Source organism: Sphingomonas qilianensis (assembly GCF_039614825.1).
Lineage (GTDB): Bacteria > Pseudomonadota > Alphaproteobacteria > Sphingomonadales > Sphingomonadaceae > Sphingomonas > Sphingomonas qilianensis.
This window is the reverse complement of the sequence record NZ_JBDIMF010000002.1, coordinates 1-54,949: the sequence shown is the minus strand read 5'-3', so window position 1 is coordinate 54,949 and position 54,949 is coordinate 1. Positions and strand designations below refer to the sequence as shown.

General features: G+C 64.7%; 57 protein-coding genes and 2 pseudogenes (1 of these 59 cut by a window edge). 42 read left to right on the top strand and 17 right to left on the bottom strand.

The features are described 5' to 3' along the window. The 8 genes in view from flgC to ABC969_RS06725 are tightly spaced (at most 59 nt apart) and all read left to right on the top strand, a layout consistent with a single transcriptional unit that may run on beyond the window. Positions 1–21, top strand: partial view of a flagellar basal body rod protein FlgC gene (gene flgC / locus ABC969_RS06760; RefSeq protein WP_345863925.1) — the end only. Its footprint begins 387 nt before the window's first position; the window shows 21 of its 408 coding nt (coding positions 388–408); its start codon lies off the left edge, out of view; its stop codon occupies positions 19–21. 8 nt (positions 22–29) lie between these two features. Continuing rightward, a complete protein-coding gene (fliE, locus tag ABC969_RS06755) occupies positions 30–344 on the top strand; it encodes a flagellar hook-basal body complex protein FliE (RefSeq protein ID WP_345863924.1) in 315 nt (104 codons plus the stop codon). 4 nt (positions 345–348) lie between these two features. Then, positions 349–615: a flagellar biosynthetic protein FliQ gene (locus tag ABC969_RS06750; RefSeq protein WP_345863923.1), complete on the top strand. Its 267-nt coding sequence runs from the start codon at positions 349–351 to the stop codon at positions 613–615. Then, positions 612–1,367 carry a flagellar biosynthetic protein FliR gene (gene fliR, locus ABC969_RS06745; RefSeq protein ID WP_345863922.1) on the top strand — a complete coding sequence of 252 codons (756 nt, stop codon included), beginning with the start codon at positions 612–614 and terminating at the stop codon, positions 1,365–1,367. Before ABC969_RS06750 ends, fliR begins: the two co-directional genes overlap by 4 nt. Before the next feature lie 4 nt (positions 1,368–1,371). Beyond that, positions 1,372–2,439, top strand: coding sequence for a flagellar biosynthesis protein FlhB (flhB, locus tag ABC969_RS06740; protein ID WP_345863921.1), 1,068 nt, complete (start codon positions 1,372–1,374; stop codon positions 2,437–2,439). 59 nt (positions 2,440–2,498) lie between these two features. Next, the gene (locus ABC969_RS06735) at positions 2,499–3,623 is read left to right on the top strand and encodes a flagellar basal body P-ring protein FlgI (RefSeq protein WP_345863920.1); all 1,125 of its coding nucleotides are present in this window, start codon (positions 2,499–2,501) and stop codon (positions 3,621–3,623) included. Then, positions 3,623–3,913: a rod-binding protein gene (locus tag ABC969_RS06730; RefSeq protein WP_345863919.1), complete on the top strand. Its 291-nt coding sequence runs from the start codon at positions 3,623–3,625 to the stop codon at positions 3,911–3,913. The genes ABC969_RS06735 and ABC969_RS06730 overlap by 1 nt, the downstream gene beginning before the upstream one ends. Beyond that, positions 3,903–4,325: a flagellar biosynthesis protein FlgN gene (locus ABC969_RS06725; RefSeq protein ID WP_345863918.1), complete on the top strand. Its 423-nt coding sequence runs from the start codon at positions 3,903–3,905 to the stop codon at positions 4,323–4,325. The genes ABC969_RS06730 and ABC969_RS06725 overlap by 11 nt, the downstream gene beginning before the upstream one ends. A gap of 3 nt (positions 4,326–4,328) precedes the next feature. Here the strand turns inward: ABC969_RS06725 and ABC969_RS06720 are convergent, their stop codons facing one another. Beyond that, a complete protein-coding gene (locus ABC969_RS06720) occupies positions 4,329–5,471 on the bottom strand; it encodes a helix-turn-helix domain-containing protein (RefSeq protein WP_345863917.1) in 1,143 nt (380 codons plus the stop codon). A gap of 417 nt (positions 5,472–5,888) precedes the next feature. On the opposite strand from ABC969_RS06720, the gene ABC969_RS06715 reads away from it, so the two are divergent. Then, positions 5,889–6,590, top strand: a complete 702-nt coding sequence (locus tag ABC969_RS06715; RefSeq protein ID WP_345863916.1) for a VIT1/CCC1 transporter family protein — start codon at positions 5,889–5,891, stop codon at positions 6,588–6,590. Beyond that, positions 6,574–9,156: a cation-translocating P-type ATPase gene (locus ABC969_RS06710; protein ID WP_345863915.1), complete on the top strand. Its 2,583-nt coding sequence runs from the start codon at positions 6,574–6,576 to the stop codon at positions 9,154–9,156. The genes ABC969_RS06715 and ABC969_RS06710 overlap by 17 nt, the downstream gene beginning before the upstream one ends. 26 nt (positions 9,157–9,182) lie before the next feature. Here the strand turns inward: ABC969_RS06710 and ABC969_RS06705 are convergent, their stop codons facing one another. Continuing rightward, complete coding sequence (locus tag ABC969_RS06705; protein WP_345864296.1) at positions 9,183–11,762, bottom strand: M1 family metallopeptidase; 2,580 nt, start codon at positions 11,760–11,762, stop codon at positions 9,183–9,185. A gap of 222 nt (positions 11,763–11,984) precedes the next feature. On the opposite strand from ABC969_RS06705, the gene ABC969_RS06700 reads away from it, so the two are divergent. Next, positions 11,985–12,572, top strand: a complete 588-nt coding sequence (locus ABC969_RS06700) for a hemerythrin domain-containing protein (RefSeq protein ID WP_345863913.1) — start codon at positions 11,985–11,987, stop codon at positions 12,570–12,572. A 161-nt stretch (positions 12,573–12,733) separates the two neighbouring features. After that, on the top strand, positions 12,734–13,255 hold the full coding sequence (locus ABC969_RS06695) for a hypothetical protein (protein WP_345863912.1): 522 nt from the start codon (positions 12,734–12,736) through the stop codon (positions 13,253–13,255). An 86-nt stretch (positions 13,256–13,341) separates the two neighbouring features. On the opposite strand, the gene ABC969_RS06690 is transcribed toward ABC969_RS06695, so the two are convergent. Continuing rightward, positions 13,342–15,462 (bottom strand): transglycosylase domain-containing protein, encoded by a 2,121-nt coding sequence (locus ABC969_RS06690; protein ID WP_345863911.1) that lies wholly within the window; start codon positions 15,460–15,462, stop codon positions 13,342–13,344. Between the two features lie 148 nt (positions 15,463–15,610). On the opposite strand from ABC969_RS06690, the gene ABC969_RS06685 reads away from it, so the two are divergent. After that, on the top strand, positions 15,611–16,618 hold the full coding sequence (locus tag ABC969_RS06685) for a LacI family DNA-binding transcriptional regulator (RefSeq protein ID WP_345863910.1): 1,008 nt from the start codon (positions 15,611–15,613) through the stop codon (positions 16,616–16,618). A 12-nt stretch (positions 16,619–16,630) separates the two neighbouring features. Here the strand turns inward: ABC969_RS06685 and ABC969_RS06680 are convergent, their stop codons facing one another. Then, positions 16,631–17,647 (bottom strand): YeiH family protein, encoded by a 1,017-nt coding sequence (locus ABC969_RS06680; protein WP_345864295.1) that lies wholly within the window; start codon positions 17,645–17,647, stop codon positions 16,631–16,633. A 185-nt stretch (positions 17,648–17,832) separates the two neighbouring features. On the opposite strand from ABC969_RS06680, the gene ABC969_RS06675 reads away from it, so the two are divergent. Then, positions 17,833–19,074: an MFS transporter gene (locus ABC969_RS06675; protein ID WP_345863909.1), complete on the top strand. Its 1,242-nt coding sequence runs from the start codon at positions 17,833–17,835 to the stop codon at positions 19,072–19,074. Positions 19,075–19,162: 88 nt separating this feature from the next. Here ABC969_RS06675 and ABC969_RS06670 read toward each other — a convergent pair whose 3' ends face one another. Next, positions 19,163–20,155, bottom strand: a complete 993-nt coding sequence (locus tag ABC969_RS06670; protein ID WP_345863908.1) for an alpha/beta hydrolase — start codon at positions 20,153–20,155, stop codon at positions 19,163–19,165. A 315-nt stretch (positions 20,156–20,470) separates the two neighbouring features. On the opposite strand from ABC969_RS06670, the gene ABC969_RS06665 reads away from it, so the two are divergent. Next, positions 20,471–21,367 (top strand): ROK family protein, encoded by an 897-nt coding sequence (locus ABC969_RS06665; protein WP_345863907.1) that lies wholly within the window; start codon positions 20,471–20,473, stop codon positions 21,365–21,367. 228 nt (positions 21,368–21,595) lie between these two features. On the opposite strand, the gene ABC969_RS06660 is transcribed toward ABC969_RS06665, so the two are convergent. Continuing rightward, on the bottom strand, positions 21,596–22,402 hold the full coding sequence (locus ABC969_RS06660; protein ID WP_345863906.1) for a PEPxxWA-CTERM sorting domain-containing protein: 807 nt from the start codon (positions 22,400–22,402) through the stop codon (positions 21,596–21,598). Between the two features lie 824 nt (positions 22,403–23,226). Beyond that, complete coding sequence (locus tag ABC969_RS06655; RefSeq protein ID WP_345863905.1) at positions 23,227–23,871, bottom strand: hypothetical protein; 645 nt, start codon at positions 23,869–23,871, stop codon at positions 23,227–23,229. 18 nt (positions 23,872–23,889) lie between these two features. On the opposite strand from ABC969_RS06655, the gene ABC969_RS06650 reads away from it, so the two are divergent. Continuing rightward, the gene (locus tag ABC969_RS06650) at positions 23,890–25,191 is read left to right on the top strand and encodes a glycoside hydrolase family 130 protein (RefSeq protein ID WP_345863904.1); all 1,302 of its coding nucleotides are present in this window, start codon (positions 23,890–23,892) and stop codon (positions 25,189–25,191) included. 75 nt (positions 25,192–25,266) lie between these two features. On the opposite strand, the gene ABC969_RS06645 is transcribed toward ABC969_RS06650, so the two are convergent. Continuing rightward, complete coding sequence (locus tag ABC969_RS06645) at positions 25,267–25,560, bottom strand: zinc-binding dehydrogenase (protein ID WP_345863903.1); 294 nt, start codon at positions 25,558–25,560, stop codon at positions 25,267–25,269. A gap of 131 nt (positions 25,561–25,691) precedes the next feature. Next, complete coding sequence (locus ABC969_RS06640; RefSeq protein WP_345863902.1) at positions 25,692–27,167, bottom strand: CYTH and CHAD domain-containing protein; 1,476 nt, start codon at positions 27,165–27,167, stop codon at positions 25,692–25,694. Between the two features lie 390 nt (positions 27,168–27,557). Between ABC969_RS06640 and ABC969_RS06635 the strand changes: the two genes are divergently transcribed. Then, entirely contained in the window at positions 27,558–27,683 is a 126-nt protein-coding gene (locus tag ABC969_RS06635) for a hypothetical protein (protein ID WP_345863901.1), read from the top strand. Positions 27,684–27,789: 106 nt separating this feature from the next. On the opposite strand, the gene ABC969_RS06630 is transcribed toward ABC969_RS06635, so the two are convergent. Both ABC969_RS06630 and ABC969_RS06625 read right to left on the bottom strand, forming a co-directional pair. Beyond that, on the bottom strand, positions 27,790–29,298 hold the full coding sequence (locus ABC969_RS06630; protein ID WP_345863900.1) for a phytoene desaturase family protein: 1,509 nt from the start codon (positions 29,296–29,298) through the stop codon (positions 27,790–27,792). Between the two features lie 109 nt (positions 29,299–29,407). Continuing rightward, positions 29,408–29,983, bottom strand: coding sequence for a P-loop nucleotide/nucleoside kinase family protein (locus ABC969_RS06625; RefSeq protein ID WP_345863899.1), 576 nt, complete (start codon positions 29,981–29,983; stop codon positions 29,408–29,410). A 38-nt stretch (positions 29,984–30,021) separates the two neighbouring features. Between ABC969_RS06625 and ABC969_RS06620 the strand changes: the two genes are divergently transcribed. The 3 genes from ABC969_RS06620 (at position 30,022) to ABC969_RS06610 (ending at position 34,679) form a co-directional block, all read left to right on the top strand. Next, entirely contained in the window at positions 30,022–31,257 is a 1,236-nt protein-coding gene (locus ABC969_RS06620) for an efflux RND transporter periplasmic adaptor subunit (RefSeq protein WP_345863898.1), read from the top strand. A gap of 381 nt (positions 31,258–31,638) precedes the next feature. After that, a complete protein-coding gene (locus ABC969_RS06615; protein ID WP_345863897.1) occupies positions 31,639–33,984 on the top strand; it encodes a heavy metal translocating P-type ATPase in 2,346 nt (781 codons plus the stop codon). A 41-nt stretch (positions 33,985–34,025) separates the two neighbouring features. Continuing rightward, positions 34,026–34,679 carry an NADPH-dependent FMN reductase gene (locus ABC969_RS06610; protein ID WP_345863895.1) on the top strand — a complete coding sequence of 218 codons (654 nt, stop codon included), beginning with the start codon at positions 34,026–34,028 and terminating at the stop codon, positions 34,677–34,679. A 31-nt stretch (positions 34,680–34,710) separates the two neighbouring features. On the opposite strand, the pseudogene ABC969_RS06605 reads toward ABC969_RS06610, so the two are convergent. The 3 genes and pseudogenes from ABC969_RS06605 to ABC969_RS06595 all read right to left on the bottom strand — a co-directional run bounded on the left by ABC969_RS06605 (position 34,711) and on the right by ABC969_RS06595 (position 37,718). Beyond that, a pseudogene (locus ABC969_RS06605) lies at positions 34,711–35,072 on the bottom strand (SulP family inorganic anion transporter). Positions 35,073–35,253: 181 nt separating this feature from the next. Continuing rightward, complete coding sequence (locus ABC969_RS06600) at positions 35,254–36,636, bottom strand: NAD-dependent succinate-semialdehyde dehydrogenase (RefSeq protein WP_345863893.1); 1,383 nt, start codon at positions 36,634–36,636, stop codon at positions 35,254–35,256. Between the two features lie 44 nt (positions 36,637–36,680). Beyond that, entirely contained in the window at positions 36,681–37,718 is a 1,038-nt protein-coding gene (locus tag ABC969_RS06595; protein ID WP_345863892.1) for a zinc-dependent alcohol dehydrogenase family protein, read from the bottom strand. 432 nt (positions 37,719–38,150) lie between these two features. Here ABC969_RS06595 and ABC969_RS06590 point away from each other — a divergent pair, with 432 nt between their 5' ends. The 5 genes and pseudogenes from ABC969_RS06590 to ABC969_RS06570 all read left to right on the top strand — a co-directional run bounded on the left by ABC969_RS06590 (position 38,151) and on the right by ABC969_RS06570 (position 40,675). Then, positions 38,151–38,873 (top strand): alternative oxidase, encoded by a 723-nt coding sequence (locus ABC969_RS06590; RefSeq protein ID WP_345863890.1) that lies wholly within the window; start codon positions 38,151–38,153, stop codon positions 38,871–38,873. Between the two features lie 118 nt (positions 38,874–38,991). After that, a complete protein-coding gene (locus ABC969_RS06585) occupies positions 38,992–39,387 on the top strand; it encodes a hypothetical protein (protein WP_345863889.1) in 396 nt (131 codons plus the stop codon). A 119-nt stretch (positions 39,388–39,506) separates the two neighbouring features. Further along, a pseudogene (locus ABC969_RS06580) lies at positions 39,507–39,797 on the top strand (group III truncated hemoglobin); the annotation flags it as partial. A gap of 135 nt (positions 39,798–39,932) precedes the next feature. After that, positions 39,933–40,382 (top strand): globin domain-containing protein, encoded by a 450-nt coding sequence (locus tag ABC969_RS06575; protein ID WP_345864294.1) that lies wholly within the window; start codon positions 39,933–39,935, stop codon positions 40,380–40,382. Further along, the gene (locus ABC969_RS06570; RefSeq protein WP_345863887.1) at positions 40,379–40,675 is read left to right on the top strand and encodes a TehB family protein; all 297 of its coding nucleotides are present in this window, start codon (positions 40,379–40,381) and stop codon (positions 40,673–40,675) included. The genes ABC969_RS06575 and ABC969_RS06570 overlap by 4 nt, the downstream gene beginning before the upstream one ends. Positions 40,676–40,819: 144 nt before the next feature. Here the strand turns inward: ABC969_RS06570 and ABC969_RS06565 are convergent, their stop codons facing one another. Beyond that, positions 40,820–41,797 carry a L,D-transpeptidase gene (locus ABC969_RS06565; RefSeq protein ID WP_345863886.1) on the bottom strand — a complete coding sequence of 326 codons (978 nt, stop codon included), beginning with the start codon at positions 41,795–41,797 and terminating at the stop codon, positions 40,820–40,822. A gap of 695 nt (positions 41,798–42,492) precedes the next feature. On the opposite strand from ABC969_RS06565, the gene ABC969_RS06560 reads away from it, so the two are divergent. The 15 genes from ABC969_RS06560 to ABC969_RS06490 all read left to right on the top strand — a co-directional run bounded on the left by ABC969_RS06560 (position 42,493) and on the right by ABC969_RS06490 (position 52,219). After that, positions 42,493–42,747 (top strand): hypothetical protein, encoded by a 255-nt coding sequence (locus tag ABC969_RS06560; RefSeq protein WP_345863885.1) that lies wholly within the window; start codon positions 42,493–42,495, stop codon positions 42,745–42,747. A gap of 26 nt (positions 42,748–42,773) precedes the next feature. Then, positions 42,774–44,261, top strand: coding sequence for a PAS domain-containing sensor histidine kinase (locus ABC969_RS06555; protein ID WP_345863884.1), 1,488 nt, complete (start codon positions 42,774–42,776; stop codon positions 44,259–44,261). Then, positions 44,254–44,910 carry a response regulator transcription factor gene (locus tag ABC969_RS06550; RefSeq protein WP_345863883.1) on the top strand — a complete coding sequence of 219 codons (657 nt, stop codon included), beginning with the start codon at positions 44,254–44,256 and terminating at the stop codon, positions 44,908–44,910. The genes ABC969_RS06555 and ABC969_RS06550 overlap by 8 nt, the downstream gene beginning before the upstream one ends. A 50-nt stretch (positions 44,911–44,960) precedes the next feature. Further along, complete coding sequence (locus ABC969_RS06545; protein WP_345863882.1) at positions 44,961–45,443, top strand: recombinase zinc ribbon domain-containing protein; 483 nt, start codon at positions 44,961–44,963, stop codon at positions 45,441–45,443. A 42-nt stretch (positions 45,444–45,485) separates the two neighbouring features. After that, complete coding sequence (locus tag ABC969_RS06540; protein WP_345863881.1) at positions 45,486–45,695, top strand: hypothetical protein; 210 nt, start codon at positions 45,486–45,488, stop codon at positions 45,693–45,695. A gap of 132 nt (positions 45,696–45,827) precedes the next feature. After that, positions 45,828–47,066, top strand: a complete 1,239-nt coding sequence (locus ABC969_RS06535; protein WP_345863880.1) for a tyrosine-type recombinase/integrase — start codon at positions 45,828–45,830, stop codon at positions 47,064–47,066. 123 nt (positions 47,067–47,189) lie between these two features. After that, on the top strand, positions 47,190–47,375 hold the full coding sequence (locus ABC969_RS06530; protein ID WP_055934610.1) for a hypothetical protein: 186 nt from the start codon (positions 47,190–47,192) through the stop codon (positions 47,373–47,375). Positions 47,376–47,935: 560 nt separating this feature from the next. Beyond that, complete coding sequence (locus tag ABC969_RS06525; RefSeq protein WP_345863874.1) at positions 47,936–48,268, top strand: hypothetical protein; 333 nt, start codon at positions 47,936–47,938, stop codon at positions 48,266–48,268. A 14-nt stretch (positions 48,269–48,282) separates the two neighbouring features. Beyond that, entirely contained in the window at positions 48,283–48,549 is a 267-nt protein-coding gene (locus ABC969_RS06520) for a hypothetical protein (protein ID WP_345863873.1), read from the top strand. Continuing rightward, a complete protein-coding gene (locus ABC969_RS06515; RefSeq protein WP_345863870.1) occupies positions 48,549–49,571 on the top strand; it encodes a DUF7146 domain-containing protein in 1,023 nt (340 codons plus the stop codon). The genes ABC969_RS06520 and ABC969_RS06515 overlap by 1 nt, the downstream gene beginning before the upstream one ends. Further along, a complete protein-coding gene (locus tag ABC969_RS06510; protein WP_345863868.1) occupies positions 49,568–51,049 on the top strand; it encodes an AAA family ATPase in 1,482 nt (493 codons plus the stop codon). Before ABC969_RS06515 ends, ABC969_RS06510 begins: the two co-directional genes overlap by 4 nt. Then, positions 51,046–51,471, top strand: a complete 426-nt coding sequence (locus ABC969_RS06505) for a DUF5681 domain-containing protein (RefSeq protein WP_345863866.1) — start codon at positions 51,046–51,048, stop codon at positions 51,469–51,471. Before ABC969_RS06510 ends, ABC969_RS06505 begins: the two co-directional genes overlap by 4 nt. Further along, positions 51,471–51,722: a hypothetical protein gene (locus tag ABC969_RS06500; protein ID WP_345863865.1), complete on the top strand. Its 252-nt coding sequence runs from the start codon at positions 51,471–51,473 to the stop codon at positions 51,720–51,722. The genes ABC969_RS06505 and ABC969_RS06500 overlap by 1 nt, the downstream gene beginning before the upstream one ends. Further along, on the top strand, positions 51,722–52,015 hold the full coding sequence (locus ABC969_RS06495) for a hypothetical protein (RefSeq protein WP_345863863.1): 294 nt from the start codon (positions 51,722–51,724) through the stop codon (positions 52,013–52,015). The genes ABC969_RS06500 and ABC969_RS06495 overlap by 1 nt, the downstream gene beginning before the upstream one ends. A 12-nt stretch (positions 52,016–52,027) precedes the next feature. After that, positions 52,028–52,219 (top strand): hypothetical protein, encoded by a 192-nt coding sequence (locus ABC969_RS06490; protein ID WP_345863861.1) that lies wholly within the window; start codon positions 52,028–52,030, stop codon positions 52,217–52,219. A gap of 44 nt (positions 52,220–52,263) precedes the next feature. Here the strand turns inward: ABC969_RS06490 and ABC969_RS06485 are convergent, their stop codons facing one another. Further along, complete coding sequence (locus tag ABC969_RS06485; protein ID WP_345863859.1) at positions 52,264–52,467, bottom strand: hypothetical protein; 204 nt, start codon at positions 52,465–52,467, stop codon at positions 52,264–52,266. 349 nt (positions 52,468–52,816) lie between these two features. Between ABC969_RS06485 and ABC969_RS06480 the strand changes: the two genes are divergently transcribed. After that, positions 52,817–53,569, top strand: a complete 753-nt coding sequence (locus tag ABC969_RS06480) for a hypothetical protein (protein WP_345863858.1) — start codon at positions 52,817–52,819, stop codon at positions 53,567–53,569. Between the two features lie 90 nt (positions 53,570–53,659). Here the strand turns inward: ABC969_RS06480 and ABC969_RS06475 are convergent, their stop codons facing one another. Next, positions 53,660–54,022 (bottom strand): RcnB family protein, encoded by a 363-nt coding sequence (locus ABC969_RS06475; RefSeq protein ID WP_345863856.1) that lies wholly within the window; start codon positions 54,020–54,022, stop codon positions 53,660–53,662. Between the two features lie 211 nt (positions 54,023–54,233). On the opposite strand from ABC969_RS06475, the gene ABC969_RS06470 reads away from it, so the two are divergent. Beyond that, a complete protein-coding gene (locus ABC969_RS06470) occupies positions 54,234–54,551 on the top strand; it encodes an excalibur calcium-binding domain-containing protein (protein WP_345863854.1) in 318 nt (105 codons plus the stop codon). Positions 54,552–54,949: the final 398 nt, after the last annotated feature.

Here is a 54,949-nt window from a genome sequence, read left to right as displayed (position 1 = left end):
ACGATCGATCTGCTTAAATAGGGGTGATCATGTCCATCGGAACGCTCGATGCCACTGCGGCCTATGGTCGTGCGCTCAAGACGCTCGCCCCGCCCGCCGCGGCGGTCAGCGCCCCGGGCGACGCGCAGCCCAGCTTCGGCGGGATGATCCAGGCGATGGTCACCGATGCCACGACCTCGCTGCGCGCGGCCGAAAGCGAAAGCGTCAAGCAAGTGGCGGGCAAGGGCGACATGATCGATATGGTCACCGCGATCGGCGCTGCGGAGACCGCGCTCGACACCGTCGTCGCGGTGCGCGACCGGGTGGTCAACGCTTATGCCGAAATCATGCGCATGCAGATCTGACGCCGTGGATGCGCTGCAAGCGATCGATCTGGCGCGCGCCGGGCTGGTATTGATGCTGACCATTGCCGGGCCGATGCTGCTCACCTCGCTGATCGTCGGCGCCGCCATCGGGCTGATCCAGGCGCTGACTCAGGTGCAGGAAATGACGCTCACCTTCGTGCCCAAGATCCTTATCATGGGGCTCGTGCTGCTGCTGTCGCTGCCCATGATCGGCGCGGCGCTCTCCGCATTCATGATGCGCATCAGCGACATGATCATCACAGGCGGATGAGCGCGCTGCCGTTCGATGCCGCCGGCTTCCTCATTCTGTTCGCGCGGATCGGGGCGGTGCTGATGCTGCTGCCAGCCTTTTCCGAGGAAGCCATTCCGGCGCAGATTCGCCTGCTGCTCGGCATCGGCTTCACCGCCGGGCTGTTCGGCTTGCTGCACGGGCGGCTGACCCCTGCCCTGCTCGCCGATACCGCGCTGCCGGGCACGATCATCGCCGAACTGCTCGTCGGGCTGGCGATCGGCGGGATCATCTCGATCGTGTTCAAGGCGGCGGCCATCGCCGGGGGCATCATCAGCATGCAGATCGGCTTGTCCTCCGCGCTGGTCGCCGATCCGGCGATGGGCGGGCAATCGCCGCAGATCGCGCATTTCATCACCGTCGCCGCCACCGTGATATGCCTGGCGATGGACGTACATCACTTGTGGATCGCCGCGATGATCCAATCCTATACCGTGTTTCCGGTGGGGGGATTGCCACCGGCCGACGATTTCACCCGCTTGGCGGTCACCGCGATCGGCCAGGCGATGGCGCTGGGCGTGGGCATGGCGGCGCCGCTGATCGTCTATGGCATCGTGTTCAACACAGCGCTCGGCCTTGCCTCGCGCATGGCGCCGGCGATCCAGGTGTTCTTCATCACGCAACCGCTCAATCTCATGCTTGGCTTCGCCTTGCTGGCCGTCACGATCGGCGCGAGCCTGATGACCTTTGCCAACGCCATGGCCAGCTTCGTTCAGAGCGGCTGGCAAGGCTGAAGCGATGGCGGAGAGCGATCAGGAACAGAAAACCCAGGAGCCGACCCAGAAGCGCCTCGATGAAGCGCGCGACCGCGGCGAAGTGGCCAATGCTCCCGAAATGCGCCACGCGATGATGTTTGCGGGCATGATGATCGTCGCCGGGGGCCTCGGCAGCGTCATGCTGGGCAGCCTGACGACGATGTTCCTGCGGCTGTGGGGTAGCGCCGAGGATTATCGGCTGGAGCCGCTAGGCGCGCAGGATCTGGCGGCGGGCATCTTGCGGCAGGCCGCCATGTCGCTCGCGCCGGTGGGTGGATTGCTGTTCGCCTGCGCCGCGCTAACGCTGATCGTGCAGGGGCGGCCGACATTGTCGTGGTCGCGCGTGACGCCGAAATGGTCCAAAGTGTCGCCGCTCAGCGGGTTCAATCGCTTGCTCGGCAAACGCGCGTTGGTCGAATTCGCCAAGACGCTGGCCAAGTTCGCCATCGTCATCACCGTGGCGATGATCATCCTGTGGCCCAAGGCGATCGCGCTCGATCAGCTGGTCGGCGCCGGCACGACGACGATCGGGCGCACCGCAGGGCAATTGGTGTTCGATCTGATCAAGACCATCGGAGTCATGGTGCTCGCGCTGGGCGTGATCGACTTCGTCTATCAACACCGCGCCTTCCTCAAGCGCATGCGCATGACGCTGCAGGAGGTGAAGGATGAGATGAAGAGCAATGAAGGCGATCCGCAGATCAAGGCGCGCATCCGCGCGATCCGCATCCAGCGCTCGCGCCGCCGCATGATGGCCGCCGTGCCGCAGGCGAGCGTGATCATCACCAATCCGACGCACTACGCCGTGGCGCTCAAATACGAGCATGGCAACATGGCGGCGCCCGTGGTGGTGGCCAAGGGCGTGGATGCGGTGGCGCTCAAGATCCGTGAGGTGGCTGGTCTGAACAAGGTGCCGATCGTGGAAAATCCGCCGCTGGCGCGCGCGCTCTATGCCGCGGTCGAGCTCGACCGGACCATTCCGGTCGAGCATTATGCGGCAGTGGCGGAGATTATCGGCTTCGTCATGCGCATCGCCCGCCGCGCGGCGTGACGGGCGCGAAAATTACGGCCGCGCGGCGCGTGCGCGCAGCTTCATCCTATAAGTAGAGTATGACACGCTTCCCCAGCCGCTGGGCCAAGGCCCTTGCTCTTTTGGCCATGAGCCTGGCGATGCCGTGCGCGGCGCAGGCGGGGGCGACATCGCGAATCAAGGATGTCGTCGATGTCGAGAATGTCCGCACCAACCAGCTGGTCGGCTACGGGCTGGTCGTCGGCCTGCCCGGTACCGGCGATCGGACGCGCAACATCCCGTTCACCGAAGAGACGATGCAAGCGATGCTCGAACGGATGGGGGTCAACATCCGCGGCACCCAGATGCGCACGCAGAATGTCGCCGCGGTATCGGTGACCGCCACCTTGCCGCCGTTCGCGCGCGCCGGATCGACGATCGACGTGCAGGTTTCGGCCCTGGGCGATGCCACCAGCCTGCAGGGCGGGACGCTGGTGGTCACCTCGCTGCGCGCGCTCGACGGCGAAATCTATGCCGTCGCGCAAGGCTCGCTGGCGGTGTCCGGGTTCAAGGCGCAGGGCCAGGCGGCGAGCATCACGCGCGGCGTTTCCACCTCGGGACGCATCGCCGGCGGCGCCATCGTCGAGCGCGAAGTGCCCTATGCGCTGAAGAGCGCGCTGACGCTCAAACTTGCGCTCAAAAATCCGGACTTCACCACCGCCTCCCGCATCGCCGAGGCGATCAACGGCCAGGTGCCGGGCGCGGCCGAAGTGCTCGATCCCGCCACGGTGCAATTGACCCCCACCGGCGGCTTCAGCGGATCGGTGATCGATCTCGTCACGCAGGTGGAAAATCTGCCCGTGTCGGTCGATCAGCCGGCGCGCGTGGTGATCAACGAAGCCTCGGGCACGGTGGTGATGGGCAGCGACGTGCGCATCAGCCCGGTGGCAATCGCGCAGGGCGGGCTGACGATCAGCGTGCGCGAGACACCGCTGGCGTCGCAACCCGAGGCGCTGGCCGGGGGCGAGACGGTGGTACTGCCGCGCACACAGATCGGCGTGGACGATGGCGGCGGGCGCGCACTGGCCATGGTCGGCGGCGGGGCGTCGCTGCAATCTTTGGTCTCGGGGCTCAATGCGCTGGGCGTCAGCCCGCGCGATCTGATCACCATTCTGCAGGCGCTGCGCAGCGCGGGTGCGCTGCAGGCCGATATCGCGGTGCAGTGATGGGCCTGCCGATCACGCCCGCCGCTGCGCGCCTGCCGCAGCCGACCAACGATCCCGCCGCCACCGCGCGCGAGTTCGAAGCTGTTTTCATCGGCGAAGTGACCAAGATCATGCTGGAAAGCGCCAACACCGATACGGGCTTTTCCGGCGGGCATGGCGAGGAGATGTTTCGCGGCGTGCTGGCCGAGGAGCTGGGCAAGGAAATCGCTAAACGCGGCGGAGTCGGCCTCGCGCCCGCAGTGATGGATCAGATCATCCGGTTGCAGGGAGGCGCGTCCGATGCCCGCTAACGCGCTTGATATCATCGCCTCGCTGACGCTGATCATGAACGAGGAAACCGCGCGACTGGGCGCGCACGAACGCGGCCAGGATATCGCCGAACTGGCCGCCGCGAAAATTCGGCTCGCCGGATTGCTCGATGCCGAACTCGCCCGGCTCAACCGCGTGCAGCCGGATTGGGCGTTGCACCTGCCCGAAGACGGCAGAGACGCGCTCTCCCATGCCGTGATTGCGCTCGGCGAGGCATCGACCGCCAATGCCGCGATTCTGGAACGGCAGATCGATCTGTCGGTGGAGTTGATGGCAGCGTTCGAGAATGAGGCGCGGCGCGCGTCCAAAAGCCGTGCCGAAGTCTATGGTATCAATGGCCAGCTGGCGCCGATCGACAATGCCACGCCGATTTCGGTCAACTCCGAATATTGATGTCTATTCGTAGATCGCGCCAATCACGGTCGCGACAGCCGAAGCGGGCAAGCCCTCCATGGCGATCTCGAGATCGGGGTTTTGGCTATAACCCATCATGCTGCCGTGACGATCGCACGTCACCATCAGCAAGCGGATTCCGGACTCCTCGGTGACCGCAGCAATCCCGCCCGATGCTGGGAAGCGGCCGGGATCAACGACGACCACCGCGCGCGCGGGCAAGCCCGGGCCCAACGTCGCCCGACACACGCGCAGCCCATAAGCATCGCGACCGGCGCTGCGCGGCGCCTCCACCACATCGCCGGTGGCGGTGCGCGCGATCAGCCCATCCGGCAGGGGCGCGCCAAACACGGGCACGAGCCGGACCATCTCGCTCGGCGCAGCATCCAGGCTTTCCGCGGCCGTGCCGCCGACGTCATTCACGGCAAACGGTATGATACGCCCCGGTTGCGGCGTCTTTGCGGGCCTGGGCGGCACACGGCCTTCCTGCAGATCGCGCCTCAGTGCAGCGATCTTGTCCCGGCTCCTTGCCATCCGATGCGCCGGATTGGCGATCTGCGCGAGATACGGATCGAGCAATCCCCCACCAAACAGCGTTGTCAGATGGGTCCGCAGCGCGGCGCCGTCGGCGACGCCGAACAGACGGCACAGCGCGTCGATCGTTTGGCGGTTCCAGCGCCCCAGTGGTTTGAACGCATTTTCGAGCCGCGACAGGATCACCGGCGCGATGCCGAAATCGCGTTCCAGTGCAGCGATCGTCCGGCTGCCGTCGCTGTCGCGCAGCGCGCGTAATGCCGCAGCAAGCAGCACGGCAAGGCGGTCTTCCTCGGGGTCGGCGGCTTCCCAATCCTGCAGACCGGCGGCCCAGGCAGCGATATCGAAATCCGTATCGGCAATATCGATCAGCAGATCGTGTGGCGGCACACCCAATTGATCGGCAATGGCGATCAGTTCGCTTGCCTTGGCCACGACTTCGCCGCGCTCGATCTTGGACAAGCGGACATAGGGGATGTGCGGCAGTTTGCCGGCGAGCTGCAACAGCTTGGCCATGCCGGCCTGGCGCCGCTGATCGCGCACCCGGTTTGGAAATACGATGGCGCGAAATGGGTCGGCGACGATCGCGGCAATATCCCGCCGTGAGCCCATGCGCGAAGACCCGATCGAAGTGGACTCCGCCAGCGCTCCCCCGTCGGCTTTCGCAGGCGTCCGCCGCATCGTTACACTCCTGAAATCACCAATATACCGGCGTGCCCGACTCGCCGGTCAATTTCAATAGTGCTGCGGCGCCGCGGCCTGAGAGCGATCTGCGGTAAACCCGTATGGATCGTAGATGCCGCCGCGCGCATGTTCGCCTTTCGACATGGGCTGTTCCATGCCGGATGGTAAAGGGAGGCGCGATTGCGCCAAGCGACGATTGCGGCGACGCTGCTGCTCGACATTATCCGCGTTTGGGACATTCCGGTGCGGGTGTTCAACACTGCGATGTCCTGGGTTGCGAGCATGACCGCTACACCCGCCGGGGCTCACGGCCATCATGCTTGAGCGGATCGCGCGGTTACGACCATGACCCGGCTTCCGGCTCATCACGAACGTCATCTCGTCTCGCGCATCGGCTGGCTGCGTGCCGCCGTGCTCGGGGCCAATGACGGCATCGTCTCGACCTCCAGCCTGATCATCGGTGTCGCCGCCGCCGCGGCCAAGCCGGGCGACGTGCTGATCGCCGGTGCGGCGGGGCTGGTCGCCGGCGCGATGTCGATGGCGGCGGGGGAATATGTTTCGGTCAGTTCGCAATCCGATACCGAACGCGCTGATCTCGCGCGCGAGACCGGCGAATTGGCGGCGCAACCCGAAGCCGAGGTGCGCGAACTCGCCGCCCTGTATGAAGCGCGTGGCGTCTCGCCCGAGACGGCGACAGCGGTGGCGCGCGAATTGATGGCCAAGGATGCCCTGGCCGCGCACGCGCATGACGAGCTGGGCATCTCTGCCGGCACCGCCGCGCGACCGATCCAGGCGGCGTTGACCTCAGCCGCCACCTTTACCGCCGGCGCAGCGCTCCCGCTGGCGATCGTGCTGCTCGTGCCGCCGCAGTTGCTCGTCCCCGCCGAGGCGATCGGATCATTGGTGTTCCTGGCGCTGCTCGGCGCGATCGGGGCTTATGCCGGCGGCGCGGCAATCGGCAAGGCGACGCTGCGGGTGACATTCTGGGGCGCGCTGGCGATGCTCGCCACGGCAGGGATCGGGCGGCTCGTTGGCACCGCCGTCTGATCCCGGCACCTGCTCCGCGACCGGGCTTAGCACGGCCGCAGCAGCGGAACGGCTCGCGCGCGACGGCGCCAACGAACTGCCTCGCGCTGGCCAGCGCTCGATGCTGCGTATCGCGCTTGAGGTGCTGCGCGAGCCGATGCTGGCGCTGCTGCTCGCCGGCGGCGTCGCCTATCTGTTGCTCGGGGATCGCGCCGAAGCGCTGATCCTGCTGGGCTTTGCGACGTTCTCCGTCATCGTCACGGTCATCCAGGAAACACGCACCGAGCATGTGCTGGAAGCGCTGCGCGATCTGTCATCGCCGCGCGCACTCGTGCTTCGCGATGGCGCCCGCGTGCGTATTGCCGGGCGCGATGTGGTGGAGGATGATCTGGTCGTGCTCGATCAAGGCGATCGCGTCCCGGCCGACGCGCTGCTGATCGAGGCGATCGATCTGCAGACCGACGAATCGCTGCTGACCGGCGAATCGCTGCCCGTCGAAAAAACGGCGGACGCGACGCCTGTTGCCGCGGCGCCGCACCGCCCGGGTGGCGACGGCCAGCCTTATGTCTATTCCGGATCGCTCGTCACGCGGGGTAGCGGCCTTGCCCGCGTGCTGGCCACGGGCCCGCGCAGCGAAATCGGCCGCATCGGGCAGTCGCTTGCCGCGCTCGATACCGAAGCGCCCAAACTGCGCCGCGAAACGATGCGCATCGTCACCTGGTGCGCGCTCGGCGGCGGCGGCGTGGCCCTGCTCGTGGTGCTGCTGTTCGGGCTGTTGCGCGGTAGCTGGATCGAAGCAGTGCTGGCGGGGATCGCCATCGGCATGTCGATGCTGCCCGAGGAATTTCCCGTCGTGCTCACGGTATTCCTGGCGATGGGCGCGTGGCGCATCGGCAAGGTCGGCGTGCTGACGCGCCGCGCGGCGGCGATCGAGACGCTGGGCTCGGCCACCGTGCTGTGCACCGACAAGACCGGCACGCTGACCGAGAACCGCATGTCGCTGACCGAATTGTGGTTGCCCACGGGGGAGACGGTGACGCTGGGCACCAGCGCGGACGTCTCGCCCGCGGCGCGCGCGTTGATCGATACGGCCGCGCTGGCCAGCGCGGCGCAGCCGACCGATCCGATGGAAATCGCGCTGCACGCCGCGCGCGGGGTCGCGCCCTCCGGCGCCACGCTGGTGCAGGCTTATGCCTTGCGTCCCGAGTTGCTGGCCATGTCCAACGTGTGGGCACAGGGCGATGCACTCGATATCGCCGCCAAGGGCGCGCCGGAAGCGATCGCGGCGCTGTGTCGCTTGGCCGGGCCGGCGCTCGCCGCCATGACCGAGGCGGTGGACGCGATGGCGACGCGCGGCATCCGCGTGCTCGCGGTCGCCACCGCCACGACGCCCGACCGCGATTGGGCGGAAACGCAGCACGGTTATGCGTATACGCTGGCCGGGTTGGTCGGCCTGGCCGATCCGCTGCGCGCCAGCGTGGCGCAAGCGGTAGCGGAATGTCGCGCCGCGGGCATCCGCGTGGTGATGATCACCGGCGATTATGCCGCCACCGCGCGATCGATCGCCACGCAGGCCGGGATAGCCGCAGGCGACGTGTTGACCGGCAGCGATCTCGCCGCGCTAGACGATGCAGCACTCACCGCGAGACTGAAGACCGTGACGGTGTTTGCCCGGATCATGCCCGAACAAAAGCTGCGCATCGTGCAGGCGTTCAAGGCGGGCGGCGAGATCGTCGCGATGACCGGCGACGGCGTCAATGACGCGCCCTCGCTGAAAGCCGCGCATATCGGAGTCGCGATGGGCAAACGCGGCACCGATGTGGCGCGTGAAGCCTCGGCCATGGTGCTGCTCGACGACGATTTCGGATCGATCGTCCACTCGGTGCGGCTGGGGCGGCGGATCTACGACAATATCCGCAAGGCGATGGCGTTCATCTTCGCGGTGCATGTGCCGATCGCCGGGCTGGCGCTGTTGCCGTTGCTGTTAGGGCTGCCGATCCTGTTCGGGCCGATCCACATCGCGTTGCTCGAAATGGTCATCGATCCGGTCTGCGCCTTGGTGTTCGAGGCGGAGCATGAGGAGCATGACATCATGCAGCGCCCGCCGCGCGACCCCGAGGCGCGGCTATTCTCGCTGCCGATGATCGCCTGGAGCGTGTTCCAGGGTGCGCTCGCCTTCGCGATGTTGGCGGCGGTGTTCATCGTCGAAACGCAAGCCGGCATGCCGGAGGCCGAATTGCGCGCGCTGATCTTCTTTGCGCTGATCGCCGCGATCGTGGCGCTGATCTTGGTCAACCGCTCGTACAGCGCCTCGCTCGGCGCCGCGCTGACCCGCCATAATGCGGCGCTGCGCTATGTCCTCGCGGCGATCGCCGGCGTGACTGCGGTGATCCTGTTCCTGCCGCAGGCGCAGACGCTGCTCAAATTCGCCTCGATCGCCTGGCGCGACATGGCCTTTGCCGCCGGTCTGGGAATTGCTCTGCTGCTGCTGCTCGAAGCGTTCAAACCGGCGATGCGATCCTGGATCGCACCGCGCGGCGACGCGGCAGGGAAGCGTCAGATTCCCGCGGCGCTCCATGAGGCATAACCGCTCACCTTAAGCGCGCGGCATCGTCACCCACCCGTCCACCGCAGCACGGCAGGGCGCAGCCGCTCCATCGTCGCCTTGCGTACTTCGACGGCGTTGATCGTGCGCGTGGCGCCTTCGCGGGACGGCGCCGCGAGATGCGCCGCAGCAAAGGCACGAATCTTGGCCGGCATCCCGGCATCGTTCGATCCTGCGGCCAGCCCCACGATATAGCGCGGACGCGAGCTTTGTTCGTTGAACGTATCGACCATCTTGACGTTCGCGGCGGCGAAATCGAACGCCGCATCGGGGTGACGATTGGCGATTGCGCGCAGCAGGCTGGCGCGTTGCGGCGCGCTGAACTCCTCGGTTTTGACCAGATCGATCGCGCGCTGCGCCAGCGCCGGATCCTTGGCATTGCCGAGCAAGGTGACATAGCCGTTCTTGACCACCGGGTTCTGCTCAGCGCGCGTCAGTGCAAGCAAGGCGTCCCATTCCGCCGGCGTGGCATTGGCGGCATAGACGCGCAGGATGGCCAGTCGGATGCCCGGCGGGATCGCGGTGGGATCGCTGCTGAGCTTGGCGACATAAGCACGCGCCGCCTGCGCCACAGCGGGATCGCCCGCCGCGCCGAGCCGCCCGATCAGCGATTCACGCAGCGTCGAAACGAGCGGATTCTCCCCCGTCACCGGCACGATGCCGATCTTGTCGAGCACCGGCCGCAGGATCGCGCGGCTGCGCGCGTCGATGCCGGCTTCAAGCGGCGTATCGTTGAACACGCCCGCGAGTCCGCCGATCTGGCCCGAGATCATGTTCCACACCAACGGATCGGCATCAGCCGGCACCGCTGCCTGCAGCGCAAGATAGCGCGACAGATCCTGATCCCCGCTCAGCGCCAGCGCCAGATCGTCGCCCAGCGTGCCGAGCTGATCCGCCAGCGCCAATCTGGTGAAGTCGCGGACGATCGCGTCATGGCCGGGCGCATCATATTGCACGCGGTAATAGCCCGCCTTGCCGCGATTGACGATCACCGTGCCGCAGCCCTTGGCGGTGAGCGTGGTGCCGCCGGCGCCGCGCACGATGGCATCGCCTTCGCCGCCGCCCAGCACCGCCATCGTCACCGGCACGCGCCAGGTGGTCGGTGCCTTGGACGCGGCATCGAGCCCGAAGCGCCCCTGGCTCAGCACCGCGCTGGTGCTGCCACCGGCGCAGCGCGTGCCGTGCACGGTGATCAGAGGCACGCCGCCTTGCAGCGTAAAATCGTGCGCGATCTCCGCCACCGGCTTGCCCGCCGCGGCGCCGATCTCGCTCCATAGCTGATCCGTGACGGTGTTCGAATATTTATACTTGGCCATGTAATTGCGCACGCCAGTGCGGAACGCATCCGCGCCGACATAGGCCTCGACCATGCCGATCACCGCCTGGCCCTTCTGATAGGTGATGCTGTCAAACGCCTGGCCGATTTCGTCGACCGTTTCGAGCTTGCGGATCACCGGATGCGTGCTGGCTACTGCATCCTGCGCCATGCCGCCTTCGCGCTCGCTGCCGACCAACGCCGCCGCAGCATTCCACTGCGGGTTGAGCGCGTCGGTCGCCTTGCCTTCCATCCACGAGGCGAAGCCTTCGTTGAGCCACAGATCGTCCCACCACGCCATCGTCACCAGATCGCCGAACCATTGATGCGCCATTTCATGCGCGATGACGGTGTAGATGCGCTGCTTCTGGCTTTCGCTGGCGCGCGCCGGATCGAACAGTAATTCATTCTCGAAATAGAAGATCGCGCCCCAATTCTCCATCGCGCCGAAGAACTGGCTCGATCCCGGGCCGCCGATCATGTCCATCTTGGGCAGCGGATAAGGCGTGCCGAAATAATCGTTGTAGAAGCTCAGCAGCCGCTTCGATGCGTCCAGCGCATAACCGCTCTGCGCGCCGACGCCGCGCCGCGTGATCACGCCGATCTCGGTTTTGCCCGCGGCGATCGTGTGGCGCTCGACATCACCCATGCCGAGAAACAGCAGATAGCTCGACATGATCGGCGTCTGGCCGAAATTGTATAATTGACTGCCATCGGCGCGCTTGGTGATCTTGGTGGCGGGCATGTTGGAAAACGCCGTTTGCCCCGCGGGGCTGACCGCGCTCAGCGTGAACTTGGCCTTGAGCCCCGGCTCATCCCACATCGGTGCAAAACGGCGCGCATCGGGCGCCTCGAACTGCGTGACCAGCAGGCGCGCAGGCTTGCCATCGGGATTGGCGTAATCGATCGCGAACATCCCGGCCGCCGACGTGTTGATCTTGCCCTTCCACGCGAAGGTCAGCGTGTGGCGACCAACGCTCGCCGCCGCCGGCAGCGCGACGGTCAGCTCCTGCTTGGCGGAATCGAGCGTATAGCGCGCCGGCCTGCCGTCGAACGTCGCCGCGGTCACGGCGAGCTCGGCCGCGTTCAGCGTGATGCTGCGCGTCGCTTGGCGGACATCGACGGTGGCGGTTTCGGTACCGGTGAACGTCATCGCCTGCGCATCGGGGGTGATAGTGATGTCATATGCGACGGGGACGACCGTCTTGGGCAATTGCCCCGCGGCCAGCGCCGGCGACGAGACCGAGACGGCCAGAAGAACGAGCGGGGCCATTTTCACGAGGATATTCCCAAGCAACTAAGATTACAGTCTTTGCCCCTATTGCACGCGCGGCAAAACGCAAAACCCGCGATGGCTGGATGCACCGCCTCGCCCGCGCGTCGGACCACATATCCGCAGGGTGGCGGTTTGCACCCCGGCGGCTTAAGACGCCCGACACCGTGGCCATATGGGCATTCCGCGGGACCGCGGACGTGCCGCGGCGGGAGCGCTTGTATGAACGATTCATCACCCGCAGCGCTTGTTCTTGGCGCGCGTGGCGGCCTGCCCGATGACATCGCCTTTTTGCGTGCGCCTTACCCGCGCGGTGGCTGGCGCGCGCATGCCGGTTTCGGGCAGCTGGCGGATTTCTGGCTTCAGGTGCACGCCAGCCTGCGCCATGAAGGCGGCGAGGTGGCGCGTATCGTCGATGCGTTTCGCGAACAGCGGATCGACGCTGCCCAGCTTCAGCGTGCGTTCGTCCCCGGGCTTGACGGCTTCCTACAGCATCTCGATCAGCATCATCGCATTGAGGACGCTGCCTATTTTCCCAGATTTCGCCAGTTGGACGATCGGCTCGTGATCGGCTTCGATCTGCTCGAGGGGGATCACCAGATTATTCACCAGCAGCTGATCGCTACCGTCGCTCAGGCCCGCGGGCTGATCAGCGCGTTGGCTTTGCCCGGTGACGACGCGCGCCGCGCGGCCGATCTTTATGCCGCCGACGCCGGAAAGCTGCTGCACCTGTTGCTCCAGCATCTTGCTGACGAGGAAGAGTTGGTCATCCCGGCCATGTTGAAGCACGGGGAGCGCACCCTCCGCTGAACAGCAGCACGACGTGGCGGCTCCCGTCACCAAAGGGCAAGTGACGACGTATACGTCGCGCCGCCTGGCATTACCTGCCGTTAATGGTGATTGTTCGGAACGAATAGATTGGCTGGCGGATTTCACAGTCTCTGAGGCTCATAATCACGACAGGAATGACAATGAACTCGAACCTAGTATCCGCCGTGTTCGACACCCATGCCGAAGCCGAGCGCGCCGTATCCGAACTCCGCGCGGCGGGAGTAAACGATAGCGCCATCTCGATCGTGGCGCAGCACGACGGAAAGAACACCACTACCGACGGCAGCGGCGCCGATACGCAGGAGTTCGTCGGCAAGGTAGCGGCGGGCGCCGGTATCGGCACACTGCTCGGCATCGCTGCGCTTGCCATTCCCGGTGTCGGCCCGCTGGTGGCGGCAGGCGCCATCGCCTCCGCCGCCATCCCCGCTGCAGCGGTAACCGGTGCCGCCCTTGGCGGTGCCGTCGGTGGTCTCGAAAAGGTCATGACCGATCACGGCGTGAGCCGCGTCGACGCGAGCTATTACGAAGGCCGTATCAACGAAGGCGGGGTGTTCGTTTCGGTCGATACCAACGCCGTCGGTGTCAGCCCCGATGCAGCCGCCGACATGCTGTACCGTTCAGGCGGGCACAGCTCGACCCGGACGAAGGTCGCGAGGGCGTAAGCTCCTCGCCCAATACCCGCTATCGAGGGGCGCTCCGAGTTCGGGGCGCCCTTTTTTTTGGTCCGCCCGCTGCGGCGTCTTCCCCACTAGAACTCATCCTCGATCGGTTCGTCCTCGGGCGGCGCGCGGTCGTCGCGACGGCGCTCGTCGCGGCGCGGCGCATCGCGATCGCGCGCGCGGTTGATCTCGATGCCGTTGGGCCCGACGCGCAGCCCGAGGCCCAGCCCCTCGATTTCGCCCTCGGGCAATTGCACCCCGTCCAGCCCGAGATCTTCCAGCCCCAGCCCGTTGCCGTCGTCCTCCTCGATCATGGCCGGTTCGGGTTCGGGCGCCACGGCCGGACCAACGTTCAGCGCGCGCATCATGAAATCGCGCCAGATCCGCGCCGGCAGCCCGCCGCCGGACAGGCCGGGATTGGTGGTATTGTCATCATTGCCGACCCACACGCCGACCACCAGATCGCCGGCAAAGCCGACGAACAGGGCGTCGCGGCTGTCCGATGTTGTGCCGGTCTTGCCATAGGTCTTGACCGACAAGGCCGCCTCGCGCCCCGTGCCCGTTTCGGGCGACGCGGAGAGCAGATCGAGCATCTGTTCGCGGAGCGCGCCATCCATCCGATGCGAGCGCCCTGTGAGATTGTCATACCAGGTGCGATTGCCCGCTTCGGCCACGCCGCGCGCGCGCACCGGATAGGCCCCCGCCGCCACAGCCGCATAGGCTGAGGTCAGCTCGAGCAACGATCCCGTCGCACTGCCCAGGGCGATGGTCGCTTCGTTGGGGATCGGCGTGGTAATGCCCAGATCGCGTGCCGCGCGGATGACGTTTTTCACGCCGACCTGCTGCGTCAGCCGCGCCGCCGCCACGTTGCTCGATTTGGCAAAGGCGCGGCGCAGCGTGATGTTGCCGGCATAGCGCCCATCGCTGTTCTTGGGGCTCCACTCGGCGATCGTGACGGGTTCGTCCTCGATCATCGAATCGGGCGTGAGGCCGCTGCGCAGCGCGGCGAGATAGACGAACAATTTGAACGTCGAGCCCGATTGCCGCCGCGCCTGCACTGCGCGGTTGAACGTGCTGGTCTTGTAATTCTTGCCGCCGACCATCGCCACGACACGGCCATCTGGGCGCATCGCCACCAATGCGACCTGCGCATCGCGCAGGCCGGCGCCGCGCACGACGCGCTCGGCGGCGGTCTGCAGGCGGCGATCCAGCGTCGTCGTCACGGTGGTTTCCTGCGCGATCTCGCCGGCCGTGTCGCGCGCCTCGGGCAGCACCCAATCGGCGAAGTAGGTGCCATCGGGCAGCGGCTTGATGCGATTGGTGGCGAGCCGCGCCGGGCGCACCTCCTCGGCCTGCGCCGCGGTGATGAACCCGGCATCGGCCATCGCGCCGACCACCAGCTTCTGCCGCGCGCGCGCGCCGGCCAGATTGACCGTGGGCGCAAGCCGTGACGGCGCCTTGACCAGCCCCGCCAGCATCGCCGACTGCGCGATCGACAGCTCCTCCGGCGTGCGGTTGAAATAATGCTTCGCCGCCGCGGTCAGGCCGTAGACGTTGTCACCGAAATAGACGTTGGAGAGATAGCGCGACAGGATCTCGTTCTTCGACAGCCACGCCTCCAGCCACATGGCGATCATCACTTCGCGAATCTTGCGCGCGGCGGTGCGATCCGAATCGAGGAACGCATTCTTGGCCAGCTGCTGCGTGATCGTGCTGCCGCCCTGGTTGCGCCCGTCGCTCGTCATATTATGCCAGAAAGCGCGCGCAATGCCGCGCGGATCGACGCCCCAATGCGTGCGGAAGCGCCGGTCCTCGATCGCCAGAAAGGCGTTCGTCACGGTGGCGGGCAGTTGCTCGGCATCGACCGGCCGGCCGATGATCGCGCCGCGCCGCGCAATCGGCGTGCCATCCGCGGCCAGCAAGGTGATGCTCGGCGGGGTCAGCGGTTCGAGCGACTTCGACAGCGGCGCGGTAAAGGCCAGCCAGATCACCGCCAGCACGAACAGTACGATGCCGGCCCCGGCGATGCGCACCGGCCAGCGCCAGCGCGAGCCGCGATAGGGCGCCGGCGCATTACCGTCGTAACGCCGATCGTCGCGCGGATCCTCTGGCTCTGGGCGATACGGATCGTAGCCGGCGGGCTCGCGCACAGCACCGCGATCGGGATTGACCGAGGGCGCGGTGGCCGGGGTGAAGGGATAAGGGCGCATGTCTGGTTCCGGATCAGTCCGCAGGCCGCTGAACGAGCGACTGGGCGGGCAAGTGTATTAGCGCCATATAACAGTAACGGCAAGCGACTGGACGGGTGCGACGGGCTGCGGCACATCCGGCGACGAATGGAGTGCCGGGGGTGATACAGTGCGCGTGACCATCAAGGACGTATCCCGCGAAGCGGGGGTATCGATCAAGACGGTATCGCGCGTGCTCAACAACGAACGCTATGTCGGGGCGGCGACGCGAGAGCGCGTGCAAGCGGCGGTGGCCCTCCTCAATTTTCGTCCTAGCGTGGCGGCGCGCGCGCTGGCGGGCAAAAGAAGCTTCCAGATCGCGCTGATCTGCGACAATCCCAGCCCTTATTTTGTCTATGAGATGCAATCCGGGATCCGCGATCGCTGCGCCAAGGAAGGTGTACGGATGATTGCGCAACCTTACGATCGCGATTCGGCCACGTTGATCGAGGATATCGAAAATCTCGTCGATGCGACCAGCGTCGACGGGCTGATCCTGACGCCGCCGGTGACCGATTATGATGCGGTGCTGGATTTGCTTGCGCGACGCGGGGTGCGGTTTGTGCGCGTGTCCCCGGGCGGCGATGTGGCGCTGAGCGCCTCGACCTTCATCGATAACGAGGCGGCGGCGCGGCTGATGACCGAGCATCTGCTGGCGCTGGGGCATCGCCGCATCGCGCTGGTGCGCGGCCACCCCGATTATGTCACCAGCGCGCAGCGCTTCGACGGCTATGCCGCGGCGCTGGCGGCAGCGGGCATTGCGCTCGATGACGATCTGGTGCGCGAAGGGCGCTATGATTTCGCCTCGGGCTCGGCCGCTGCGGACGCCTTGCTCGATCTGCCCATCCCGCCCAGCGCGATCTTCGCATCCAGCGATGATATGGCGGCGGGCGTGCTGGCGACGGCGCATCGCCGCGGGATCAAGGTGCCGGAGCAATTGTCGGTCGCCGGGTTCGACGATAGCGCGCTGGCCAGCGTGGTATGGCCGCCGCTGACCACGATCCGCCAGCCAACCCGCGCAATGGGCTATGCCGCCGCCGATCTGCTGCTCGCAGCCGCAGACATGCCGCCCGAGCGGCGCGAATTGCCCTATGAGTTGGTGGTGCGCGGATCGACCGGGCTTATCTCCCCTCGCTGAAAGGAGGAGCCGCTACCCGATCAGCAGAAGCGCCGCGCCCAGCGCCAGCACGAAGGCAATGATCGTCGCCACCAGGATCACGAACAGTGGTTTCGGCCCCGCCTCCAGCAATTGCGACAGAGGCGACCGGATCGCGGTCGCGGTCACCGCGGCAGCCAGCAACCCGGCGGCGATCTGCTCCGCCCCCTTGGCCACCACCGCCGGGATCACGCCGAACGAATTGATCCCCGCCAGCACGAAAAAGCCGACCACGAACCACGGAATGCCCGGCCCCTTCGCCCGCGTCCCATCGCCGCGCAGGAACAGCGCGACGATCGCCAGTACTGGCGCCAGCAACGCGACGCGCGTCAGCTTGACGATCGCGGCGATGCCGCCCGCCGCATCGGAATAGGAATAGCCCGCGCCCAGCGCCTGCGCGACATCGTGGATCGCCGCGCCGAGCAGGAAACCGGCTTTGAGATCGCTCAGTTGCAATGCGTGCGCGGCGATCGGGTACAGCACCATGGCCAGCGCGCTGAGTGCCGAAATGCCGACCAGCACCATGGTCAGTTGCGCCTGGCTGGTGCGCTTCTCGCCCAATGTCGTGGCCAGCGCCATCGCTGCCGACGCGCCGCAGATCGCCACCGCGCCGCCCGCCAGCGTGCCGAATGCGGTATCAAAGCCGAAGCGTCGCGCGGCGACGATGCCCGCTCCGATCGTCAGCGCGACGATGGCCAGTACGCAGAGCAACGCCACCGGTCCGAGATCGACGATCTGCCCGAAAGTGATGCGCACCCCGACCAGCACGATGCCCCAACGCAGCAGCGAGCGTGAAGCGAAGGCCAGCCCCGGCGTCAGCCGCGTATCGGCACTCAGAAAATTGAGCGCGAGCCCGATCAGCAGCGCCATCAAGGTCAGCGGCGCACCATAATGATCCGAGATGAACGCAGCCGCCAGCGTGCCCGCGGCGACAATGGCGAGGCCGGGGAAATAGGTCTGCCAGGTTCCTTGCGGCGACGGCTCGATATCGCCGTAGAGATCGGCGGCCATCGGCAGGGGACGTTTTATACTGTTGGCCAATTCCGCTCCCCTCGTCACCCCGGGCTTGTTCCCGGGTCCACCGTGCCGCACACCAGCCCCCGCGCCGTTCATGCCGGCGGCAACCAGAGATTAATCTCTAGCCGAGTGCCGCAGGGTATGACAACGTTATCGGAAAGCACAATGGGAGTGGATGCATGACGGAGAAGGCGCTGGAGCGCAGACGGTGGATCATCGTTGCGTTGGTCTTTTTCGCGATCATGCTCAATTATGTCGATCGCCAGATCCTGGCGCTGCTCAAGCCTACGCTGGAAGCGGAATTCCGCTGGAGCGATGGCGATTATGCCAACATGATCTCGGCTTTCCAGTTCGCCGCCGCCGTGGCCTTTCTCGGCACCGGCTGGTTCATCGATCGCGTCGGGCTCAGGCTTGGCTTCGCGCTGGGCGTGGGCATCTGGAGCCTGGCTGGCATGGCGCATGCGCTGGTCAGCACGGTCGGCGGGTTCGTCGCCTCGCGCGTCGTCTTGGGTGCCGCGGAATCGATCGGCACACCTGCCGCCGTCAAGACCGCCGCCACCTATTTCGCGCAGAAGGAGCGCTCGATGGCGCTCGGCATCGGCAACACCGCGCCCAATATCGGTGCGATCGTCACGCCGCTGGTCATTCCCGCGCTTGCCGTCGCATTCGGTTGGAAGGCGGCGTTCCTCGTTGCCGGCGGTCTCGGGCTGGTGTGGGTCGCGGTGTGGCTGATGGTGCGGGTCGAGCCGGTCGCGGCGGATGCGGTGAAGCCCGCGCCGATCAAATGGCTCAGCCTGGTGCGCGATCGCAAGACGCTCGCCATCGCCATCGCCAAGGTGCTGTCCGATCAGGTGTGGTTCTTCATGCTCGCCTGGCTGCCCGATCTGTTCCATCGCATGTTCGGGCTGCCGCAGGGCACCGTGGGCCTGCCCATCGCGCTGGTTTACGGCATGGCAGCGTGTGGTGCGCTGACCGGCGGCTGGTTGCCAACGCGGATGATGGCGGCGGGCTGGAGCGTCAATCGCGCGCGTAAAGTTACCATGCTGATCTATGCGTTGCTGATCCTGCCCGTCACCGGCGTGTTGTTCGTCGATAGCGCCTGGGCCGCGGCGGGTCTGCTTGGTCTCGGGCTGTTCGCGCATCAGGGCTTTTCGACCAACGTGTTCGCGCTGACCACCGACGTGTTCCCGGCACGCGCAGTCGGATCGACCATCGGCATCGCCGCCTTTTGCGGCAACATGTGGTCGATCGTGCTGATCCAGCTGGCCGCCGTCTCGCTAGCGCATGGCTATGGCTATGGCCCGCTGCTGGCGATCTGCTCCTGCTCCTATCTGCTCGCCTTGGGCTTCGTGCAGCTGCTGATCCCGGTGATCGTGCCGGTGGCGGACGATGGCAGCGATGCGCTGGTGATCGCCCACTAGGCTAAGCTATTTTCCTCGCCCCTTGCACGTATATCGCTGATGATCGTGCCGGGCACACGCCGCATCGCGCGAGACACGTCGCGCGCGGTTATCTGGGGGCAAGGTGACGATCGAGCCAAGCGGCGAACAGACTGGACCAGTGCCCCCAAGGTTTGTCCAGCGGGCCAAGCCCGAATCCATGCCCGCCTTCCTCGAACAGATGCGTTTCTACGGGGCGCTTGGCGGCTTGCAGCGCGCGCAGCATGATCATGCTGTTTTCCACCGGTACTGCGCCGTCATCCACTGCATGGACGAGGAATACCGGCGGCGTCTGCGGCGTGACATGCAGCGCCGGCGAACGTCGTGCGACGAGATCGGCGCTGGGCACAGTGCCGAGCAGGCGTAAAGCTGATTCGGCATGCGTTACGGGCGCAGTAACGCTGATCACGGGATAGATCAGCCCGATCGCCGCCGGCCGCGCATCCAGCGCATCGATCGCGTCGCGCGCGCGATAGACCGGCTCGGCAAAACAGGTGGCCAGCGTCGCGCCAAGATGCCCGCCGGCGGAAAAGCCCACCGCGGCGACCGTCGCCGGATCATAGCCATATCTTTTGGCCTGGGCGCGGATCACGCGCATCGCGCGCTGCGCATCCTGTAGCGGCACATCGGCGCGCCCGGCCCAGCCCTCGTCGGGCAGGCGATAGGTCAGCACGAACACGGTGTAGCCGCGCGCCGTCATCGCACGCGCAATATCCACGCCTTCGTTGAGGATCGAGACGAAGGTGTAGGCGCCGCCGGGAATTGCCAGCAAGGCGCGGCCATTGGATGTGCCCGGCCGGAACACGCGCAGCACCGGGCGCTCAATGTTGCGCACCATGATATCGGGCCACCCAGGCGGCAGCGGCTTGGCGGCGAAACCGCTGGTCGGCGTGCCCTGCGGCCACAAGGGCAGCTGTTCGGCGTCGGTCCAGGCGGCGGGCATGGGCGGTGATTCCGCAAATTGCGCCTGGGCGGCAACGCCGATACCGGCCAAGCCCGCCGCGCCGGCGAGGAAAGATCGACGGCCAATGGCGACGCCACGCTGCTCGAATTCCGCTGTCATACACGCTCTCCCTTGGTGGCGGCGCACGTCGTCTCGCCCTGCACGACGCATCGCGTCCTCAAATGCCTGCCACATTAATGATAGCGCAAACAAAATCGCCGGCAGTCGTTGCGCGCCGCAATCGAGCGTTGCGAGCAACGATGCGCGGGGCACGGCGAGGGCGCTTGATGATGGCTGCGAAAACTGGGAGATGCGTCCTGCGATGATCAGCCATGCTTTCAACCCCGCGGGGCCGACCGGCCGGACAGCCCTTTGCCACGTATGCAAACGACGGAGAGGTCTGGATCGCCACCGCGCCCTGTTGGCCGCGGCGGCATGACGGACGGGCGCTATGCCGGGGTCGAGCTCGGCGGTACCAAGGCGATTGCGGTGCTCGCGGAGGGCGACCGGATCGTCGCCCGGCAGGTGATCCCCACCACCACGCCTGGGGCGACTCTGTCCGAGCTCCGGGCACAGCTGGGCGACTGGCACGCGGCGGCGCCGCTCACCGGCCTGGGCATCGCCTCGTTCGGCCCGGTGCAGCTCGATCCCGCGCACCCCGATTTCGGCCACATCCTGCCTACCCCCAAGCGCGGCTGGGCAGGCGCGGCGGTGGCGGCAATGCTGACCGAGGCGCTGCCCTGCCCGTGGACCATCGATACCGACGTCAACGGCGCGGCCTTGGCCGAATATCGCTGGGGCGCGGGCGCGGGTTGCGACAGCCTGTGTTACATCACCATCGGCACCGGGCTGGGCGGCGGACTGCTCATCCGCGGCCGACCGCTGCACGGCGCGATGCATCCCGAGCTCGGCCATCTGCGCTTGCGCCGCGTGGTGGGCGATGAATTCACCGGCGCCTGTGCGTTTCATGGCGATTGCACCGAGGGACTCGTTTCCGGTCCCGCGCTCCGCGCCCGTTTCGGCATGGATCCCGCCGCCGCGCCGGATACGCATCCGGTGTGGCATCACGTCGCCGCCGATATCGCCGAATTATGCGCCGCGATCCTGCTCACCACATCGGCGCAGCGCATTCTGTTCGGCGGCAGCGTCGCCTTGTCGCGCGCATTTCTGTTGTCCTGGGTGCGCGCCGCGGTGGTCGATCGGCTCGCCGGTTACTTGCCATTCGTTGACGGCGCCACCGTTGTGCAGTTCATCCAGCCCGCCGGACTCGGCACCGAGGCTGGCCCGCTCGGCGCCATTGCGCTCGCGCAAGCGGCGGCGCGCAAACGCTGACGCCACCAGCCGCACCAGCAGGCGCTGGACGACACGAGAAGCATTTCCGGACTGCTTCAACCGCTGGTGTGGTCAGGGGCGGCAACACCGCCGGGGCGATCGGCCAACTCGGCCCTGCGCACCTCGCTCGATGGTGTCACCAGCCCCTGTTCTGGAGACGGCGATCTCGCAGCGCAGCGCTGCCGGTCTGACGACCGGCGGCCCTGCGCTATTCCCAGGATTTAGCGATCAGGCTTCAGCGAGCGCCCGGATCTTATTGGTAAAGTTTGCTTCCGACACACGGATCCTGCGGCGCATTGCCGCACCGACGAAACCAAACCCAAGCACCATCATCGCCCAAGTGGCGGGCTCGGGAACCGCGGTGATGACCGTCAAATCTGAGATCTTGAAGCCATCATTTTTCTGATTGTGAGCGGCCGATATGAACCACACCGAAGCCGCAATGCTGGAGCCAAGCTTCGTCGTGCCCGATGAGCCATTCCCGGTTAGCGTTGTGAAAATGCTTTCATTGAACTGACTGCTGGTGAGACTGAGGTTCGCGCTCAAGGAAGGCGCGCCGAAGATGTTGGACGTGTCGGCCCAAAAAGCGGCATCGCTGTCGCAGCAGGCGACCCCGCTCATCCGGTAAACGTTGCGCGATAGACTGTCGATCGTCACGTCCCTGTCGAACTGCAGCATCACGAAGTCAGCGCCCGCACCACTGCCCGCATTGTCGATCTGGTGCATACCGTTAGCTGCACTATCGGTGCCATAGATCACACCCAAGCCGCCATTCGACCAGAAGCCGAGTTTCGCGCGAGAGATCGTGTCCGTCGTTACCGCCGACGTATTGCGGTCGTTGGCGTGCCAGGCGGTCGCTTTCACCGACATTGACCCGTCATTGGACGCAAAGGTGTAGGAATTGACGCCGGCTGCGGACGTGCTGCCCTTGTTGGTAAAGCTAAATACCGTTGCGGCCGACGCTGACTGTGCAACAAACAGCGTACCGGCCACCATGGCCCCGATCGCAACTGCGCGACCAATGGAACGGATCATGAAAAGCCCCCCTGAGATTAATACTGCTTTTACCAACTGAAGAGCGCTTACTGCGGTCGGCGGCATTGAAGCAACGCTGTTATCCCTTTGTTAACCTTTTTTTCGGCAGTTAATCAAGCCTCGGCCTTGCGATACAGCATTAATGTCCCGATTTGGGCCATAATACCTGCTGTTTGCGCCGACGATCTGTGTTCTCGAGCCGCAATAGGCACCGGCGATCCCATTCGGCAGCGTCGCAAGAGCGATAACCGCCCGATAAGCCCGGCAGACGGGATGCGGAGCTTTACCGCAAGTTGAGCAGACTTGCTGGCTTGCAGACGCAAGAAGTCAGCGGTTCGATGCAAAGATGCCTGGCAACAGTCCGCAGCGCGCTGTTTAAGCTAGCGTTCGTCGATCAGCGCGAAAGTGAGCGCGGTGTATCGCGGGACTCCCAACCATGACGATTCCACGGTCGCAAGCGGTTGTGTTGCCCGCTACCTCCGTCAGCACAACCGGACGCCATATAAACCGGAGGCGGCGGCAGCGGCTCAAATCCTGATGTAGCCAGCTAGCCGAATAGGAACGAACCGAACGCCTTTGCCATCTTCTAGGAAATAGGAAAGATGCGCCCGCCGCGAGGAAAGCAATCTCGGCAGCGGCCAATGTCAGAACCGCCCCGCCCGATCGACAAACATCTGTTCGCCTTCAACACGTTGGGTTGAAAGCGATGGTGCCCCACAGGGGACAAAGATGGGCACTCAGATCACTGAATAATTTCCGTGACGCGCGGCTAATATGAGCCCGTTAGGCCGGAATCGCCCGACACCGAACGCTCCTCGACTGCTTCAGCGCATTGGGCGCGACGCTTGCTGTCGCTTCAACACTTCAAGCGAGCCCATTGCCTTGGCAAGAGCGACCTCCACCGCTTGGACGTCAGTGGAAAGCGCGAGTTCAGGGCGCCCACTCAACGCCAGCATCGCCGCGAGAACCGCATTCGACTCGCGGGCAAGACAGATGAGATGGTAACCGCTTGGTCCGGCGGCGCCGCTCATCCAGTTTCGCGCGGTTCGATCCGACGCTCCGGTCCAGCGCATGGTCGACACCAGGATGACGGAGACGATCATCACGAAACTGGCCAGGTCGCCCGTCGCGCCGGCGATCGACGCCGCCACCAGCAAGATCGCGACCAGCGGGTTGGCGATGCGCGCAGCAGATCGCGGATCGGCCGGCGCACGCGTTTTAGATCCGATGCATTCAGTCCGTCGCTTGCCAGCCGCGCCGCCGCCTGCGCAGACGATAGCCTCGCCTGACTGGCGTAGAGCGCCGACAGCGTATCGGCGGTCGAACGCTGCCAGAATGCGGGCAGGGGCGCGGCGAGCGGCGCGGCGCGAGCGGACCGCCGTTTCGGTACCCTCGCGGCTATGCGTAGCTTTGCGGATGATCGACGTCGCGGCGTTACGGTATCTCGGGCGGACCGCGATGCCGCGCATGGCCTGGGAGACGCACCGATGACCGCTTTCCCTGGTGACGACGGCCCTCGGCTGCTTCTGCAACCCGACGCCTCGCGCGTGGTGCTCCGCCCGTTCATCCCGGCCGACAATCCGTTCCCCAGCGACGCGGTGCCGCGCACCCGCATCGTCCACGTCGTTCGCCGCGTGTTGGGGCTCGACGCCGCGACGGTAGCGGCCGACCTGGGCGAGTTGCGCCGCCATCTCCGCGAGCGTCACGCCGACGTCGATGCGCTCCTGTCGCAACGGTTTCAGGACATCGTCCCGCCGGATGCCGGGCTCGGCGCGATTACGACCGAACAGCGGCTGCTCACGGGCGGCTATCTGCTCAATGAATATGCGGTCGAGGCGGCCGCCTTATTCAACCCGAGCATGGCCGCGCACCCCGATCAAAGCGGCGTTCCAGATGGCTCGCTGCGCGTGGTGATGGCGTTGCGCGCGGTCGGCGAGGGGCATATTTCCTCGATCGTCTTTCGCGTCGGGTTGGTTGACGCGGCGGGACGCGTCACGATCGGGTCCGCCGGCAAGAAGATGGTGTCCCCTAAGGTCGCGTGGGTAGCAGGTCGCACGCCCGACGACCCCGGCGTGCGCCTGGTCTTCGAACCGGGTACCGATCTTGCCGCAATGGTGCTTTTCCCGATCGGCTACCAGCATCGTCATGGGCTCGAGGACCTTCGCCTGACCCGGTTCGTCGAGGACGATGGCAGCGTCACCTATCTGGGGCCCTATACCGGTGTCGGCCAGGAGATGGTTCGGCAGGAACTGCTGAAGACCAGCGATTTCGAGACGTTCGCGCTGACGGCACTCGAGGGGCGATACGCCGCGACCAAGGGGATGGCGCTGTTTCCGCGCCGGCTGAACGGCGCGTACGCGATGCTCGGCCGCCAGGATCACGAGAATATCTGGCTGCTGACCTCGAACGATCTCCACCGGTGGGAAAGCGGCGCCGCGGTGATCCACCCCCGCTGGCCCTGGGAGTTCGTCCAGATCGGCAATTGCGGACCGCCGATCGAGATCGACCAGGGCTGGCTGGTGATCACCCACGGCGTCGGCGCGATCCGCACCTATTGCCTGGGCGCATGCCTGCTCGACAAGCGCGACCCGACCAAGCTGATCGCCCGCACGCGCTTGCCGATCGTAACGCCGACCGACAGCACGCGCGACGGCTATGTCCCGAACGCGGTCTATAGCTGCGGCGCCGTGGTCCATGCGGGCCGGTTGATCCTGCCCTATGGCGTCGCCGACAGCTACACGACGCTCATGACGATGCCGCTCGACGATCTGCTGGCCAGGATGGACTGACATGCAGGGGTTCCGCGCGGCGCGGCCGGGCGGAACCGTCTGGTCAATCAATGACGATCTGGTCGCGGATCTGGATTACGCCCGGTGCGGCCCATGCGGCCCGTCAGCCTCGAAGGTCGCCTGCCGGCCGAGCGCCTCGATCGCGACATCGAAGCCGCGCCCGCGCGTCAGCTTCAGGATTTCCGACACCGGATCGACCTGTTCGAAGTCAGTCACGTGATCCGCACCCATCAGCCGCGGGTCCGGGGCCGCGCACAGGCCGATCGGCCCTTGCGCGACCCCGGTCGATAGGATGTCGGGGCACGGCAGCACCTGTTCGGCAGTCAGTCCATCGGGCACCGGGGACAGGTTCGCCATCGCGTCGGGCATCAGCAGATTTTCGGTCTGCGCGCCGTCGATCGTGTTGCCGAACCGCCAGCCGCCGAGTGGCTCCCAATTTGCCGATCTTGTCGATCAGGTCGCGGTGCACGGCGATCGTCAGATGGTCGAGCGGCTGGCCGTCACCAGAATTGCTTTGTACCGACCCAATCCTTGTGCGCTACCGCTGCCAACCGCAGCAGCCGTTTCCTCCTGCCTTTGCCCGATACCTTTGCCGCGTGGCGATTGCCCGCGAGACAGAGTGTCTCCAGCATGCTTTTTGCGGTCGCAAGGTCGTTGAGTGCACCAAGCCGGTCCTGCAGCGTTTCCAGTGCGGCAAGGAACCGCTTGTAGCGCCGTGACTGACGCGGTGTTTTAAACAGGGCGGCAAAAAATTCGGCCGTGTAACGAAGCTTTTTCGCGGTCTTGCGAATCTCGTGCCGCGTCTCATCGGTCGCGTTGGCGAGGTGCTTACGGCGACTCACCTTGCGCCGGAAGCGGGTCAGGGCAGCCTCAGCACATTCTTGCAACGGCCGATCGTTTGCCGCTCCGTTGCCTGTTGCGCTCAGCCCGCCCCCGGTCGTCACCCATTCCGTGAGGTCGAGAAAGAGGAGACGCGCGCGCGGCAAAGCAAGGATAACGGCCACGCGATCATAGGCACGATTTCGCGCTGCTGCGAGCTGGTCCTGTAGCGAGCCGGGCTTCGTACGCTCGATCAGCACGTCGAGATTTCGTGCGTCGCCGAGTTCCGATGCCAGCCAGCGAACCTCGTCGGCGAGCCCGGCGCCGCGATGGTCGATGTCCGCCTTGAATACGGCGAAGGCCGAACCCAGCCGCCGCAGCGCGACGCGCGCCTGATGGAGCGCGGCGGCCCGGTCATCGCCGCAAATGAGAGGCTCGTTGAGGCGGAAGTGTCGCAGGCACGACTGTACAATGTGTTGAAACGCTTGCGCTGAGCTCATCTCATTGCTGATCAGGATCGGCGCGGCCGTGACCGCTTTCATGACCGGCCCGGCCAGCCGGTAGCCGCGTTCGGCCTTGGTCAGCACCCCGATCCGCACGGGCGCGACAGCGGCGAGCCGGCGCGCTATCGCGAACAGCGCGGTGGGGGGGCCGTGCTTCAACTCTAGCTCGAGTTCGCAGATCGGCGAACGGCGTTCGCCCGCAATAACCTCACCCCGGTCCAGGACCAGTTCAATCTCCGCATCATGCTCGTTTAACGTCCAGGTGCGCCGCTCGATCTGCACTTCAAACACCGGAGCGATCAGGTCGGCACAGTCCTGCAGCACCGGTGATATCAGAGTGGCGTCATCGAGGACCGGGGTGTCGTCCTGAACGGTCCGCTCCCGCTCGGTTCGCGTAAAGAGACCGGCGGCATTGCCACGGTCCGACTTGATCGTCTGGACGCGCTTCCCGCCCGACTCGCGAATGCGAAGGGAAAGGCCGGCCTTCGCCAATCGAGATTCTGGTGTGTCGAAATAGATCGAGCATTGCTGCGATATTTTTGGCGCATTGGCGAGCACATCCGATACCGCAATCGCGTTGGCGGCGTCGCGCGTCAACTCTAGCTTGAGCTCAATTTCTTGCGCCATCACTCCGCAATTTTCATCATCAGTCACCAGATTGCAACCGCTCCGCGAATGGATCGCCGCGCATCGTGAGCGTCAGCCAGCGCGGTGGCCTAGGTTCCGAATGCCTTCGATGAACCTGGCGCGGCGATTCGGTGCCCAGGTTGATGTTGCGATAGAGCGCAGAACGCCGCACCGGGCAGAAGCCATAGTGTCGCAGCACGCACAGCGAAATCCAGCGCCAGGAGAGATCGCTACGGAAGATGAAATCGACGATGCGTGGCGAATGCTGGGTAGATCACGCGCGCCGATCGCCCTTTGAGCAGCGGCTCTACTTAGGGGAAGCGGGCGATACTGCGTGGCGAATCCGAGCAGAATACGCGGTCGACATAGCCCTGAGCAAGGCGGCGCCCACCACCAGTTTGGCGAGACGATGACGGGATGCTCGCACCACCCGATCAGCGCCGGTTGGCGAGCTATATCGGGCTCGAGCGGCGTCTGGCCATTGAACTCGCCGCGCAGCACGAGGCCGAGGGCCAATCGCGCCAGGCGATGCTCGCAACGTAATGTCCTACGACCCGAGCGCCAGCGTTGTACGCCGCGGCCAGGGCGTCGGAAAGACTGCCCAAGTCTGAATGGGCATGAGCAGCAGCACCTTTACGGCGCGCCCTCACTACATTTCGAGGGTGTGCGTGCGATTTCGGAATGGGACATGCGCGCCACGGCAAATTGTTTTGAGCGCTGCACGGGCCGTCATCAAGCCGCTGGGCAGCCCGCCACCCGGCTGAATCCATTGACCGACCCGGATGAAGCGGTCGAGGCCGGGCAAGGTGGCGGGGATGGCGCCAAGGCCGGTCTCGGGCGTGATCAGCCAGCCCTGCATGCTCCCCTTCCAATTGCGGGTGTAGCGGATCACCGTGGCGGGGGTGGAGATATCGATCACTTCGATCGCGCGCCTAATTCCCGGGATCCGGCGTTCGAGGACGGCGATGACGGCTTCGCCGATGCGCGCCTTCTCGGCATGATAGCGCGCCGGATCGGTCGATCGGAGCGCGGTCCAGTGCCCGAAGTTCGCCGTCGGCAAGAAGCATGTGACCGCCGTCTTGCCCGCGATCGCGCAGGTCGGATCGTAATGGAAGATGCGATAGGAGAGCTGCTCGAGGCGGGTTTCGGGATCAATTGCGATGGGGGCGTCGAGCACGATCGTCAGATAACCGGGCTCGGTCGACAGATCGCGCGCCACGCCGAACGAAACCTGGAGGTAGGAGGGAAAGCTTTCGTAGCGATCGAAGACGGATTCAACGCTCGCGTCGGTATAACGGCCATCGAGCAGCTGATAGATGGTTGCATGGCCGTCAGCCGCCGAAATAACCCAGTCGGACCGGATCGTCTCGCCGCCAGCGAGCTGCACCCCGACGGCCGCGTCATTCTCAACGAGAATGCGCTCAACGACGGCGCCACATCGCAGATGCCCGCCGAGATCGCCGAGGCGCTGCGCGATCGCGCCGATCACCGCCTGCGATCCACCGATCGGATAGCCCGCATTGTGCTGGCTCTGCCACGCCAGCGAGAAGGCCAGGGCAAGTACGGACATCCGCGCCGACGGGCCTTCACCAAAGAAGCGGCGCAGCAGCGGATGGGTGAAGCGTGCGCCATAGGATTCCGCGCTGAGGCGCGACAGCCGCGCGAGCAGCGGAATCTCCGGTAACATCCGCAGCATCGTCCAGCCGCGCTCGATCCAGTCAGCGCTGGGATCGGGAAGCGGCAGATCGGTGAGGTGCCGGACAGCGGCGGTGAACTGGCGGATCTCAACGGCGTCCTCGGGCGCGACGCGCAGAAACTCGCGCTCCAGGCAATCGACATCGGCGAAGACGCGCAGCACCTCACTATGCTCGGTCTCCAGCCGCACGAACTCCTCGTGATACACGAACTGGAGCAAGTCGGTGTCGCACACCTCATCCCACATGTCGTGCAGCCGCCCGTCGGGATTGGAGCCGAGCAGCCAGTGCAGACAAGTCTCGAACGCGTAATCGCCCCGCCGCCAGCGCGTGGCGAGGCCGCCCGGCGTTTCGTGCTGCTCGATCAGGTCGACGTCGAAGCCGCAGGTGCGGGCGTAGACCGCAGCGCAGAGCCCCGCCACGCCGGCGCCGACAATAGCGATCTTCTGAGTTTCCCATGTCATCGGCCGATGCTTCAACCCAAGGCAAGCGATGCGCCAAGTGTGCCCGTTCGTGCGCGAGCGGCTCAATTCGGAGAGCTACGTATGGTGCCGCGGTGACACCGCGCTGCGCTCAGGGATTCCGGAGCCGCTCAGCAACCGCTCGTGCAACGTGCGCTGGCGGCGCGGTCGCGTCGAGCGGCTGCCAATCGCCCAGGCGGCTTGAATCTGGCGCCTTCTGCGAGACTGCGACCACCGCGCCAGCGTCCGACGCGTCGGGCCCCCGCTCGGCAATGCGCGCCGTGCGCACGCCCGGCGGACATTCCAACCAGAAGCCGTCGAACCGCGCGCTTTTACGCTGCGCGGCGATTTCGATCGCGGTGCGGTCGTCTTCACTGGTAAACGTCGCGTCGGCGATGACGCTCACCCACTCACCAAGCGCACGCGCGGCGTGCTTCTCCAGCTGGGCGTAAACGCGACGCCCGAATCCCGGTTCATAATGCTGCGCCGACAAGCGGGTTTCAGGGCTCACGCCAGCGATTCGTTTGCGCAACACGTCGCTGCGCAGAATGCGGGCCCCGGGCGCGCGACCGATAATGCCGCCGATCAGCCGCGCAACTGTCGATTTGCCACTCCCCGAAAGCCCGCCGACCGCAACGAGCCGCAGCGGACTATCACCGCGCTGCTGATCCGCTACCGCGTCGATCACCTCGATCTGATCCGTGCGCTCAAGACCCGGGAATGATCATGAAGATGCGCCTCAGCGGACCGACGATCATCGGCATCCTTGTCGCACTGGTCGTCGGGCTTGCCCTGTTCTTCGCGACGCGGCCGGCGGTGCTCGAGGTCGAGCTGGCGAGGGTCACGCGCGGGCCAATGCGTGTGACCGTTAACGATCTTGCGGAGACTCGCGTCCACGATCTGTATACCGTGTCGGCACCGGTCGCCGGGCAGATGCTCCGGGTGCCGCTGAAGCCCGGCGCAACCGTGATCGCTCATCGAACGTTACTCGCGCAGATCCTGCCGGTCGAGGTCGGCCCGCTCGACGCCCGGACGCTGGCCCAGACCAAATCGACCGTGGCCGCGCTCGCCGCGCAGGCATCAGCGACGCGGGCTGAGGTGCAGCAATCGCTCGCCGCGCTGAACCTCGTCGAGCGCCAGTTGGCGCGCGCGGCGCAATTGCGCGCGCATGGTTTCGTGGCGCAGGCGGCGCTCGATCAGGCGCGGGCCGAAAAGGATCGCGCCCTCGCCGCGACCGCTGCGGCGCGCGACGAGGCTGCGGCGGCGCGACATAGTCTCGATGCGGCGCGCGCTGCGCTGATCGTGCCGGGCAGCGCGGCGCGCGGCCGCGGCGTCGTGTCGGTCGTCGCCCCCGTTTCTGGGACCGTGCTGACGGTGCCGCAGGAAAGCGCGCGCGTCGTCACCGCTGGTATGCCGCTGGTCGCGATCGGCGATCCCGCGCAGCTCGAGATGGTGACCGATCTGCTGTCCGCTGATGCCGTCGAGGTCCGCCCCGGTGCCACCGTTTCGATCGAGGATTGGGGTGGTGCCGAGCCGTTGATCGGCCGCGTCCGGCTGGTCGAACCCTATGGTTTCCTAAAGGTTTCGGCGCTTGGAGTGGAAGAGCAGCGCGTCAATGTCGTCATCGACTTTGCCGAGCCGCGCACCGCGTGGCGGCTCCTCGGCCACGGCTTTCGCGCTGCCGTCCGGATCACGGTCTGGTCGGCAAAGGACGCGGTGCGCATTCCGATCAGTGCGCTGTTCCGCACCGGAAACGCGTGGCAGACGTTCAAGGTGGAGCGCGGACGTGCGCGCGCGGTGACGGTCGCGCTCGGGCGAATGAACGACAACGTCGCGCAAGTGATTGCCGGCGTACGATCCGGCGATGATGTGATCGTCCATCCGGGCGACAAGGTGCGCGCCGGAAGCAAGGTACGGCGCCGCGCCGTCAGTCCGATAGAAGAGAGCAATGCAGTCAACTGAGAACGTGTAGCAGAGGACTCCACTTTCGGTATGATCAGCCGCTTGACGATTGACGAGTCGGCGCGTGGTCTGTGGCCAGGACTGATGAGCTCGCGCAGGATGTCCGTCCTAAACCGCCGGGTTTGCCGGAGGCTCCAACTCCTGAGATCAATATTATGCTGCCGGAGACAACATCGATATGGCAGTGTGACTCACGACCCAACGCCTCCGGTAGACCCGGCGCGGTTCAAACCGTCGGAAGCCCCTATTTGATCCGGTATCGCGCAAGAGCATCAAAGAGCGGAAGTTCCGGATGCCGCCGCCATCGCTCACGATCGCCTACGCGTCGGAACAAAGATGCGACTGACGGCCGTTTCGGTCGGGTAGCGTAAGGATAACGTAATGACCTTGCACGACACTGCTGAGGCCCGGGCACATTGTCGAGCGCCGGTCGACACAGCCACCAAAGCGATCGATCCCGTCTGCGGCATGACCGTGAGCGTGACCGCGGATACGCCGACCGACCTGTTCGGCAGCGACAGCTACTATTTCTGCTCTGAAAAATGCCGCACCAAATTCAGCGCCGATCCGTGGTTCTATGCGTCAGGCCACGCAAAAGGCCGCAAGCCGAGCGCTTCCACAGAAGTGCGCTACACCTGCCCGATGCATCCCGAGATCGTGCGCGACGTGCCGGGTGCCTGCCCGATCTGTGGCATGGCGCTGGAACCGATGACACCATCGGACGCGCCGAGCGAGGAACTGACCGAATTCACGCGTCGGATGTGGATTGCCGTCGCGGCTTCGATCCCGCTCATGGCGCTGACGATGGGCGGCATGGTGGGCCTGCCCGTCCGTGACTGGATCGGCAACCAGATCGCCAGCTATCTCGAATTCGCGCTCGCGACGCCGGTTGTCCTCTGGGTTGCGCAACCGTTCTTCCGGCGCGGGTGGGACTCGGTGGTGAACCGGTCACCCAACATGTGGACGCTGATCGCGCTCGGCGTAGCAGCGGCCTATCTCTACTCACTGGTCGCGACCTTCCTGCCCGGCGTGTTCCCGGATGCCTACCGGATGGAACACGGCGTCGGCACCTATTTCGAGGCCGCGGTGGTAATCGTGGCGCTGGTCTATGTCGGACAGGTGCTGGAACTGCGCGCGCGCGAACGGACCGGCGATGCGGTACACGCATTGCTGGACCTCGTACCAAAACAAGCTCGGCGTATCCTGCCCGACGGTTCAGAATATGACGCGCCGCTGGAAAACATCCTGCCCGGCGACTGCCTGCGCATCCGGCCAGGCGACGCGGTGCCGGTCGATGGCATGATTGCAGAAGGGCGTTCGTCGCTCGACGAAAGCATGCTGACCGGCGAGGCGATGCCCGTCGAAAAGGGACCAGGCGACGCGGTAGTCGGCGGCACGATCAACAAGAACGGCTCGCTGGTGATCGAGGCGGGCAAGGTCGGCGCGGAGACCGTGCTGGCGCAGATCGTCGCGATGGTGTCGAGCGCCCGCCGCTCGCGCGTGCCTATCCAGGGCCTCGCCGACCGGGTCGCGGCGGTATTCGTGCCCGCCGTGGTGTCGATCGCGGCGCTCGCCTTCGTCGCATGGCTGGTCTTCGGCCCCGAACCTGCGCTGGTCTATGCGCTGGCGTCGGCGGTGTCCGTGCTGATCATCGCCTGCCCCTGCGCGCTGGGGCTGGCGACGCCGATCTCGATCACCACCGCGGCCGGGCGCGGCGCGCAGGTGGGCGTGCTGATCAAGGACGCGGAGGCGTTGCAGCGCATGGCCGGCATCGATACGCTGATCGTCGACAAGACCGGCACGCTGACGATGGGCAAGCCGCAACTGACCGACGTCGTCGCGCTGGCTTCGTGGGCCAAGGCCGACCTCCTGTCGCTCGCCGCCGCACTGGAGCGCGGATCGGAGCACCCCTTGGCCGAGGCAGTTGTCGACGGAGCACAGGCCCGGGGCGCTGCAACCGCCCAGGCTGCCGACTTCGAGGCGATCACCGGCAAAGGCGTGCGGGGGCGGGTCAACGGCTCCGCCGTCGCGCTCGGCAACGCAGCGATGATGGAGGAGCTGGAACTGTCCACAGCCGACGCGAACACCCGCGCCGACGGGCTGCGCGCCGATGGCAAGACGGTCATGTTCATCGCCGTGGATGGCACGCTCGCCGGTCTTGTCGCCGTGGCCGATCCCATCAAGGACAGCGCGGCGCAGGCGATCCGCGAACTGCACACGCTCGGCCTGCGGGTCATCATGGCGACCGGCGACAACGAACGCACCGCCCGCGCCGTCGCGGCCAGCCTCGCCATCGACGAGGTTCGCGCAGGCGTCCTGCCGGCTGACAAGAAAGCGCTGATCGATCGGCTGCGCGCCGAGGGCCGCAAGGTCGCCATGGCGGGCGACGGCGTCAACGATGCGCCCGCGCTGGCGGCGGCCGATGTCGGCATCGCGATGGGCACCGGGGCGGACGTCGCGGTGGAAAGCGCGGGCATCACGCTGCTCGGCGGCGACCTGATGGGGATCGTCCGCGCGCGCCGACTTGCCCGCGCCACGCTGCGCAACATCAAGCAGAACCTGCTGTTCGCGTTCGCCTACAACGCGCTGGGCATACCGCTCGCCGCCGGGTTGTTGTATCCCTTCACCGGCCTCCTGCTCTCGCCGATGATCGCGGCGGCGGCGATGAGCCTGTCGTCGGTGTCGGTCATCACCAACGCGCTGCGGCTCCGGCGTGTCGCTCTGTGAGTCCCCCGGTAGATGCCCGCACGATCGTTGAGGATGAAATGATGACGCCATCCATTCTCGTGTTTCTCGGTTCGGAACGTGTCTCCGGCGCACCACTGCCGACGCGCCTGGGCGCATGGGTTGCCGCGGCCAGCCTCCGGCGCCTCGCCGACAAGGGCGTGGCAGCAACGCTGATCGACCCCATCGAGGTCGACCCACCCCATCCGTTCAAGCCGCTCTTCGCCTATAAAGCGGGCAAGGCGCCCGCGGCGCTGGACCGCCTCGCCGACCAGATCCGCCAAGCCGACGGCTATGTCATGATCAGTCCGGAGTATAATCATCTCATGAGCCCCGCGCTCAGCGACCTGCTCAACCACTTCGGCAGCTCGCTATTCTCGTACAAGCCGAGCGCGATCGTCACCTACTCCGCCGGCCAGTGGGGCGGCACCCGCGCCGCGGTCAGCATGCGCACGTTCCTGTCCGAACTGGGCTGCCTGCCGGTTTCGGCGATGATCCATGTGCCGCATGCGCAGGACGTGTTCGACGAGGATGGCGAATATCGCCCCGGCGTCGACGGCGACCGCTGGGCCGGCTATTTCGATCGGACACTGGATCAGCTCTGCTGGTGGGCGAATGCCGCGGCGCGGCAGCGATCCGGCGGATCCGATCGGCCCCAGGCCTTCGTGACCAGCCCCGCCGAACGCAATGCCCCTTAGGAAAGGGAGATCGATGACCAGGGATGAGGACTTACACGACCGCCGCACGGGCCAGCTGCAACGCCGACGCGAAATTCTCTGTATGGCGGACTCGACCGTCGGACGGGCCTTGACGGATACGGGCAAGCCCCACGGGATGCGGGATGAACTTCACCAGGGCGCCGAGCCGCAGAAATCCGGCGGCGGCCAGGATGACGCCAGCGAGTAAGCTCGCGAGCACGAGGCCGTCATACCCATGCTGCGCGATGACGTTGAAGACGATGACGACGAACGCGGCGGTGGGGTCGCCGATCTGCACCCGCGACCCACCGAGCAGCGAAACGATCAGGCCGGCGGCGACCGCCGTGATCAGCCCCTTGTCGGTGTGGCGCCGCTGGCGATGCCCAATGCCATCGACAGCGGAAGGGCGACGATCGCGACCGTGAGGCCCGCGACGACATCCGCGCGGAGCCGGGCGACGCCATAACCCTCCTGCAGGATCGAGAACAGCTTCGGCGTGAACTCGACGGGAAAGGCCTTAGGCAGCATTGGTCAGGCTTTCCAGTCGAGCATTGGCATCGGGGTTCGGGTCCGATCAGACCGGGGCGGCCATCGACGCCGTGCGGACCAGTTTCTTGTTCACGAACTGCTGGATGCCCATGTCGCCGAGTTCCCGGCCATAGCCCGAGTTCTTGATCCCCCCGAACGGCAGCTCGGCATCGGTCCAGTCGATATTGTTGATGAACATCATGCCGGTATCGACCCGGCTGGCGACGCGCGCGCCGCGGGCGGCATCGCCGGTCCAGACCGAGCCACCGAGACCGAAGTCGGAATCATTGGCGAGCGCGATCGCGGCGTCCTCGTCCTTCACGCGGTAGAACGATGCGACCGGGCCGAAGAACTCGTCGCGAAAGGCCGGATTGCCGGGTGCGATGTCGGTCAGGATGGTCGGCTGCATGAACGCGCCCGCCCGATCGATGCGCGTGCCGCCCGTGACCACCGTGGCGCCGGCGGCCACCGCGGTATCGACCTGTGCGACCAGCTGGACGAGGGCGGCCTCGCTCGACAACGGCCCGAGCGTGGTTGCGGGGTCCAGCGGGTCGCCGGCCTTCAACGCCTCCAGCGCGACCTTGAACCTGGCGAGGAACGCATCGGCGAGCGAGTCCACGACGATGAACCGCTTGGCCGCGCAGCAGGTCTGGCCGGTGTTATACATCCGGCCCCACACCGCCCAGGGGATGACGTGATCGAGATCGGCATCGTCGAGCACGATGAATGCATCGCTGCCGCCGAGCTCCATCGACGAGATCTTGAGGTTGCGGCCGGCCCGCGCCGCAATGCTCTGGCCCGCCGCGACACTGCCGGTCAGCGCGACGCCCTTGATCCGCGGATCGTCGATGATGCGGTTGGACTGGTCATGCGTGATCAGCAGGTTGGTGTAGAGGCCGACCGGCGCACCGGCGTCGAGCAGCAGCTGCTCGAACGCGATCGCGCAGCCCGGTACGATCGCGGCATGCTTCACGACCAGCGTGTTGCCCGCCATCAGATGCGGACCGGCGATCCGCGCGAGCTGGTAATAAGGGAAATTCCAGGGCTCGACGCAGAAGACGACGCCGATCGGGCTGCTTTCCATATGCGCCGCGCCGACGATCGGATCGAGCTTCGCCGGCGCCAGGAAGCGCTCGGCGTTCTTGGCGTAATAGCGCAGGATCTGCGCGCTGTACGCGACCTCGCCGCGCGCCTCGCCGATCCGCTTGCCCATTTCGAGCGTCATCGTCCGCGCAAGCGCGTCGGCCCGTTCGTCGAGCAGGTCGGCGGCGCGGTTGAGGATGACGGCACGGTCGGCATAGCTCGTATGGCGCCACGTTTCGAAACACGTCTGCGCCGCGGCCAGCTTCACCTCGACGTCGCCATCGGACAGGTCGGTGAACGTCTCGATGATCGTGCCGTCGAACGGGTTGAGGCTTTGATAGGTCATGGTGTCGATCCTTTCGGGATTCAGATGCTGTTCAAGGGCGACGGTCAGGCTTCGATGATGACCTTGAGCGCGCGCGTTTCCGCCGCGTTGCCGAAGGTGTCGTATGCCTCGATCATCTGGTCGAACTTGAAGCGGTGGGTGATCAGCAGGGTCGGATCGATCTTCTTCGATCCCACGATCTTGAGCAGCATCGGCGTGCTGGACGTGTCCACCAACCGCGTCGTGATCGCGATGTTGCGATCCCACAGCGTCTCCAGATGCAGCGCCACCGGCTTGCCGTGGACGCCGACATTGGCGATCACGCCGCCGGGGGCGATGATCCGCTCGCACATCTCGAAGGTCGCCGGCACGCCGACCGCCTCGATCGCGGTGTCGACACCGCGATTGCCGGTCATCGCCATGATCTGCTCGACCGCCGTGCCGTCGGTGCTGTTGATCGTGGCGGTCGCGCCGAAGCGCTTGGCGATCTCGAGGCGGCTGTCGTCGAGATCGACCATGATGATCTCGGCCGGCGAGTAGAATTGCGCGGTCAGCAGCGCCGCCAGCCCGATCGGGCCCGAACCGATAATCGCGACGGTCGCGCCCGGCTCCACCTTGCCGTTCAGGACGCCGCATTCGAACCCGGTCGGGAGGATGTCGCTCAGCATTACCAGCGCTTCCTCGTCCGCGCCCTCGGGGATCGGATACAGGCTCGTGTCGGCATGCGGCGTGCGGACATACTCCGCCTGCGTGCCGTCGATGGTGTTGCCCAGGATCCAGCCGCCGGTCGTGCAGTGCGAGAACATGCTCTTGCGGCAATATTCGCACTTTCCACAGGCACTGACGCAAGAGATCAGCACTCGGTCGCCCGGCTTGAAGGCGGTGACCGCGGCGCCAACGGCATCGATGATCCCAACACCTTCGTGGCCAAGGATGCGACCAGGCGTACAGGTGGCGACGTCACCCTTCAGGATGTGCAGATCCGTTCCGCAGATAGTGGTTCTGGTGATCCTGACGATGGCGTCCGTGGGGTCACGAAGCTCAGGCTTTGCATGATCCTCATAGGCTTTTTGACCGGGGCCTTTGTAGACGAGGGCTTTCATAGATTTCATCTTCCGCATCCGAGGACGCCTGTCGGCGCGCGATCGCCTCCAAGCGAATCCTGGCGATTGAAGCTCAGGACCTGGACGTTCTGTTTAATCTATCCTGGGGCCGGTCATGCAGCCTCGGAAACTACGCAGCTACACACTGGCGGCACGACCGCGTGGATCGCCATCGACCTGCCCAATGTTGAATGATAATCCCAATGAAGAGGGCTGTCTCGGCAGTTTGGGCGACACGCCGACGGCTTCGTTCAAGCTATGACGCGCCTAGGTCGCATCCCGTTCCACTGACGCCCTACGTGATTTCCGATCCTGCCCCGAAAATGAAATATCGGTAAGTCTCTTCTCGACAGGAAAGTGGCGGAGGATCCCGCGAGCCCCCCTGTATTGCAGCTCGTCCGCTGACGGGTATCCCTGCCAAGGACAAACTACATGGTCAATTCCGTCCTCACCCCCGACGCACGAGCGCTCGAAATCGAGCGGCTCGCGGAGCCGGTTGTGCATCACCATCCAAGCGGCTTTTCCGATCACTTTGCGCTCGGTTTTACAAAGTTGCTGCGGTTTAGTGCCGACACCTTCTTCGCGAAACGCTACGGTCACCGGGCTATCGTCCTCGAAACCGTGGCGGCAGTCCCCGGCATGGTCGGCGCGATGTTTACGCACCTTACCTGCCTGCGCCGGATGCGCGACGACGAAGGCTGGATCCGCACGCTGATGGAGGAGGCCGAGAACGAGCGCATGCACCTCATGACGTTCATCGAAATCGCCAAACCGACCTGGTTCGAACGCATGGTGATCTTGGGCGTCCAAGGTGTCTTCCTCGTCGCGTTCTCAATTCTTTATCTGCTGTCGTCCCGCACGGCGCACCGGGTCGTCGGCTATTTCGAGGAGGAGGCGGTCACAAGCTACACGCTCTACCTGCAGGAGATCGACGAAGGCCGCTCGCCCAACGTGCCGGCGCCCGCGATCGCAAAGCATTACTGGCAAATGCCTGACAATGCGACCTTGCGCGATGTCGTGCTCGTCGTCCGAGCGGACGAAGCCCACCACCGTGACGTGAATCACGGCTTCGCCAGCAGCCTCAGCGGCGATGCCGAAGTCCGAGAGATTGCGCCTTACCCGATCCATGCCACGGAACTGCGCGAGGCGGCATAGATCTTACCGACCGCCCAGTCGCCGTGCTGACCGCCCGCTCGATCCTTCGCGTGCTCCTGAGCGACGCGGAATATGAGGAAGCGCAGCTCGTCGATTACGTCAGGGGCGTCGCTTACCGATGAGCCACGCCGAGATACCAGCAAGCTCGCAAGAGGATATCGCATTGTCAGAAACAGATGATCCGCCGAGCGCGGCCGAGCTCCGACGACGGGCTCTTTCCCGCTGGGATAACGAAGGCGGAGCAATTTCGAGCGCACGATCGCTACACGCGGACCTTACGCCGCTCTCGTCCACCGAACTGATCCAACTGCGCATCCGCGTCATTGCGCTTGAGAATATGCTCATCGCGGTTCTGGCCGAAGGTAGCGTCCGCCAGCACGACGTTGCCCGGGACATGGCCGCCTACATCGCACCGCGGCCAGGCTCCACTCATCATCCGCTGACGATCGAAGCCGGCAGACATATGACGGCGCTTGTGGATCGGGCGATGCACTATCGAACACTCGAAAGCTGACAAGCATCGCTTGTGCCGGGGTACGTTTTCTCGATCGCTGGCCAAGCTGGTGCGCCGCCATCGCGAGACTGCCGCGCACGGCGCCCCCCCACGCCGAGGCTCTCCCGAAGGAAGTGACGATGCATCCGCACGAACTAACCGAGCAAGATCTCGCGAACCTCATCCCGCGTTTTTATGAACGGGTGCGGACCGACGCGCAGCTGTCTCCGATCTTCACCGCCGCGATCTCGGACTGGCCGGGACATTTGGACAAGCTCATCGACTTCTGGTCGTCCGTGATGCTGGGAAGCGGGCGCTACAAAGGCCAGCCGGTTCCAGCCCATCTACGCCATGCGAATGTCATGACGACAGCAAATTTCGATCGCTGGCTGGCGCTCTGGCAAGAGGTTACCACCGAAACGCTGTCAGCCGCCAAGTCGAACGCGCTCCAGATCACTGCCGCACGGATCGCGCAGAGCCTTCGCCTCGCCGCCCAGTATCGTCCTGCGGGTGCCACGCCAGCGACTGCCCCCCCGCCTGATCAGGCCGACAACGGAAGACACGCTATGTCCCAACCCCTTTCGCCGCAAACAATGGCACTCGTGAAAGCGACCGCGCCGGCGCTGCAGCAGCACGGCGTCGCAATCACAACGCTCATGTATCAGCGCCTCTTCGTCGATCCCTCCATGAAGGCGTTGTTCGATATGGCCGAACAGGAATCCGGCACGCAGCCGCAGCGACTGGCCGCGGCAATCCTTGCATTCGCGCAGAACGTCGACAGGCTCGATGCGTTGAAGGGAGCGCTCGAGCGTATCTCGCGACGACATATCGCAACCCATATCCGGTCCGAACACTATCCCGCCGTCGCAGATGCTTTGCTGCCCGCGATCCGTGATGTCTTGGGCGATGCTGCAAGCGACGAGGTCCTAGCAGCGTGGGGAGAAGCATATTGGTTCCTTGCCGACATCCTGATCGCCCGCGAACAAGAACTCTATCGCGAAAGCGAACTGGCATGAACGCGGCGAGCCCACCGTTCCCGGGAGGGATGCAGCGCTACAAGCGCACGCCTTTGTTCAGCGAGGAAACGGTACCCGTCGGCTTGCGTCGCGATCATGCAACGAAGGATGGAACCTGGGGGCTGATCGAGGTGGAAAGCGGTCGCTTGCTCTATAGTATCACCGATCCCCGGCGCCTGCCGACAGAGAGGGTCCTGACCCCAGACGACCCGCCGGGCGTCATTGAGCCGACGATCCTTCATCACGTCACGCCTGTTGGGCCCGTATCGTTCTACGTATCATTCTGGCGATAGCCGTCTCGTTGATCTGCGCATGATCGTCCGGGGAAGTGTAACTGCTCGCTAGAAGGCCCGGCGGGGCTGCTCCCCCGATACCTCGACCGGGGACAGCGGGTATCGCTTCGCCGCCCGCTGGAGACCGGATATGACATACAGGTATCAGGGCTGTTCTGCCTCTATAATCGTCACCGCCGTGCCGGTCCCGGCGCTGAGCAGAGTCTCGCGCGTGATCAGCAATGTCGCACCTGGGGTAAGGACCGTGCCCAGCGCACGCCGAAAATCGTCGGGCAACCGACCTTTGGCACGATCCTCGACGCTCAGCTCACCGCTCCTGGTTTCGCCGGGAAGCGGCAAGCGCAGCCAATGCTCACCTTGTGCGTCGACCGACTGAAGCGTGAACGCTGCGGTGTGCTCGACTGGTCCGTCAAGCGTGATCGGGCTCGATCCGATCTCTATGCCGTTGCGCAGGACGACCACCCGCTTGTCACGACCGCTGACGACGATCGATACGGGGCCATTCGGTGATCGCGCCGGTTGCCACGCGAACGCGTCCGTCGGGGCGGGACTATTGCGGCCTGCCTTCAGCAGGGAGGGGGTAGCGACCACGACGGGAACGAGCGCATCCTGCGTGATGACCACGGTGATGCCCGTCTTGGTCAGGCCGAACAGCAGTTTCGCGAACGCCAGCGGCATGCGGATGCAACCGTGCGACGCCGGATAGCCGGGCAGGTTGCCGGCGTGCATCGCGATCCCGTCCCAGGTCAGCCGCTGCATGAACGGCATCGCCGCGTCTTTGTAGAGATTGGAGATGTGGTCCGCGTCCTTCTGCAGCACCGTGAACACGCCGGTCGGCGTCGCATGCGACTCCATGCCGGTCGACACCGTCGACACGCCGATCGCCACGCCGTTGCGATAGGCATAGGCCTTCTGCGTCTTCAGGCTGACGATGATCATGACGGGCCCGGCCGGCGCGATCTCCGGTGCCCAGAGATATTCGCCTGGCTTCAGCCGTTCAATTTGGCCATCGGCAGCGACGAGCGGCGGAGTCTGGGCCACCGCTCCTGTCGTAACCAGCGAAGCGGTCATCAGCGCAGGAAGCACCAGCTTCAGGAAGTTGCGCACACGAAATGTGGTCATAGCTTTCGGATTCCGGGTCGGAGCCATATCATGCGAGCCAGGCGGGCGGGCAGCGGAGGTCGACGGACCCTAACCTCCGGATCTGCACAATAGCATCATCGGAAACTACGCAGTTTCACATCTGGGGCGGACACGACCGATCAGACGGCCGCGCCGATCGCACGCCCGATCACAGCGGTGATCGGTAGGGCGACGACCGCGAGCAGCGGCATCGCTGCGCCCACTATGAAGCTGGCGCAATGCGTCGCGCGCTGACTGAGACATATTCTCCTGCGGCCATTTATAGCGCGCCGGCGACGAGCCCGGCGGTGCCAGCGATTGCGATGTAGATAGACCGGCTTCCTGCAGCAGCTACGCCTACGATCAGGCTGGCAGCCACCCGATGCGATCGGCGACATGGCTTTGCCGGTGCGGTCCGCCGTGCCATTTCGCCGAGCGATCCCGATAGCTAACTGCAGTAGCGACACGCCGGGAGCTGCAGTCGGGTCGATCTTAACGTACGTTGATGTTTCCGCAGGCATTCAGCGATAGAGCAACCCCTCCATCGCGTGGGGTTGCTTGCTGATAAAGGCTTGGGATCTAAGTATTTTCTTCAATATTCAATGCCAGTCCAAACTCCCTCCGGCATGCGAATCGCCCCAATAACGATCGAATTGCGCAACGAGCGAAACGTCCTCGATCGTTGAGGACTAACCATGATCAAGGCAATTCGCGCGTCCCTTTATGCAGTGAGGGGGATGAACCACAGGACATTTATCGGCGGCGGAGGGCTGATGCTGCTGATACTTGGACAAGGCAATATCTCTCCTCGCCGTTCGCCTGACATGGGCCATAACCCGCGACGAGGCGTTGGCGTGTGTTGGGTTATCGATGCAGTTGTCCCCATCCGTCGAAAGGTTGCCGTCTTGAACGATCAATCCATTCGTCACATGCCTGCTTCGCTCACGTGAGCGAAACAACGCGCCGGAATGCTGTCATGGCCGAGGAACTCGGTCTGTTGATCGACGGTGCCTCCGGCTACGCCATCTATATGATGGACCCGGAAGGCCGGGTCACGATCTGGAACCGCGGTGCCGAGCGCATGAAGGGCTGGACCGAGGCCGAGGTCATCGGCTGCAACTATTCGATGTTTTACACGCCTGAGGATGTCAATGCCGGCAAGCCGGCTGAAGATTTGGCGCGCGCGGCAGCGCAGGGGCGCATCGAGGAAGAAAGCTGGCGCCTGCGCAAGGACGGATCCGAATTCCTGGCCAGCGTCACTATCACAGCGCTGCGCGACGAGACGGGTGCGCTACGTGGCTTCGGCAAGGTCAATCGCGACATCACCGACCAGAAGGCATCCGGGGCGGCCATATTGCGCCGGGAGCAGCATTTGCGTTCGATCCTCGCCACGGTTCCTGACGCGATGGTCGTCATGGATGAACACGGCGTAATTGCGTCCTTTAGCCGGGCCGCCGAGCAGATGTTCGGCTACGAGGCGACTGAAGTGGTTGGTCAAGACGTCGGTATGCTGATGCCGCCGGCCGAGCGCGGCAAGCATGGCGAGCACCTGCGCACCTATCTCACGACCGGCATTCCGCATGTGATCGGCACCGTTCGTCCCGCCTCCGCGCAGCGAGCGAATGGCGAGATCTTTGCAATCGAGATAGCGGTCGGCGAAGCGTCGATTGCAGGCGAACGCATCTTCACCGGGTTCGTTCGCGATCTCACGAACCGTCATGAGACTGCCCGAAAGATGAAGGAGCTTCAGTCCGAGCTCGTCCATGTCTCGCGAGTCAGCGCGATGGGAACCATGGCATCGACCCTCGCGCATGAGATCAACCAGCCGCTGACGGCGATCGCCGCCTACCTCGAAACCACCCGTGCCATGATCGGCGACAGCGAAGACGAGATGCTCGTCGAAATCGCCGAGGCGCTGGAACTCGCTGCCGCCCAATCATTTCGGGCGGGGACGATCGTCCGGCGGCTGCGCGCTTTCGTTGACGGGAGCGATACTGGATTTCAGGTCGAGCGGCTCGATGCCTTGGTCGAGGAGGCCACGAGCCTGGGGCTGCTCGGCGCGCACGAAGCGGGGGTCAAGGTGACGATGACGATTGCAGCAGGCCTGGACCGGGTGCTTGTCGATCGGGTTCAGATCCAACAGGTCCTCGTCAACCTCATCCGCAATGCGATCCAGTCGATGGCCTGTTCATCCTGCAAGGAACTGACGATCGCCACCGCGCCCGATCGCGCGGGATGGGTGCGGGTCACCGTCGCCGATACCGGGATCGGCCTTGCCCCCGGCATCCGCGATCGATTGTTCGAGGCGTTCGCGACCACCAAGGAAGACGGGATGGGCCTCGGCCTGTCCATTTGCCGCACCATCGTCGAGGCGCATGGCGGTAAGATCTGGGCAGAAGCGGGTGCCACTTCGGGGACGGCATTTCACTTCTGCGTCCCTCTCGCAGGAGACCATGATGTCTGACACCTCACGCACCGTCCATATTGTCGATGATGATGAAGCGATCAGGCAATCGATCGGCTTCACGCTGCGCAAGGCAGGCTACGACGTTGAGACCTATGCCTCTGGTATCCAGTTTCTCAAACAGGCGTCGCGCAGCAGGCTAGGCTGTGTCTTGCTCGATGTTCGCATGCCCGAGATCGACGGACTCGAAGTCCAGGCGCGGCTTGCGGCGCAGGGGATTATGCTTCCGATCGTCATGTTGACCGGACATGGCGATGTGACCCTTGCCGTCCGCGCCATAAAAGCGGGAGCGATCGAGTTCCTGGAAAAGCCTTTCGAGCGAACCGCACTACTGGCCGCTATCGACGAAGCGTTGCGGCATGCTGGACGGGACGACCGCGCCCAACTCGCTGCGGCCGAAGCGACCGTACGCCTGGCCGCATTGACGGCGCGGGAGCGAGACGTGCTGGAGGGCATGGTGGTCGGCCAGCCCAACAAGCTGATCGCATACGAACTCGATATCGCGACACGCACTGTCGAGGTCCATCGCGCCAATTTGATGGAGAAATTGTCGGCGCGCAGTTTGTCCGACGTATTGCGGATCGCCTTTGCCGCCGGACTGGGTGAGGCGGAGACTACAAAACCCGTGCCGCCCTCGTTTACTACGTAAAGACGTGGCGCACACGACCTGCGATCCTTGGGGAACGCCAAGGATAGTTCATGACGAATGATATCGGGACGACTTCCGAGCGCGAGATCGGGGTCTCTCTCGTTGACGGAGAATCCACTGTCCGCCACACCCGACAGCTGATGCTACGGTCGGAAGGCTATGCGGTACGGTCCTATCCGACCTGCGCCGCCATACTCGCCGCCCCCCGCACCGCGCTCGGGCGGCGTCACCGCGACGCGCGCCTGGTACACCGGCCCAAGGGCGGGCGCTATGCCTATTACACCTGCAACGACAAGGTGAACCGCGGCGGCAAATGCAACTGCCCGAACATCCGGCGCGAGGTACTCGACGACATGGTCCTCTATGCCATCGAAGGCCGTCTTCTCGAGCGAGATCGATTGCGTGGGCTTCTGGCAGGCGTGTTTGACGTCTCTCACCAGCGAACGCAACAGCGCGAAGCGGAGTTAGCGCGCGCTCAGGCGGAGCGCACCAGACTCATCACCGCGATCAAAAACCTACTGATTCTCGTCTAACAAGGGGTCATGGGACCTCGCGATCCGGCGTTTGCCGAGCGTATGGCCGAGAACCGCGCGGCACTGGCGGGCGCCCTGCGCTCGGCCTATCTCAAGATGTTCATCAGCGAAGTGCGCGTATCTCAGGACGAGATCGTTATCGCGAGACCGGTATCGGCACTGGAGAACGGCGTTGCCGTGGAACTTCCCGTCAAAGAGGGCGCCGTGCCCATCTTTGACCGAAAGTGGTGCCCGGAAGAGGCATCTTATTAGCTGACCGCCGGTGTTCGCCGTTGATCGCCCAACCCACAGCGTTCCCGATTGATTCACGTTCGGCGTTTCGCCTTTGTTCGTTGACGTTCGCCGCTAGCCGCGTAGAAGTGTGGGAACGAACAGGGGAGCGGAATGGGCAAGCTGACCGCCATGACGGTGAAGAGTGCAAAGCCAGGGCGGCATGCCGATGGCGACGGCCTCTACCTGCTCGTAAAACCTACTGGCGCCAGGTCATGGCTCATCCGAGTGCAGGTGAATGGCATCCGCCGGGATGTCGGTCTTGGCGCGGTTGATACGTCGGCAAGGGCAACAGGAAAAGCAGAGCCGTCGCCGATCCCGATACCTATACTTCAGCGCAAATTGCTCACGTTGAGCGAGGCGCGGGAAAAGGCCGGTCTGCTCCGCGGCGCGGCGAAGGCCGGCCTTGATCCTGTCCTTGAGCGTGATCGTGGCCGGCGGACTGTGCCTAAGTTCCGAGACGCGGCCAAGGATGCGCATGAGGCGCTGAAGGAGGGGTGGACTGCCAAGGGCGCGAAGACCTTCATCAACTCGCTGACCAACCACGCCTTCCCGACCATGGGCGACACGCGCGTCAGCGACATCACGTCGGCCGACATCACCGCAGCGTTGGTGCCGATCTGGACCAGCAAGCCAGACATGGCACGTAAGGTGCGCCAGCGGATCGGCACTGTGCTGAACTTCGCCCACGGGAAAGGCTGGAGAACGACGGAAGCGCCAGGCAAATCGGTGACGGTTGGGTTGCCTCGCCAGCCCAAGGCAGGGAACTACGATGCGATGCCCTATGCGGACGTTCCAGCATTCGTGGCCGACATGCGGGCGAAGGCGGCCACCGCAGGACGCTCAATGCTGCTGTTCCAAATCTACACGGCGGCTCGCCCGGGGGAGACTCGCGGAGCCCGGTGGGGTCAGATCGATCTGGCCAAGCGCGAATGGAAGCGGCCCGCCGAGTTGATGAAGGGATCCGGCTCTCCGGCGCATACGGTCACCTTAAACGACGCTGCGATAGCGCTGCTAAACGAATTAAAAGGCGATCGAACGCCGAAGGCGACCGACCTGATATTCGCGGGCCAGCGCGGCGGAATGATGTCCGACATGACGTTGAACAAGGTGCTGCGAACCGCAGACCTGCCTCACGATGCACACGGTTTTCGCAGTTCGTTTCGTGATTGGGCGGCTGAGCAAATGGCTCATATACCGGATCCAGTGGCGGAGGCAGCTTTGGCGCACGTGGTGCCGGATAAGGTGGTTGCCGCCTACAAGCGAACGACGTTTCTGGAGATGCGGAGGACGCTATTGGATGCCTGGAGTTCTTTCCTGTCTGAGGCAGCACAGCTAGACGCGAGCTACTAACCGCAACGCCGCAATTGGGTGGCAAATCGAAACCCCAACTATACCCCAACCCAGCTTCTGAAATTATGTTGTAGCTGGTTCGTTGCCCGCCGGAGTTCACCGGCATTCTTTGGAGGCAACGACATGGACGAGCCCTTCTTCTCGATCACCCAAGCCCGGGCCGAACTTGGCAACATTGGCCGCACCCTCACTTATGACCTCGTCGCCCGCGGAGACCTTGAACTGGTCAAGCTCGGTCGCAAGAGCCTAATCACGGGGCGCTCGATCAACAGGCTCAAGAGCAAACTGCTCGAACAGATCGCAGCTTGATCAGCAATGTTCAGCACAGCGGGAAGCGTCGCCCTTAAGACGCGAAAGGGCCGGACCGCCACAGTCCGACCCTCCACGAATTTGCTCAGCAGCAGCAGCGAAGCAGATACCCTTAATCAGCTCAGGTTTCAACGGTTACGCGCTATCGGAATCATCGGTCATCGCGCTTGTTTAATCGCTGACTTGGCTTGGGGGATGTCGCATGGCTGACCCTCGCAAACTGACAGACATGTTTAGTCTGCCCCCTCACCTCGTTGCCCTTCAGATGTTGGTCGACCGGTGCCCGGATGCGGTTTCTCGGAAGTGGCTGATCGTGACAGCCGGGTCCTGCGAAGCGATTGACCGTCACGAAGGCTTCGTGATGGTCACCGCCAATATGCTGGAGACGGCATAATGGCGCGCATTTTCACAGCCGACGCTTGGCGTGCTGCGGAGCGCCGGCGGGCCGAACGCGAGCGCGCGATCGAGCGGTCATATTATGAGGGCAAGCCACTGGCGAGGCGCCCGTCGCTGGACGCTATCATGGCCACCGGATGCTGGCCCAATCAAGGAGGGGCGGCATGACGGCACGTTTATACTCGCCCACCGATTGGGCCCGCGCTCGTGCCCGGCGTGCGATCCGTGGCAAGGCGCCGCGTTTGGCCATCAGGCGTTCGATCCTGATGCGCCAGTCGAAGTCCGGGGCTTGGAGCGTCGGTATTTTCGAGTGGCGCTTCGGCAAATGGCAAAAGCCCCAATGGCTCTGCGGATCCGTCAGCTTTCAAGACGCGCGGGAAACGGTGAGCGATGCGTGGCAGCAATACCGCCTGCCAGTGGCCTGGGGATATGCTGCCGACGACCGCCTTCGGCCATTATTATTCGGCTTTAGCGAGCCGATCGGGGGTGCAGCGTGAGCCGGGTGCTGCCAATGCGGCTTCCGCATCGCGACGATCGCGGCACGGTTCACGTTTACGGCGACGCCCTCGATGGCTTCCACGTGTCGCACGAATCGGCCTCGGGCAATTCCTGGGGCGAGCAGCACGGGCCCTTCGCCCGCGGTGCCGATGCGATCACTGCCGCCTATGCGCTCAACCGCGACGTCTATCGTGGGGAATGCAACGTCGCCGTGAGCGACAGCGCCGTGCAAGACGGCTGCCCCGGCGTCGGCCTTCCCTCAGTGCCAGGAGATTTCTGATGCTGATGGATCCCTATGCCGCCTATGGCCGGACCAACGAAAGAAACCGCGTGACCGACCTGCCGCGCATCTGTGCCGACATCCGCAACCGCTTCCCGGTCTCGGGCGTCGCCGCACAGGCGGGCGTCAAGCTGCAGCGGGCCGGCCGCGAGTGGAAGGGCTGCTGCCCATTCCACCCGGACAAATCGCCCAGCTTCACGATCCATGCCGACGATCGCCGGTTCCAGTGCTTCGGGTGCGGTGCCGAGGGCGACGTGCTCGACTTCGTGCAACGCGCATACAACGTGAAGCTGCTGCCGGCGATCGAGATGCTGGACGGTGGCGCATTGCGCGAGCTCGAGCAGCAACGCGCGCCAGCGAAGCCCAAGACAGATATGCGGCCGATCGCCCAGCGCATCGTGCGCGACTCCGTGCCGATCAAGGGGACGCCGGCGGAGGTCTATCTGCGATGGCGCGGGATCACGATCGATCTGCCCCATACGCTTCGCTTCGCACATCTGCCGCCGCCCAAGATCGAGGGTAACGGCGTGCTCGCGGCGAATGGGTCCGGCTTGCTGCCGACGCTGGTGGCGATCGTCACCGATCCGTCCGGCGAGTTGGTCGGGCTGCAGCGCACCTATCTCACCCAGGACGGCCGGAAGGCAGCGACGACCGATCCCAAAGGCAAGGTAAAATACAGCCTCGGCAATGTCATCGGTGGAGCGATTCAGATTGGACCGCCGGCCGCTAGCATGATCGTTTGCGAAGGGCTCGAGGACGGGCTGACGCTCGCCCAAGGGCTTGGCCGCTCGGTATGGGTCGCGGCTGGCACGTCGATGCTGCCGCAGATGGTGTTCCCAGAATTGGTGCGCGCCGTGGTTATCGGCGCCGATGGGGATTCCAGCGGCAAGGTGGCGGCTGACAAGGCTGCCGCGGCGTTCACCGGTCGAGGTTTGGCCGTCCGCATTATGCTGCCCAAGCCACCGCACAAGGACTTCAACGCGGAACTGATGGCCGCCAATGATGGGGTAAACCGGTCATGACGGCGATCCCTCTTCACGACCGGTATGAGTATGCCGAGCCATACCTTGCCGCCAACGGGCCCGAGCCGATCAAGGTGTCGGCAACCCCCTATCAGTGGCGTAATCCCACGCAGATCAAGCCGCGCCAATGGGTGTATGGCCGTTCTATTCAGCGCGGGCACCTCAGGGCTGTCGTCGCGCAGGGCGGTGCAGGCAAAACCATCCTGAGTGTCGGCGAGGCGCTGTGCATGGCCACCGGTCGGGATTTCCTCGGCCACACCGTTCCGGGTGGACCGAAGCGCGTGTGGCTCTGGAACCTCGAAGATGACGGTGATGAGCTGGCGCGCATCGTCCAGGCGGCGTGCAAGCATTGGAATATCGTTGCCGCAGACTTTCAGGATCGCTTGTTCATCGACAGCGCGTTGGACGGTGCGCCTCTGAAGCTGGCGACGTCGACCGGCGCGGGCGGCTTGGTAATCAATCGTCCGTTGGTCGACGCGCTGACGGACGAGATGAAGGGGCGCGGCATCGATTACCTGCATGTGGATCCCTTCGTCTCGTCTCATTCGGCCAACGAGAGCGACAACATGGAAATTGATGCAATCGCCAAGGAATGGGCGATGGTCGCGAAGAATGCGGATGCCGGCGTTGGTTTGGCGCACCACATCAGCAAGGCGGGTGCGGGAGAGGCGACGGCGATGCATGCCCGCGGCGCGACCGCGCTGATCAACGCTTGCCGCTCGGTCCTGGTTCTCAACCGCATGTCGGACGAGGAAGCCAAGCGCTACGGTATCGAGGACGAGCGGCGCCGGCGGTATTTCCGCGTCTATGACGACAAGAACAATCGCGCGCCGCCGAGCGACATGTCCGACTGGTATCAGATGTGGTCGGTCAGCCTCGAAAACGGCGTGACAGACGACGGCGACAATATGGGCGTTGTCGTCCCTTGGTCGCCGCCAGACGCTTTTGAGGGTGTGACCGCCGACCACCTCTACCAGGTGCAAAAGGCGGTCGCTGCAGGCGAGTGGCGCGCGGACGTTCAAGCCAAGGCATGGGTGGGCAAGGCAGTGGCCCAGGTGATGAATCTCAGCCCGGAGTCGTCCGTGAAGGGGGACCGGGCGCGGATCAATTCACTCCTGCGCACGTGGATTGCGAACGGGGCGCTCGTCAAAGTCGAAGGCAAGGACAACAACCACAATGCGCGGACCTTTGTCGAGGTTGGCGAATGGGCAGTCCATGGCGTCGCCCCCACCTCCAGAGGTGAGGTGAGGACAGGTGATGGAAGTGAGGGCCTGCAGCGCCCCCACCCCACCTCCCCCCCTTTAGGGGGAGGGGTGGGGGAGACTGGTCCGGCGGCTAAGATTGAAGGTGGGGGAAATCGAGGTGGGGGCACTCCGGCGGCCTTCACCGCAGGCAACCCCGCGCTGGGTCGCACTATCGGCAGCGGCATTATTCTAGCGCCTGGCGAAAATGGTGATGAAGTGGATTTTGACGCATGACCAATGTGCGTAACGACGGCGAAATTACGCGCGGACGGCCGTTCCAGCCGGGCAACCCCGGCAAGCCGAAGGGTGCAAGAAGTCGCGCAACGCTGGCAGCGGAGGCGCTCTTAAATGGCGAAGGCGAGGCGCTCACGCGCAAGGCGATCGAGATGGCGCTTGAAGGCGACACGGTTGCGCTTCGTCTGTGCTTGGAACGCCTAGTGCCGCCCCGCAAAGACTCGCCAATCACGATCGACCTGCCGCCGATCACGACCGCCTCGGATGTCGTCGAAGCGTCAGCCACAGTGCTGAGCGCCGTCGGCGCCGGCGAGATCAGTCCGGACGAAGCAGGCCGCGTCATGGCCTTGCTGACTGCGCACAAGAACATCGTCGAGACCGGCGATCTGGAACGCCGCATCGCGGCTTTGGAGGTGAAGTGATGACCCGATCTCTCAACCGAATCCGCCGCCTCGAAGAGCGCGCAGGTGCTACGGACAAGCATCAGCAGCAGATAGCCGACGATGCCCAGACGTTCCTTGCGCGCATGACTACTCTGGCAGGCAATTTTGCGGACGGCGATCACGCCGTTGATGACGCGATTCGGGCGGAATGGTCTCCGGCGCAGAATGTCGCATGGGCGATCCGATTTGCGCCCAACCGGGTCAGCATAATCCTGCAGGAGCATGCGTGATGACCAAGGCTGCACTCGGTCGCCGTCTTGGCCTGCTGGAACAGACCGGCGCTGTCGTTCTGCCATTCGCGCTTCAGCGGTGGTTCGGTGAGCCGCTCTCAGATGATCAGCGAAGGCTGGCCGACATGGAGGACATGGCGACCGCCCGCTTCGTCGGCCCACCCGATCTTAGCCGCGTCGATACCAAGGCGTTGGCATGGCTTGTAGACCGGGGTGTGCGCCGAGCGGGCGGAACCGTCAGCGACCCCTCGCATCTCGTGGCCGGCCGGCTGCTCACCGACGGCGAAATCTGAAAGGACCGACCAATGACGATGACAAACATGATCAACCGGCTGGGAAAGTTAGAAGCCGGGTCACTCGATGGCGGCCCCAAAGTGAAGGTCGCCTTCATCCGGAACGACGAGCCTACTCCGACGCCTGACCTCGATCCCAGCCAGAAACTGATCGTGGTCCGCTTCGTCAGCGCGAGCCCGGAGGATGCATTAGGCGGCACCTAACGCACGCAGTGATCTGTTTCGATCGTCGACGCTGACGCGACCGCTTACATCTCGAGCTTGCTTTCAAGATCGTCGACCCGAGACTCCAGCGCATCAATCCGAGCGATCGCGTTGCGAGAATTAACGTCGGCAACGTCCAGGCGATCTGCATCGCTGGCATGAAACGTCTTGGGAATATCGCAGCTGCCGAGGGACAGTCCGGCGATCACGAGCAATTCATAAGGCAAGCGTTTCGGTATAATCTGCATTCTAGCGCCTCCTGTCTGACGCCACCAAGCAAATTGCTTTGGGTTGGTATCGGCCAGGCTTTAGGATCTGGCCGCGTATCATTCTTGTAAAGTCCCCCTAGCCTTGATAGATTAGGCAATCGGTAGCTGAACGCCTGCACCGGGGCACATCTCCTCTTTCGGAGGGTGCTTTGCCGTTGCCCAGCGAACTCGACACAACCTCGCCCCTCCTGACCGCCGCTCTTGCAAGCGGTCGGCGAGCTTTCCTGACTGAAATCAGCCTAGCGGCGAATGTGCCATACATCTCGGTTGAGAGGCGCCTGGAGGGATTGCCATCGGCATCCATGCCGCTGTTGCTCGGTGCAGCAGGATGGGCGATCATCGCGCGCGCCATCGGCATCAACTTTGCGCCGACGGTGCACTGATGGGCTTGTTCAGCGCCATCGCGGGCGTGTTCGCCGGCAACTCGCAGAAGAAGGCGGTCGACAAGGCGGCCGCTGCTCAGACCGCGGCCTTGAACCGCGGCATTGATATTCAGAACCAGCAGTATGAGACGACCCGGGCCGACTACATGCCCTACACGCAGGCCGGCACCCAAGCGATCGGCGGCTATGGCAATTTGCTCGGCACGAACGGTGCTGATGCGCAATCGACGGCGATCGATGGTCTGAAAGGATCGGCGTTTTACCAGCAGTCGCTGGACGACGCGAACGAGAACCTGCTGCAGACCGCCTCGGCAACCGGCGGCGTGCGCGGTGGCAACACCGCAGGGGCCGTCGGGCAACTCAGTCCTGCGCTGCTCGCGGCATATTATCAGCAAGCCCTCTCAGGATACGGCAACCTCGCCCAGCTTGGGTTGGGGGCCACGGGCTCGGTCGCTAACGCAGGGCTGGCCAATGCGAACGCAGCAACGGGGCTCACGACGGAAATCGGCGACACCGCCGCGAGGAAGTATATAACCAAGGGCGGCATCAATGCCGCGACCATCAACAATATAGGCGGCTTCCTCGACCAGGCGGCGTCGTCGTTCATGGGAGGGTTTGGCATGCCGAGCTCAGCGTTGGTCGCGGGCTTAAATCCTGCCGCCCAGCAAACGATCAAGGCGAACCCCGGCATCTTCTAAGCCCTGATCCGCGGTGTTGGTCGCCCACAACGAACGCAGAGGGCGGCGGACATCTTGGGTCCGCCGCCCCACAATCAATCTCGTAGCGCTTTACCGGATCAGGCCGGCGAAGATCTGCGAGATGATCCCGCCATTGCTCACCAGAACGACATTCCGGTCCGACTGGACGTAGCGGTAGCCGCGCGGGGGCGCCCGTAGGCCGCGATACTGGCGATAGTCGATCTGGCGGTAATTGCGTGCCTGGTGCTGGTCGAAACGCTGGCCCTTGCGCCAATCGTTACGATACTGCGGCATCTGCTGGCGGACGGCCGTCCGGTGCACGACATTGCCGTTGCGCTGCTGCACCACAGTGGTGTGGCGTTCCTGCTGGCGACCCTGCGCGCTGGCTACAGAAGCGGCCATCGGGCTGAGTGCGACCGAAGCGGCAAGCGCTGCAAGAATGAACTTCTTCATGATCGGTCTCCGAAATGTTCGGCGCCGTCGTTGGCGTCGAGAACATATCTAGGGGTGACCTGTCGCAGCCCTGTCCCGGAGCACACGCTAAATTGTCGCAAGGTGTCGCTGTGCCGAAAACCGCATCGCGATCTCCAACCTGACGCAGAGCAGGTGGTTGTCATCTGCCTCATTGAGAGCCAAGCTGCGGCCGCCTTGGGGGAGGTTTGGGGTGCTTCGAGTAATTCTGGCCATTGTCGCGCTTGGACTATCGACCGCCGCCGTAGCGCACGGCGGCGGACTGAATGCCCAAGGCTGCCACAACGATCGCAAGCGCGGCGGATTTCATTGCCACGGGAGGCCGGTGACTATCCCGTTATTGCCGGGCTCACCGGCTCGAAGCGAAGGGATTACCGCACGCGCGACCGGCGATGTTGTTTATCCCAACTGCTCAGCTGTGCGAGCGGCAGGTGTGGCCCCTATTCGTGCAGGCCAAAACGGCTATTCGCGCCGCCTCGATCGGGATGGTGATGGGGTGGCGTGCGAGTAGCAGGATGCGCGCCTGTGCAGCCGTGCCGCCGCAGCTATGCTGTCTCGAGCAAGACGATGTTGGTGCCGCTCGTCGGATCCGCTGCCGGCAAAGGGAAAAACCCGGCAGCGCCGTGATCGGCACCAACCGATGCAATATGTTTAAGGGCGGGTTAAGGTTCCCTAATCGAGGCTTGGGCAATCAAACGCGATCAGTCGCGCGAGATGCCGGCTGGCGCTAAAGCTCGCGGTTAGACGGGCGGGCAGATTTTCTTCGATTCAATGTTCCCTAAACGTTCCGCCTCGCGCTAAATGGGCTGCCTGAAAGGGCCAGCCTTATGTATGCGTTGCGACTCCACGAAATCCCATACGAACTGGTGCCGCGAGAGGTGCCGCTATTCCTCTGTCGCACCCCCGCCG

Bases quoted from the DNA above. Each gene is read 5' to 3' on its own strand.
- fliE (WP_345863924.1), top strand. From the start codon at position 30: ATGTCCATCGGAACGCTCGATGCCACTGCGGCCTATGGTCGTGCGCTC.
- fliR (WP_345863922.1), top strand. From the start codon at position 612: ATGAGCGCGCTGCCGTTCGATGCCGCCGGCTTCCTCATTCTGTTCGCG.
- flhB (WP_345863921.1), top strand. From the start codon at position 1,372: ATGGCGGAGAGCGATCAGGAACAGAAAACCCAGGAGCCGACCCAGAAG.
- ABC969_RS06735 (WP_345863920.1), top strand. From the start codon at position 2,499: ATGACACGCTTCCCCAGCCGCTGGGCCAAGGCCCTTGCTCTTTTGGCC.
- ABC969_RS06730 (WP_345863919.1), top strand. From the start codon at position 3,623: ATGGGCCTGCCGATCACGCCCGCCGCTGCGCGCCTGCCGCAGCCGACC.
- ABC969_RS06725 (WP_345863918.1), top strand. From the start codon at position 3,903: ATGCCCGCTAACGCGCTTGATATCATCGCCTCGCTGACGCTGATCATG.
- ABC969_RS06720 (WP_345863917.1), bottom strand. From the start codon at position 5,471: ATGGGCTCACGGCGGGATATTGCCGCGATCGTCGCCGACCCATTTCGC.
- ABC969_RS06715 (WP_345863916.1), top strand. From the start codon at position 5,889: ATGACCCGGCTTCCGGCTCATCACGAACGTCATCTCGTCTCGCGCATC.
- ABC969_RS06705 (WP_345864296.1), bottom strand. From the start codon at position 11,762: ATGGCCCCGCTCGTTCTTCTGGCCGTCTCGGTCTCGTCGCCGGCGCTG.
- ABC969_RS06700 (WP_345863913.1), top strand. From the start codon at position 11,985: ATGAACGATTCATCACCCGCAGCGCTTGTTCTTGGCGCGCGTGGCGGC.
- ABC969_RS06695 (WP_345863912.1), top strand. From the start codon at position 12,734: ATGAACTCGAACCTAGTATCCGCCGTGTTCGACACCCATGCCGAAGCC.
- ABC969_RS06690 (WP_345863911.1), bottom strand. From the start codon at position 15,462: ATGCGCCCTTATCCCTTCACCCCGGCCACCGCGCCCTCGGTCAATCCC.
- ABC969_RS06680 (WP_345864295.1), bottom strand. From the start codon at position 17,647: ATGGCCGCCGATCTCTACGGCGATATCGAGCCGTCGCCGCAAGGAACC.
- ABC969_RS06675 (WP_345863909.1), top strand. From the start codon at position 17,833: ATGACGGAGAAGGCGCTGGAGCGCAGACGGTGGATCATCGTTGCGTTG.
- ABC969_RS06670 (WP_345863908.1), bottom strand. From the start codon at position 20,155: ATGACAGCGGAATTCGAGCAGCGTGGCGTCGCCATTGGCCGTCGATCT.
- ABC969_RS06665 (WP_345863907.1), top strand. From the start codon at position 20,471: ATGACGGACGGGCGCTATGCCGGGGTCGAGCTCGGCGGTACCAAGGCG.
- ABC969_RS06660 (WP_345863906.1), bottom strand. From the start codon at position 22,402: ATGATCCGTTCCATTGGTCGCGCAGTTGCGATCGGGGCCATGGTGGCC.
- ABC969_RS06655 (WP_345863905.1), bottom strand. From the start codon at position 23,871: ATGCGCGGCATCGCGGTCCGCCCGAGATACCGTAACGCCGCGACGTCG.
- ABC969_RS06650 (WP_345863904.1), top strand. From the start codon at position 23,890: ATGACCGCTTTCCCTGGTGACGACGGCCCTCGGCTGCTTCTGCAACCC.
- ABC969_RS06645 (WP_345863903.1), bottom strand. From the start codon at position 25,560: ATGCCCGACGCGATGGCGAACCTGTCCCCGGTGCCCGATGGACTGACT.
- ABC969_RS06635 (WP_345863901.1), top strand. From the start codon at position 27,558: ATGCTCGCACCACCCGATCAGCGCCGGTTGGCGAGCTATATCGGGCTC.
- ABC969_RS06630 (WP_345863900.1), bottom strand. From the start codon at position 29,298: ATGACATGGGAAACTCAGAAGATCGCTATTGTCGGCGCCGGCGTGGCG.
- ABC969_RS06620 (WP_345863898.1), top strand. From the start codon at position 30,022: ATGAAGATGCGCCTCAGCGGACCGACGATCATCGGCATCCTTGTCGCA.
- ABC969_RS06615 (WP_345863897.1), top strand. From the start codon at position 31,639: ATGACCTTGCACGACACTGCTGAGGCCCGGGCACATTGTCGAGCGCCG.
- ABC969_RS06610 (WP_345863895.1), top strand. From the start codon at position 34,026: ATGACGCCATCCATTCTCGTGTTTCTCGGTTCGGAACGTGTCTCCGGC.
- ABC969_RS06600 (WP_345863893.1), bottom strand. From the start codon at position 36,636: ATGACCTATCAAAGCCTCAACCCGTTCGACGGCACGATCATCGAGACG.
- ABC969_RS06595 (WP_345863892.1), bottom strand. From the start codon at position 37,718: ATGAAAGCCCTCGTCTACAAAGGCCCCGGTCAAAAAGCCTATGAGGAT.
- ABC969_RS06590 (WP_345863890.1), top strand. From the start codon at position 38,151: ATGGTCAATTCCGTCCTCACCCCCGACGCACGAGCGCTCGAAATCGAG.
- ABC969_RS06585 (WP_345863889.1), top strand. From the start codon at position 38,992: ATGAGCCACGCCGAGATACCAGCAAGCTCGCAAGAGGATATCGCATTG.
- ABC969_RS06575 (WP_345864294.1), top strand. From the start codon at position 39,933: ATGTCCCAACCCCTTTCGCCGCAAACAATGGCACTCGTGAAAGCGACC.
- ABC969_RS06570 (WP_345863887.1), top strand. From the start codon at position 40,379: ATGAACGCGGCGAGCCCACCGTTCCCGGGAGGGATGCAGCGCTACAAG.
- ABC969_RS06565 (WP_345863886.1), bottom strand. From the start codon at position 41,797: ATGACCACATTTCGTGTGCGCAACTTCCTGAAGCTGGTGCTTCCTGCG.
- ABC969_RS06560 (WP_345863885.1), top strand. From the start codon at position 42,493: ATGATCAAGGCAATTCGCGCGTCCCTTTATGCAGTGAGGGGGATGAAC.
- ABC969_RS06555 (WP_345863884.1), top strand. From the start codon at position 42,774: ATGGCCGAGGAACTCGGTCTGTTGATCGACGGTGCCTCCGGCTACGCC.
- ABC969_RS06550 (WP_345863883.1), top strand. From the start codon at position 44,254: ATGTCTGACACCTCACGCACCGTCCATATTGTCGATGATGATGAAGCG.
- ABC969_RS06545 (WP_345863882.1), top strand. From the start codon at position 44,961: ATGACGAATGATATCGGGACGACTTCCGAGCGCGAGATCGGGGTCTCT.
- ABC969_RS06540 (WP_345863881.1), top strand. From the start codon at position 45,486: ATGGCCGAGAACCGCGCGGCACTGGCGGGCGCCCTGCGCTCGGCCTAT.
- ABC969_RS06535 (WP_345863880.1), top strand. From the start codon at position 45,828: ATGGGCAAGCTGACCGCCATGACGGTGAAGAGTGCAAAGCCAGGGCGG.
- ABC969_RS06530 (WP_055934610.1), top strand. From the start codon at position 47,190: ATGGACGAGCCCTTCTTCTCGATCACCCAAGCCCGGGCCGAACTTGGC.
- ABC969_RS06525 (WP_345863874.1), top strand. From the start codon at position 47,936: ATGACGGCACGTTTATACTCGCCCACCGATTGGGCCCGCGCTCGTGCC.
- ABC969_RS06520 (WP_345863873.1), top strand. From the start codon at position 48,283: ATGCGGCTTCCGCATCGCGACGATCGCGGCACGGTTCACGTTTACGGC.
- ABC969_RS06515 (WP_345863870.1), top strand. From the start codon at position 48,549: ATGCTGATGGATCCCTATGCCGCCTATGGCCGGACCAACGAAAGAAAC.
- ABC969_RS06510 (WP_345863868.1), top strand. From the start codon at position 49,568: ATGACGGCGATCCCTCTTCACGACCGGTATGAGTATGCCGAGCCATAC.
- ABC969_RS06505 (WP_345863866.1), top strand. From the start codon at position 51,046: ATGACCAATGTGCGTAACGACGGCGAAATTACGCGCGGACGGCCGTTC.
- ABC969_RS06500 (WP_345863865.1), top strand. From the start codon at position 51,471: ATGACCCGATCTCTCAACCGAATCCGCCGCCTCGAAGAGCGCGCAGGT.
- ABC969_RS06495 (WP_345863863.1), top strand. From the start codon at position 51,722: ATGACCAAGGCTGCACTCGGTCGCCGTCTTGGCCTGCTGGAACAGACC.
- ABC969_RS06490 (WP_345863861.1), top strand. From the start codon at position 52,028: ATGACGATGACAAACATGATCAACCGGCTGGGAAAGTTAGAAGCCGGG.
- ABC969_RS06485 (WP_345863859.1), bottom strand. From the start codon at position 52,467: ATGCAGATTATACCGAAACGCTTGCCTTATGAATTGCTCGTGATCGCC.
- ABC969_RS06480 (WP_345863858.1), top strand. From the start codon at position 52,817: ATGGGCGATCATCGCGCGCGCCATCGGCATCAACTTTGCGCCGACGGT.
- ABC969_RS06475 (WP_345863856.1), bottom strand. From the start codon at position 54,022: ATGAAGAAGTTCATTCTTGCAGCGCTTGCCGCTTCGGTCGCACTCAGC.